Source organism: bacterium (assembly GCA_019912885.1).
In the GTDB taxonomy this organism is placed as follows: Bacteria; Lernaellota; Lernaellaia; order JACKCT01; family JACKCT01; genus JAIOHV01.
In genome coordinates this window covers 1-56,749 of the sequence record JAIOHV010000190.1, presented here as the reverse complement: position 1 = coordinate 56,749, position 56,749 = coordinate 1, and the positions used below count along the sequence as shown (strand labels likewise).

General features: G+C 61.3%; 60 protein-coding genes (1 of these 60 cut by a window edge). 44 read left to right on the top strand and 16 right to left on the bottom strand.

The genetic code is table 11. The annotated features are described in order from the left end of the window. The 28 genes from K8I61_16805 to K8I61_16670 form a co-directional block, all read left to right on the top strand. On the top strand, nt 1-858 hold the 3' end of the coding sequence (locus K8I61_16805) for a DNA adenine methylase (protein ID MBZ0273701.1). Its footprint begins 2,598 nt before the window's first position; the window shows 858 of its 3,456 coding nt (coding positions 2,599-3,456); the start codon falls outside the window, past its left edge; its stop codon occupies nt 856-858. A 1-nt stretch (nt 859) separates the two neighbouring features. After that, entirely contained in the window at nt 860-1,231 is a 372-nt protein-coding gene (locus tag K8I61_16800; GenBank protein MBZ0273700.1) for a DUF2190 family protein, read from the top strand. A 13-nt stretch (nt 1,232-1,244) separates the two neighbouring features. Continuing rightward, nucleotides 1,245-2,114, top strand: coding sequence for a hypothetical protein (locus K8I61_16795; GenBank protein MBZ0273699.1), 870 nt, complete (start codon nt 1,245-1,247; stop codon nt 2,112-2,114). 13 nt (nt 2,115-2,127) lie between these two features. Beyond that, complete coding sequence (locus K8I61_16790) at nt 2,128-2,469, top strand: hypothetical protein (protein MBZ0273698.1); 342 nt, start codon at nt 2,128-2,130, stop codon at nt 2,467-2,469. Then, the gene (locus K8I61_16785) at nt 2,453-2,905 is read left to right on the top strand and encodes a hypothetical protein (protein ID MBZ0273697.1); all 453 of its coding nucleotides are present in this window, start codon (nt 2,453-2,455) and stop codon (nt 2,903-2,905) included. The genes K8I61_16790 and K8I61_16785 overlap by 17 nt, the downstream gene beginning before the upstream one ends. Next, on the top strand, nt 2,892-3,263 hold the full coding sequence (locus tag K8I61_16780; protein ID MBZ0273696.1) for a hypothetical protein: 372 nt from the start codon (nt 2,892-2,894) through the stop codon (nt 3,261-3,263). Before K8I61_16785 ends, K8I61_16780 begins: the two co-directional genes overlap by 14 nt. A 4-nt stretch (nt 3,264-3,267) precedes the next feature. Next, nucleotides 3,268-3,831 carry a hypothetical protein gene (locus K8I61_16775; protein MBZ0273695.1) on the top strand — a complete coding sequence of 188 codons (564 nt, stop codon included), beginning with the start codon at nt 3,268-3,270 and terminating at the stop codon, nt 3,829-3,831. Between the two features lie 18 nt (nt 3,832-3,849). Further along, complete coding sequence (locus K8I61_16770) at nt 3,850-4,272, top strand: hypothetical protein (protein MBZ0273694.1); 423 nt, start codon at nt 3,850-3,852, stop codon at nt 4,270-4,272. Between the two features lie 15 nt (nt 4,273-4,287). Then, entirely contained in the window at nt 4,288-4,833 is a 546-nt protein-coding gene (locus K8I61_16765) for an HK97 gp10 family phage protein (protein MBZ0273693.1), read from the top strand. Then, nucleotides 4,830-5,375: a hypothetical protein gene (locus tag K8I61_16760; GenBank protein MBZ0273692.1), complete on the top strand. Its 546-nt coding sequence runs from the start codon at nt 4,830-4,832 to the stop codon at nt 5,373-5,375. The genes K8I61_16765 and K8I61_16760 overlap by 4 nt, the downstream gene beginning before the upstream one ends. A 2-nt stretch (nt 5,376-5,377) precedes the next feature. Then, nucleotides 5,378-5,632, top strand: coding sequence for a hypothetical protein (locus K8I61_16755; GenBank protein MBZ0273691.1), 255 nt, complete (start codon nt 5,378-5,380; stop codon nt 5,630-5,632). Nucleotides 5,633-5,635: 3 nt separating this feature from the next. Next, entirely contained in the window at nt 5,636-7,876 is a 2,241-nt protein-coding gene (locus K8I61_16750; protein ID MBZ0273690.1) for a DUF2586 family protein, read from the top strand. A gap of 12 nt (nt 7,877-7,888) precedes the next feature. Further along, on the top strand, nt 7,889-8,365 hold the full coding sequence (locus tag K8I61_16745; protein ID MBZ0273689.1) for a hypothetical protein: 477 nt from the start codon (nt 7,889-7,891) through the stop codon (nt 8,363-8,365). A 92-nt stretch (nt 8,366-8,457) separates the two neighbouring features. After that, nucleotides 8,458-8,781 (top strand): hypothetical protein, encoded by a 324-nt coding sequence (locus tag K8I61_16740; protein MBZ0273688.1) that lies wholly within the window; start codon nt 8,458-8,460, stop codon nt 8,779-8,781. Between the two features lie 209 nt (nt 8,782-8,990). After that, nucleotides 8,991-9,161, top strand: coding sequence for a hypothetical protein (locus tag K8I61_16735; protein ID MBZ0273687.1), 171 nt, complete (start codon nt 8,991-8,993; stop codon nt 9,159-9,161). Between the two features lie 4 nt (nt 9,162-9,165). Further along, nucleotides 9,166-11,586, top strand: coding sequence for a phage tail tape measure protein (locus K8I61_16730; protein MBZ0273686.1), 2,421 nt, complete (start codon nt 9,166-9,168; stop codon nt 11,584-11,586). Continuing rightward, the gene (locus K8I61_16725) at nt 11,576-12,289 is read left to right on the top strand and encodes a hypothetical protein (protein MBZ0273685.1); all 714 of its coding nucleotides are present in this window, start codon (nt 11,576-11,578) and stop codon (nt 12,287-12,289) included. Before K8I61_16730 ends, K8I61_16725 begins: the two co-directional genes overlap by 11 nt. Beyond that, nucleotides 12,286-13,083, top strand: coding sequence for a hypothetical protein (locus tag K8I61_16720; GenBank protein ID MBZ0273684.1), 798 nt, complete (start codon nt 12,286-12,288; stop codon nt 13,081-13,083). Before K8I61_16725 ends, K8I61_16720 begins: the two co-directional genes overlap by 4 nt. Continuing rightward, complete coding sequence (locus K8I61_16715; protein ID MBZ0273683.1) at nt 13,080-14,240, top strand: phage baseplate assembly protein V; 1,161 nt, start codon at nt 13,080-13,082, stop codon at nt 14,238-14,240. Before K8I61_16720 ends, K8I61_16715 begins: the two co-directional genes overlap by 4 nt. Continuing rightward, nucleotides 14,240-14,416: a hypothetical protein gene (locus K8I61_16710; GenBank protein MBZ0273682.1), complete on the top strand. Its 177-nt coding sequence runs from the start codon at nt 14,240-14,242 to the stop codon at nt 14,414-14,416. The genes K8I61_16715 and K8I61_16710 overlap by 1 nt, the downstream gene beginning before the upstream one ends. Beyond that, entirely contained in the window at nt 14,400-15,659 is a 1,260-nt protein-coding gene (locus K8I61_16705; protein MBZ0273681.1) for a hypothetical protein, read from the top strand. Before K8I61_16710 ends, K8I61_16705 begins: the two co-directional genes overlap by 17 nt. 1 nt (nt 15,660) lies before the next feature. Beyond that, entirely contained in the window at nt 15,661-16,728 is a 1,068-nt protein-coding gene (locus K8I61_16700; protein MBZ0273680.1) for a GPW/gp25 family protein, read from the top strand. Continuing rightward, nucleotides 16,725-17,855, top strand: a complete 1,131-nt coding sequence (locus K8I61_16695; GenBank protein MBZ0273679.1) for a baseplate J/gp47 family protein — start codon at nt 16,725-16,727, stop codon at nt 17,853-17,855. Before K8I61_16700 ends, K8I61_16695 begins: the two co-directional genes overlap by 4 nt. After that, the gene (locus K8I61_16690) at nt 17,852-18,430 is read left to right on the top strand and encodes a hypothetical protein (GenBank protein ID MBZ0273678.1); all 579 of its coding nucleotides are present in this window, start codon (nt 17,852-17,854) and stop codon (nt 18,428-18,430) included. Before K8I61_16695 ends, K8I61_16690 begins: the two co-directional genes overlap by 4 nt. After that, nucleotides 18,427-20,598, top strand: a complete 2,172-nt coding sequence (locus K8I61_16685) for a hypothetical protein (GenBank protein MBZ0273677.1) — start codon at nt 18,427-18,429, stop codon at nt 20,596-20,598. Before K8I61_16690 ends, K8I61_16685 begins: the two co-directional genes overlap by 4 nt. Before the next feature lie 13 nt (nt 20,599-20,611). Continuing rightward, entirely contained in the window at nt 20,612-21,010 is a 399-nt protein-coding gene (locus K8I61_16680; protein MBZ0273676.1) for a hypothetical protein, read from the top strand. Between the two features lie 12 nt (nt 21,011-21,022). Further along, nucleotides 21,023-21,313 carry a hypothetical protein gene (locus tag K8I61_16675; protein ID MBZ0273675.1) on the top strand — a complete coding sequence of 97 codons (291 nt, stop codon included), beginning with the start codon at nt 21,023-21,025 and terminating at the stop codon, nt 21,311-21,313. Continuing rightward, nucleotides 21,313-21,840 carry a peptidoglycan recognition protein family protein gene (locus K8I61_16670; protein ID MBZ0273674.1) on the top strand — a complete coding sequence of 176 codons (528 nt, stop codon included), beginning with the start codon at nt 21,313-21,315 and terminating at the stop codon, nt 21,838-21,840. The genes K8I61_16675 and K8I61_16670 overlap by 1 nt, the downstream gene beginning before the upstream one ends. 24 nt (nt 21,841-21,864) lie before the next feature. Here K8I61_16670 and K8I61_16665 read toward each other — a convergent pair whose 3' ends face one another. Continuing rightward, nucleotides 21,865-22,341 carry a recombinase family protein gene (locus K8I61_16665; protein MBZ0273673.1) on the bottom strand — a complete coding sequence of 159 codons (477 nt, stop codon included), beginning with the start codon at nt 22,339-22,341 and terminating at the stop codon, nt 21,865-21,867. Nucleotides 22,342-22,623: 282 nt separating this feature from the next. Here K8I61_16665 and K8I61_16660 point away from each other — a divergent pair, with 282 nt between their 5' ends. Both K8I61_16660 and K8I61_16655 read left to right on the top strand, forming a co-directional pair. After that, nucleotides 22,624-23,541, top strand: coding sequence for an amidoligase family protein (locus K8I61_16660; protein MBZ0273672.1), 918 nt, complete (start codon nt 22,624-22,626; stop codon nt 23,539-23,541). Further along, nucleotides 23,516-23,899 (top strand): gamma-glutamylcyclotransferase, encoded by a 384-nt coding sequence (locus tag K8I61_16655; protein ID MBZ0273671.1) that lies wholly within the window; start codon nt 23,516-23,518, stop codon nt 23,897-23,899. Before K8I61_16660 ends, K8I61_16655 begins: the two co-directional genes overlap by 26 nt. 17 nt (nt 23,900-23,916) lie before the next feature. Here K8I61_16655 and K8I61_16650 read toward each other — a convergent pair whose 3' ends face one another. The 4 genes from K8I61_16650 to K8I61_16635 all read right to left on the bottom strand — a co-directional run bounded on the left by K8I61_16650 (nt 23,917) and on the right by K8I61_16635 (nt 30,034). Further along, the gene (locus tag K8I61_16650; protein MBZ0273670.1) at nt 23,917-26,514 is read right to left on the bottom strand and encodes a DEAD/DEAH box helicase family protein; all 2,598 of its coding nucleotides are present in this window, start codon (nt 26,512-26,514) and stop codon (nt 23,917-23,919) included. A gap of 2 nt (nt 26,515-26,516) precedes the next feature. Beyond that, nucleotides 26,517-28,103, bottom strand: coding sequence for a site-specific DNA-methyltransferase (locus tag K8I61_16645; protein ID MBZ0273669.1), 1,587 nt, complete (start codon nt 28,101-28,103; stop codon nt 26,517-26,519). A 183-nt stretch (nt 28,104-28,286) separates the two neighbouring features. Further along, nucleotides 28,287-29,372 (bottom strand): ImmA/IrrE family metallo-endopeptidase, encoded by a 1,086-nt coding sequence (locus tag K8I61_16640; protein MBZ0273668.1) that lies wholly within the window; start codon nt 29,370-29,372, stop codon nt 28,287-28,289. Between the two features lie 20 nt (nt 29,373-29,392). Next, the gene (locus K8I61_16635) at nt 29,393-30,034 is read right to left on the bottom strand and encodes a hypothetical protein (GenBank protein ID MBZ0273667.1); all 642 of its coding nucleotides are present in this window, start codon (nt 30,032-30,034) and stop codon (nt 29,393-29,395) included. Between the two features lie 399 nt (nt 30,035-30,433). On the opposite strand from K8I61_16635, the gene K8I61_16630 reads away from it, so the two are divergent. From K8I61_16630 to K8I61_16570, 13 genes are all read left to right on the top strand, one after another. Then, complete coding sequence (locus K8I61_16630) at nt 30,434-30,799, top strand: hypothetical protein (protein ID MBZ0273666.1); 366 nt, start codon at nt 30,434-30,436, stop codon at nt 30,797-30,799. A 139-nt stretch (nt 30,800-30,938) separates the two neighbouring features. Beyond that, nucleotides 30,939-32,294 (top strand): TolC family protein, encoded by a 1,356-nt coding sequence (locus tag K8I61_16625; protein ID MBZ0273665.1) that lies wholly within the window; start codon nt 30,939-30,941, stop codon nt 32,292-32,294. Nucleotides 32,295-32,329: 35 nt separating this feature from the next. Continuing rightward, complete coding sequence (locus K8I61_16620) at nt 32,330-33,385, top strand: efflux RND transporter periplasmic adaptor subunit (protein ID MBZ0273664.1); 1,056 nt, start codon at nt 32,330-32,332, stop codon at nt 33,383-33,385. Between the two features lie 12 nt (nt 33,386-33,397). Next, nucleotides 33,398-36,517, top strand: coding sequence for a CusA/CzcA family heavy metal efflux RND transporter (locus K8I61_16615; GenBank protein MBZ0273663.1), 3,120 nt, complete (start codon nt 33,398-33,400; stop codon nt 36,515-36,517). After that, nucleotides 36,514-36,858: a P-II family nitrogen regulator gene (locus K8I61_16610; GenBank protein MBZ0273662.1), complete on the top strand. Its 345-nt coding sequence runs from the start codon at nt 36,514-36,516 to the stop codon at nt 36,856-36,858. Before K8I61_16615 ends, K8I61_16610 begins: the two co-directional genes overlap by 4 nt. Nucleotides 36,859-36,921: 63 nt before the next feature. Beyond that, on the top strand, nt 36,922-37,410 hold the full coding sequence (locus K8I61_16605; GenBank protein ID MBZ0273661.1) for a hypothetical protein: 489 nt from the start codon (nt 36,922-36,924) through the stop codon (nt 37,408-37,410). Between the two features lie 94 nt (nt 37,411-37,504). Then, entirely contained in the window at nt 37,505-37,768 is a 264-nt protein-coding gene (locus K8I61_16600; GenBank protein MBZ0273660.1) for a hypothetical protein, read from the top strand. A gap of 93 nt (nt 37,769-37,861) precedes the next feature. Next, nucleotides 37,862-38,209: a hypothetical protein gene (locus K8I61_16595; GenBank protein MBZ0273659.1), complete on the top strand. Its 348-nt coding sequence runs from the start codon at nt 37,862-37,864 to the stop codon at nt 38,207-38,209. 112 nt (nt 38,210-38,321) lie between these two features. Beyond that, nucleotides 38,322-39,017, top strand: a complete 696-nt coding sequence (locus tag K8I61_16590; GenBank protein MBZ0273658.1) for a hypothetical protein — start codon at nt 38,322-38,324, stop codon at nt 39,015-39,017. Nucleotides 39,018-39,122: 105 nt separating this feature from the next. Further along, complete coding sequence (locus K8I61_16585) at nt 39,123-39,635, top strand: periplasmic heavy metal sensor (GenBank protein MBZ0273657.1); 513 nt, start codon at nt 39,123-39,125, stop codon at nt 39,633-39,635. 240 nt (nt 39,636-39,875) lie between these two features. Continuing rightward, nucleotides 39,876-41,924: a cation-translocating P-type ATPase gene (locus K8I61_16580; GenBank protein MBZ0273656.1), complete on the top strand. Its 2,049-nt coding sequence runs from the start codon at nt 39,876-39,878 to the stop codon at nt 41,922-41,924. A 57-nt stretch (nt 41,925-41,981) separates the two neighbouring features. Further along, complete coding sequence (locus K8I61_16575; GenBank protein MBZ0273655.1) at nt 41,982-42,386, top strand: DUF302 domain-containing protein; 405 nt, start codon at nt 41,982-41,984, stop codon at nt 42,384-42,386. Between the two features lie 22 nt (nt 42,387-42,408). Further along, nucleotides 42,409-43,026 (top strand): isoprenylcysteine carboxylmethyltransferase family protein, encoded by a 618-nt coding sequence (locus K8I61_16570; protein ID MBZ0273654.1) that lies wholly within the window; start codon nt 42,409-42,411, stop codon nt 43,024-43,026. Between the two features lie 178 nt (nt 43,027-43,204). On the opposite strand, the gene K8I61_16565 is transcribed toward K8I61_16570, so the two are convergent. Beyond that, nucleotides 43,205-43,837 (bottom strand): hypothetical protein, encoded by a 633-nt coding sequence (locus tag K8I61_16565; protein MBZ0273653.1) that lies wholly within the window; start codon nt 43,835-43,837, stop codon nt 43,205-43,207. A gap of 203 nt (nt 43,838-44,040) precedes the next feature. On the opposite strand from K8I61_16565, the gene K8I61_16560 reads away from it, so the two are divergent. Then, nucleotides 44,041-45,981, top strand: coding sequence for a hypothetical protein (locus tag K8I61_16560; GenBank protein ID MBZ0273652.1), 1,941 nt, complete (start codon nt 44,041-44,043; stop codon nt 45,979-45,981). A gap of 94 nt (nt 45,982-46,075) precedes the next feature. Here the strand turns inward: K8I61_16560 and K8I61_16555 are convergent, their stop codons facing one another. The 10 genes from K8I61_16555 to K8I61_16510 form a co-directional block, all read right to left on the bottom strand. Beyond that, nucleotides 46,076-46,513 carry a carboxymuconolactone decarboxylase family protein gene (locus tag K8I61_16555; protein MBZ0273651.1) on the bottom strand — a complete coding sequence of 146 codons (438 nt, stop codon included), beginning with the start codon at nt 46,511-46,513 and terminating at the stop codon, nt 46,076-46,078. Nucleotides 46,514-46,947: 434 nt separating this feature from the next. Then, nucleotides 46,948-47,136, bottom strand: a complete 189-nt coding sequence (locus K8I61_16550; GenBank protein ID MBZ0273650.1) for a hypothetical protein — start codon at nt 47,134-47,136, stop codon at nt 46,948-46,950. Continuing rightward, the gene (locus K8I61_16545) at nt 47,133-47,717 is read right to left on the bottom strand and encodes an electron transport complex subunit RsxA (GenBank protein ID MBZ0273649.1); all 585 of its coding nucleotides are present in this window, start codon (nt 47,715-47,717) and stop codon (nt 47,133-47,135) included. Before K8I61_16545 ends, K8I61_16550 begins: the two co-directional genes overlap by 4 nt. Beyond that, entirely contained in the window at nt 47,717-48,376 is a 660-nt protein-coding gene (locus K8I61_16540) for an electron transport complex subunit E (GenBank protein MBZ0273648.1), read from the bottom strand. Before K8I61_16540 ends, K8I61_16545 begins: the two co-directional genes overlap by 1 nt. Continuing rightward, complete coding sequence (locus K8I61_16535) at nt 48,373-49,011, bottom strand: FMN-binding protein (GenBank protein ID MBZ0273647.1); 639 nt, start codon at nt 49,009-49,011, stop codon at nt 48,373-48,375. The genes K8I61_16540 and K8I61_16535 overlap by 4 nt, the downstream gene beginning before the upstream one ends. Nucleotides 49,012-49,015: 4 nt before the next feature. Continuing rightward, nucleotides 49,016-50,014, bottom strand: coding sequence for an RnfABCDGE type electron transport complex subunit D (locus tag K8I61_16530; protein ID MBZ0273646.1), 999 nt, complete (start codon nt 50,012-50,014; stop codon nt 49,016-49,018). Continuing rightward, nucleotides 50,014-51,351 (bottom strand): electron transport complex subunit RsxC, encoded by a 1,338-nt coding sequence (rsxC, locus tag K8I61_16525; GenBank protein MBZ0273645.1) that lies wholly within the window; start codon nt 51,349-51,351, stop codon nt 50,014-50,016. Before rsxC ends, K8I61_16530 begins: the two co-directional genes overlap by 1 nt. After that, on the bottom strand, nt 51,351-55,490 hold the full coding sequence (locus K8I61_16520) for a 4Fe-4S binding protein (protein ID MBZ0273644.1): 4,140 nt from the start codon (nt 55,488-55,490) through the stop codon (nt 51,351-51,353). The genes rsxC and K8I61_16520 overlap by 1 nt, the downstream gene beginning before the upstream one ends. Before the next feature lie 34 nt (nt 55,491-55,524). Beyond that, the gene (locus K8I61_16515) at nt 55,525-56,373 is read right to left on the bottom strand and encodes an RnfABCDGE type electron transport complex subunit B (protein MBZ0273643.1); all 849 of its coding nucleotides are present in this window, start codon (nt 56,371-56,373) and stop codon (nt 55,525-55,527) included. A gap of 64 nt (nt 56,374-56,437) precedes the next feature. Continuing rightward, on the bottom strand, nt 56,438-56,749 hold a 312-nt coding region (locus tag K8I61_16510; GenBank protein ID MBZ0273642.1), incomplete at its 5' end, for a ferredoxin.

Sequence of the window (56,749 nt, the reverse complement as noted above, 5' to 3'; positions counted from 1 at the left end):
CTCGTCCGCAAGGGGATCATCCGGCAGGTCTCGATGGAGTGCGATTACGCCGAGGGCGAGTGCTCGATCTGCGGAAAAAAGGTCAAGAGCAAGGCCGAGTATTGCGTCCACCTCAAGAACTACAAGGGCGGCGCGTACCAGGGCAAGCCGTGCTTCGAGATTTTGCACGGCGTTGTGTTCACCGGCGTGGGCCTGCTCGACAAGAAGGGCGCGGACGAAAACGCGCGGATCAAGAAGGTTGCCAGCTACCACGGTTCGACTGCGCTCACCGCAGGAAAGGAGAAACGCATGGCCGACAAGAGCAAGCAGAGCAAGGGCCAGGACGAGTTCCTGGACCAGGAAGATCCGGGCGGGGAGGCTCCCGCCGAGGAGCCGTCGACGGACGGTCCGGACGCGGAACTGAAAAAGCTGCGCCTGGAGAACAAGAAACTCAAGAAGCAACTCGAGGAGGCGCAAACGCGCATCTCGGAATTGGAAACCGAACAGGCGGCGGCCGCGCGGCGGGCCAAGGCCGAGACGGTGCTCAAGAAGTGGGAAGGCAAAGGCCGCAGCTTCGAGAGCGACGAGGCGCGCACGGCGGAACTCAATCGCCTGGCCGGACTGACCGAGGAGGCGATTCTGGCGACGGAGCAGGTCATCGACTCGCTCACCACGCCCAAGAAGGACGATCCGGCCAAGCCGCCGCTGCCCGGCGATCTGACGAAGAAAGCCGAGGCGTCGCTGAAGCCCCGGATGAAGGCCGACGCGGGGATCGATCCGCTCGTCGTGGACGACAAGAAGCCCGCGAACCTCGAGGAGAAACTGCGAACCGGATTCATGGCGGCTTACAAGGCCAACGTGAGCCAGGAGGTAGCGTGACATGTCCCATTATCTGGATGTGAAGCACGACACCGGGATCGCCTACGGCGACGGATTCGTCCAGGGCGACGCGGTGTGCGGATCGGTGATGAAGCTGGTGGGCGACGACCTGTTCGCGGTCGCCGATGACGCGACGGAACCGGCGTTCGGGATTCTGTTCCGGGACGTGAAGTCGGGCGAGATGCCGACGATCTACACCGGCGGCGGCGTGTACGAAACGGACAACTTCACCGGCACGATCCAGGCGGGCGAGCGGCTGAAGGTCCACGCCACGAACCACAACCTCACGAACGGCGCGCAGGCCGGGGACGTCATCGTGGCGCAGGCCATCTCGATGTCCGGCGGCGTGCTCAAGTTCAAGCTGCTGGTCTAAGGAGGGCATGAAAATGGACCTGACCGCAATCGACGTTCATTCCCAGGAATACATGGAGGCGATGGCCGCGCTGCTCTCCGAGGCGGTTTCTTCCGAGGAAGGCCTGAAGGCGCTCGCGACCGCCATCGCCGCTCCCATCGACATGGAGATCAAGCGCAAAGAGATCACCTCGCTCCTGCTCACGAAGCAGAACCTGCCGAAGGGCGAACCCGCGAAATACCAGAAGAAGCCGAAAGTGAAGGCGTACTGGATTTCCCGGAACGGCGAAGCGCAGGAGTCGGTGCTGGGCGAAGACGAGGTGGAATTCCCGATCAACCGGATTCACTCGACTCCGATGGTCGATATCTCGGTTTTGAAGCACGGCAACATCGGCACGCTCACCGACATCCAAAAGGCGGCCGCCAACGAGATCCGCAAGGAGATCGACAAGCGGACGATCACCGTCATCAGCGCCGCCGTACCCCCGGAGAACACCGTCACGGTGACGAGCGGCGGGAAGCTGACCGAGGAAGCGCTCAACGAGGCGCTGTCCATCCTCGAGGACCTGGAGCTTGCGCCGGGCACGATCATCATGCGCGGCGGGCGCTTCAACGACATGCGTTCGTGGCAGGGGATCGATCCGCAGACCAAACTCGAACTGCGTCAGAAGGGCATCTACAAGGTGTTCGGCGGCGCGAACATCCTCACCACGGCGGCCGCGGATTTGGCCGAGGTCATCATCGTCCCGGACGAGGAGATCGGAAAGTGGGCGATCCGTCAGGCGCTGACGACCGAGAGCGTTTACAAGGCGCTCAAGTTCAAGACGGGTTGGCTTGTGTGGATGGAGTGCGCGCAGGGCGTCACTCGTCCGGAAATCCTGGCAAAGGTCGTTATCCGACCGTAAGGAGGGCGCGGCCATGCCGGATATCAAGAATCTATCGAAGACGCGCCTGTCGCTGCCGCACGAGGACGGCACGGTGGTGATCCTTCCCGGCGGCAAGGTCCATGTGACCCGCGTAACGGGCGCGGTGCTGAAGGCCGTGGAGAACGGCCTCGTCGAGGTGTTGGGGGCCGTGCGGGCGAAGCTCGCCTTCCCCATCAACGATCTCTTGCCGCACGAGGCGGTCGCGGCGGTGGACTCCCTGCAGGATATCGATCTGCTGCGGTCCCTGCTCGAAGAGGCCAAGAACAAAAAGGTGCAGGAAGCCATCCGTCGTCGGCTGAAGGTGCTGGAGGGCGGCGATGACGCCGGTCAGTGACATCCTCGCTTTGCTGCGCACCGACCTCGGCGACGCGGCGGGTGAACTGCTCGGGGACAACGACGTCCTGCGGGCGCTGACGCGCTCGATCCTGGCCGTCAACAGGGACATCGGGCGGCTGTATCAAATCGCCGGGGACGAGATCGCGCCGGATTTGACCGGCGACGATACCGACCTGGTGGTGCTGCGCGCCCACGCCTTCTGCTGCTCGATGCTGAGGTCGGCCGCGAGCGCGAACTTCTCGTTCGGGTCCGGCGACAAGCGCGTGGACAAGACCATGCAGGCGCAGGCCTGGGGCGACTTGGAAAAAGATCTGCTGGCGCGGTACCGCGAGGCGGTCTCGCGGATCAACCCGGCGCTCGCGGACGGACTGCTCGATGTGGGCAATGTGCGACCGCAGATCTTCGAGGTGGGGCGTCGCCATGCTCGTCACTGACCGCGAGAAGCGCGTGATCGAACGCGATATAGGCGACCTCGTAAAAGCCGAGGGCACGACCTGCAAGGTTACGCGGCCTGCCGTCGCCGGGACCGGCGAATTCTACGGCCCGCGCGAGGGCGCGGAAGCCGTGATCGCCGAGGCGCTGCCGGTCGAATTCCATTACGGGCGACCGGACAACCTGGAGCAGGAGGGCGCGGATGCGACAGCGGACGTGGAGTTCGGAGCAGACGTGAAAGAAGGCGATTTTCTGGAATTCGAAGGGACGCGTTACCGGGTGACCGACGTGGAACCGCACCCGCTGTACGGGGCGCGGGCTTACAAGACGCTCGTCCTGGAGCGCGAATACAAGGAATGAATCCATGCTGATCAAGCTGCGAAATATTTCGACGACCACCATCGACGTGCCCGGCCAAGGGATGGTGCTGCGGCCAGGCGCAGCGATGTGGGCGGATAATCTCACCGCCGATCTGCAGGCGGCCATCGAGGGCGGATACCTGGAAGTGATCGACCAGGTCGGCGGGCCGGGGTCCGATCTGCCGGACGGCGCGGTGACCGCCGTGAAACTCGCCGCCGGATTGCTGGAGAAGTTCGCTGTCGTTACCTGGGGAACGGTATCCACCGTGAATCCGACGACGCGATCGGTCCCGCTGCAATTGAAGAACCTGCTCGGCCAGAACATCGGCGCGGCGCACGTGGTCCGTGTGACCTGTGACGAACGCGCGGCTCTGTCCGTCGGCCAGGCGGGTACGGCGCTTTCCGGCGACGGCACCGACGATCTCATTGCCCGCACGGACGCCACGGGGCGTCTCGATCTGACCGTTGTCTGTGAGGAATCCATCACCGTTTCGCTCGCCGCCGGGCCGACGCAGTCGAGTCCGATGATCGATGCCCGCACCGGCTGCGATGTCTCGTATCAACCGTAACGACCAAGGAGAAAGACCATGCCCATTCAAGACGCTGTGAAACCCGTTCAGAAAGTGACCACCTCGGAGTTGGCGAAGGACTTCGCCGATCACCTGGCCGTCGTGACCTGGGATACGCCGGGCGCGGAAGCCGACAACAAGATCGCCGTGACGCTCAAACTCCAGAACGCGCTGGGTGACGACCTGGCGGCCAAGGAGCGCATCCGTCTGACCTGCACCGAAGGCGCGACCATGAATCTTGCGGCGGCGGGCGACGGGACCGTGCTGTCCGGCGCGGACTCGGACGACATCATCATCGAGACCGACGAGGCTACGGGTGAGTTCGACCTGGAAGTGACTTTTGCCGATGCGGGCACCGTGACCGTGGTCGGCGGCGTGACGCAAGGCTCCGGTTTCGTGAACTGCGGCGAGAGCATCGATCTGACCTTCGCGGGCGTGTAATCGCCAAAGGGAACCATGAAGAAAGACGGCGTGATTCAGATTGACCTTCCGGCGGTGGAGTCGCTCGGCGCGGCGCTGGGCGACTTCTCCGTCGCATTAGAGAAGGAACTGAAAACGGCCATGATCGACACGGTCACGACTATCGAGAAGTACGCGAAGCACCGGTGCCCGGTGGACACTGGGAATCTTCGTTCTTCGATCACGCCGGAAATCGACGGTTTCAAGGAAGGCTCGGTCGGCACGAACAGCGAGTACGCCATGCCGGTCGAGTACGGCTCGCGGCCCCACGACATCAAGCCTCGCGAGAAAGAGGCGCTGGCTTTCAAAGTCGGCGGGACCAAAGGCCGGTACGTGACGACCAAGAGCGGCAAGCGGCGCTACCGGAAAGGCAAGCCCGGCGAGCCGGTGGTCGTGGGCCGCGTGAAGCATCCGGGCACAAAGGCGCAGCCCTTCATGGAACCGGCGTTTCTCGTCGGCGGCAAGGTAGCCCAGAAGAACGTGGACGCGGCGGTCGCGGCGGCGCTCGCCAAGGCCAAGTCGCAGATGAAGGAAACGACATGAAACTGCGCCGTGCCATCGCCAAATATCTGCAAGATCGGATCAACGGACTTTCCGCCCTGGCCGCTCGGCCCGATGGCAAGGACGTCCGCTATCCGCTGGCGACTTTCACGGTGCTGGACCGCAGCACGCAGGTGTTGGGGTGCGGCGCGAACGATTACCGGCGCAAAGACGACGACGGCATGGTGGTCAAAAAGGGCCGTGTGCTGCCGCAAGAGACTTCGCTGCGCATCGACCTGTGGGTTCCGGGCGCCGCTGAAAAGAGCGCGGAAGAACGGGTGGAGGAATTGGGGACTTTAGTGGAGGCGGCCTTCGAAGCATGGCGCTTCGATCCGACCCCGCCGCGCATCGTCGATCCGGTATCGCACGACGATTTGCGCGTGACGGCGATCCGGCAAGTGACCACGGTCGATTTACCTCTCGACAAAACCGGCGAGCCGTTTCTGGCGAGAAAAAGTCTGACCTATGCGGTGACGCATCGCCGCTACCGTGAACGCGACGTGACGAGCCGGATCGAGCGCGTCCACCTCGCGTATGGAGCATGAACATGGCCAAGAAAAAGGACGTTCCCGAAAAACCGCTTCCGGTCCTGCCGGACCTGTCGAAGCTTTCCATCTCCATCACCGGCAAGGCCGAGACAGCAGTGCCGGTCGATTCGCTCGCGGCCGATCTCGGTATCTCGCCGCCGGTCCTGGCGGGCCTAAAGACGGCCTACGGTTGGACGCCAAGCACGCGGATTACGCGCAGCGAGTTCGCCGGGAAGGTGAAAACCTGGCTCGGCGCATCCGCGGGCGGGAGGTAAACCATGACGACCACGAGGATCATCCCGGACGCCTATACCGAATACGAGGATGGGCATATCGGCGCGGTTGCCCCGTCGCTCGCCAACGTCGAAGCCAAGATCGGCGCGGCGATGGGCGGCCTGGCGAACCGCCTGTACGTGTTCTCCGGGCCGGACGCGAAGGCGCAGGCGAAGCAGGTGTTTCGCGGCGGCCCGCTTCTGAAATCCATTGAAGAGGCATTCGACGCGGGCAGTTCCACGATTTACGCATGGCGCGTCGGGCAAACCGCCAAGGCATCTCTAGACCTTCAACGTGACAGCGGCGGAACGGGCATTCGTCTGGTCGCACGGGAAGCGGGCGACTACTGGAACCGCGTGAACGTTACCGTGGGCCAGGAACTCGGCGACGTTACGCCGAACACCTGGTATCTCAACGCGGCGGCCAACACGCTCGTCCTGCTTGATGAGAACGGACAGCAGGAGAGGAGCATCGACCTCACGGCGCATTTTGCGGCGGCGCGAGGGTGCGCGATTCAATTCGGCGACGATCCCGAAGAGGACCATTTTCTGTCGGTTTGGGTCGGCGGCACGGACGCCGACGGCCATGAAATCCTGCGCCACTTCGACACGGACGGCACGTTGGTCGCCGAGCACAACATGGACCTCTCCCTCGTCATCACCGCCGAGCAGATCACGGCGTTGCCGTTCCTTATGACGAGCGAGGATCACGGTTCGATGATCTTCGTTTCGACGCCGACGAAGCTCTACGTCTTCGATCAGATCGCGGCGCAGCCCACCGAAGCGTCGCAGACCATCGATTACGCACCGCTTGGCATGACGAACCCCGCTATTTCGGGCGGCAGCATCAGCTTCTTGATGCAGGGCGGGCAGCCCGCACAACCGGACGGCCTGTACCTGCTCGATCCCGGCGCGCGGAAGATTTACAAGGTGGGACCTTTCGGACAAGGCGGCGGCCCGATGTCGATCACGCGCACCATCGACATTGCGGGCATTACGAATTCGGATCAGGCGACCGGCCTGACGCTCAACATCCTGACCGGCGACTTCCAGATGTGCCTACGCGACGCGGATGACGCCTGGCGGATCATTCGCTTCCCGTCATTCCCGAACGCGCCGACCGATCAGAGCATCACCGAAACATTCAACCTGGGTCATCCGATCCAGGACATCAGCTTCACCATCGAGAATTTCTTCTTCAATACGGTGGTGACCCTCTGGGACGGCAACGAGGACGATCCGCAGCAGTATGTTTTCCGGGCGCAGACGAATCAGGCGCTCGTCGGCCTTATCAACGGCGGCCAAAGCCTCGTCGACGCGACGTTCGTGGCCGAAGGCGGCCTCGACAACTTCGATGATCCGCAGACGCTCGGCGGCGGCAGCGATGGCTTGAATCCCACCAATGGCGACTACCTCCACGCACTGGAACTGTCCGAGGCGCGGACGGAAATTTCGTGGGTCCAGTGCGTCGGCGCGACCGGCGCGGACATCTGGAATTCGATCCTTGTGCATTGCGACCGCATGCTGGACGTCTTTTTGTCTGAGAGGTTCGCGGTTCTCGAATGCCCAACGTTTACGTCCAACAACGAGATCGGCTCCACCGGATACGTGGGCGACCTCCAAGCCTACGTCGATTCCATCGTGGCGCGCATGGCGACCGTCGCCAACAAAAACGGCGTCGTCTTCGCGGGCGGCGCGGATTTCCTGGGCAGCGACGGCGTGCGCTACACGGCGGGTTCGCTCACCTCGGCCTGCGCGGGCGTCATGGCCTCGCTCGAAGTCCAGCAGTCGCTGATCAACAAGCAGGTTCCGAATGTGCTCGCTCTCGTTCCGGAGTTCTCGCCGGGGCACGTGCAGCAACTGATTCAAGCCCGCGTGAACTGCGTGCGCCTCAAGCCGGGTCGCGGTTACATCATCGCCCATTCGCTCACGGCGGCCCCGCCCGCGTCGGATTACTCCCGCGTCAACGATCTGCGCGCCGTGTATTACGGCGGCAAAGCGGCCCGCGAGGCGGCGCAGCCCCTGGTGGGCGAAGAGAACGACGAGGAAGGCAACGGCCTGCGGTTGCTCGAATCCTTCATGTCGCGCCCGCTCGACGTCATGGAGGACCACGGCCAGATCGACGATTACGAGATCGAGGCGGTCAGTTCGGAGAACGACCGTCTGCTCGGCGACGTGTACGTGAGCCTGGGCATCCAGCCGCTGCGGGCGATGGAGAAAATCTACACCAAGGTGTTCCTGAAATAAGGGAGGCGTCCGATGGCCAACGAGGAATACATCAGTGGTTACGCGGGGGAGGAAATCTCGCTGCTCGTCGAGGGCATCAAGATCATGGCCATGCAGAACTGCTCGTACAAGGAGTCGCAGGATAAGGAGCCGATCTACGGCGCGGGCTTCGTGAAGGCGCACGCAATGGGACGCGGCAAACGGAAGTTCGAACTGGACTTCGAGGTCAAGGAACTGAACCAGTCCGTTGTCGAGGAGCCGACGAGCGCGCCGCGCAGCAAGACCACGCAACTCAAGGTGGTCAAGATCAACGGGACCGAATACGCCTCACTCCTGGACATCAAGAACGCCACGGTCCTGATCGTCTACCCGGCGAAAAACGGCATTCAGAAGATCAAGAAGTTCACCGGCTTCGAGTTCACCGATGTCGAAGAGGGCTTCGCCTTCGACGACTCGGCGGTGGGCAAGAAGTGCAGCGGCCTCGCCATTTGGGGCGAAGGCATGGTGTGACCTGAAAACCTGACCATAAGGGTCGTCGAGAACATCGAGCCCCGGTTTTCGCCCTCACGGGCGGCCGGGGCTTTTTCATTACGGAGGACGAAATGGACGACAGACTGCAGGCGGCCATCGCCATTGTTCGCGCGGAATATCCCGAGGCCCGGCTCTTCCAGATCGGCATTCCCGGCGACGAGGAAATCTATCTCGCCCGCAAGTGTGCCTGGAATGAGTACAAGCGGCTGATCGGCGCGGTGAAAGACGAGGTCACCGCGAATGAAATCCTCGTCCAGAAATTCCTGGTCCATCCCAAGCTCTCCTACGAGCAGATCGATCTGCAGATGGACCCCGGCAAGGTCGTGATCCTGGCCCAGCAGATTCAGAAGGGCCTCGGCTTCGTGACTGACGGGGTGACCCTAAAAAACGTCTGAACCGGGCGCGGCGGGAGGTCGAGACCTCCTGGTACCGGCAGGCACGCGCCCATATCTGTGACCGGTTCGGATGGCGTTTCAAGGACGTGGACGCGATGCCGCCCGAGGACGTGATCGAGGCGCTGGCCTCGGTCCAGTACCTCGCGGACCTGGAGGAGAAGGCCGTCCGGAAGAATCGCCCCAAAACACCGAGCAAGAGGAGGTAACGCATGGGCATCGTCACGGACATCATGAACCTGGTGAAGGACCTCAAGCAGTCGCTTGCCGACGGCAAGGTCGACAAAAACGAGGCCGCGAAGATCGCGGCAGACGTGGCCGAGGTGCTGAAGGAACTCGCCATGCTGATTCCCCTCATTCTGAAGTACGCGCCGAAGGTCTGACCCCATGCCCGCCGGTCAAGGAATTCTTCACCAGATCAAGGTCCGACTCGTCGGCTCGGACGAGCTTTCGTCCGTCCTGAAAAAGGCGACCGGCTCGGTGGAGAATTTCAAGAAGGCAGGCGAGCAGATGAAGTCGGCGGGCGCGAAGATGCTCGGCGTGGGCGTGGCCCTGGGTTCCGCTCTTGCCGGTGCGGTCGCGCCCGCCATGCGTCTCGAAGAGTCGTTGGCAAACCTGTCTTCCGTTTCCACGCTGCCGATGGACGGCTCGTTCAAGGATATGAAGACCGGGATGCTCGCGGCAAAGCAGACCGCGCAGGAATGGTCTTCGAAGCATGTCCAGTCGGCCAAGGAAGTGACCGACGCCATGTACGACCTGGCTTCGGCGGGCCTGGACGTGAACCAGGTCAACGAGGTCGCCACGCAGACGATGGCGCTCTCGACCGCGACGCGGGCCGAGGCTGCCGAGTCGTCGGCGATGATGGCCAAGGCGCTCAAGACCTTCGGCGAGGCACAGCTGGCGAATCTGCCGATCGGCGAACGGGCGAATGCCATCATGGACAGCTTCGCCGCCGTCGTGAAGGGCGCGAAGATCACGCTGCCGGAACTGGGCGCGGCGCTCAAATCCGTCATGGGCACCGCCGCCAACGCCGGTCTCACGATTCAAGAAACCTCGGCGGCGGTGGGCTTGCTCTCGACGCGCGGTCTTCCGGCGGAAATGGCGGGCACGGCGCTCTCGGCAGTGCTGCGTCAGCTTCCGAAAGCCGCCGAGAAAATGGGCCTCGCAGTATCGGATGCGAGCGGACGGCTCCTGCCCCTGAGCGACATCGTCTCGCAACTCACGCAGCGGTACGCGGCGAACGGAATCTCGGTCAAGGAGATGGCTGAGATTTCTGAGGTGTTCGGGGACGAGGCAGGCCGCGCTGTGCAGCTGATGATCGGCCAGGAGGGAGCGCTCAAGGACCTCACCGCCGCCGCCAAGACGTCCGGCACGGCGATGGGGATGGTCGCGCTGCAGGAGGATTCGCTCGGCGCGCAGGCCAAGATCGCCTGGAACAACATCAAGGGCGCAGCGGGAATTCTCGGCGACGCCATGCTGCCGAATCTGCGTTCGGCCGCCGAATGGCTTGGCCGCGCGGCGCAGGGCTTCAAGGTGTTTGCCAAGGAGCATCCGACGCTCGTGAAAATTGTCGGCACGCTGGCGCTCGCCTCCACCGCCATCCTCGTGCTCGGCGGCGGCGCGCTGTATCTGGCGGGCAGCTTCGCCGGGACGATCAGTTCGGTTTTGAGTTTGAGCGCATCCATCGCCAAGGCGGGCGGACTCATGACCGTATTGAAAACGGGCATCATGGCCGTGGGCCGGGCGCTGTTGTCGCTCTTCCTCAATCCTGTGGGGCTGGTGATCCTGGGCGTCGTCGCGCTCGGCGCGGGCATCTACCTCCTTTATAAGAAGAGCGAAACCTTCCGGAACATCGTGGCCCGCGTGGGCGCGGCGCTCAAAACCACATTCATGCCGGCGCTGATCTCGGTCGCCTATGGCGTCGGTTATCTCGTCGGGACGCTGACCAACGCTTGGCAGATGGTGAGCCAATACACCGCCGAGGTCTGGCCGCTCGTCAGCACTTACCTCGTCGGCTTCGGCAAGGTCGTTTACGCCTATCTCGTTCCGGCCATCGCCTTCCTAAAAGGATATCTCGTCTTCGCCTGGGGCGTGATCAAGACCGTCACCGTGGCCTCGTGGCAGTTCGTGAAACTCACCATCGCCACGGTCTTCAACATGATCAAGAACATCGTGTTCATCGGGTGGTCTGTCGTCAGCGGGATATTCAAGGCGAGCCTGCAGATCCTCACCGGCGATTGGGCGGGTGCGTGGGAAACCATCAAGCAGATGTTCGTGAACGTCTGGGAAGGAATCAAAGGGTATTTCGGCGCGGTCTTCGGATGGTTCTCCGGCTTGGGCACGATCTTCTACGATGCGGGCGTCGGCCTCATGACCGCTTTCAAGGACGGCATCATGGCCACTTGGGAGTCGCTCAAGGGCGGCGTCACCAAGGTGCTGGGGTGGATTCGGGACCTGCTGCCCGGCTCCGATGCCCGGCGCGGGCCGCTGTCCGATCTGACCGCTTCCGGCAAAGCGTTCTTCCCGACCTTCACCAAGGGCCTCGTGCAGGAATCCGATGCGCCGATGCGCGGTGTGGAAACCGCGCTCAAGGACGTGACGCTCGCGCCCGGCTCCATCGAGATGCCCGCGCCGCGCCAGAGGTACGAATCCGCGCCCGCGAGTTCCGGCAATTCCCTGGTGGTCGAACGCGGGGCCATCGTCATCAACGTGACCGGCACGAACGAAGCGGTCGACGATCTGGAGACGCGCCTCGAGGAATTGTTCGCCCGGCTCAACCGGCGATGGGGGGCGGCCTATGCCGGATGATTACACCAACGACGGGCCGACCTACGTGAAGCTTGGGGACGTGAAGTCCGACGGCACGCCGGATATCGCCAATGTCCTGTTCGAGTTCCCGGTGCCGCACGGCCAGATGCGCGTGCGCCAGGAAGTTCGCATCGACGAGGTCGAGGCGCCCGGCCGTTCGGGGAAAATCAAGCAAGCGGTCGGTTACCAGGACAGCGAGATCAGCATCGGTTTGCGATTGTTTTCCGATGACGACGGCGATACCGCGCTGGAGAAATACGCCGTCCTCCAGGACGCCTTCCGCAAGCGCGACAACGCCGATTCGTTGCCCCGCGTTTTTTCGATTCAAAGTCCGCTCACCGACGCCTGCCGCATCCAGACCGTGCTCTTCAAGGGTTTGGAGATCGCCGACGCCGAGGGAACAGATCAACTGGAGGTGACGGTTTCGCTCACTGAGTTCGAACCCATCGAAGCGGCTGTCGATGATCGCGGCGGAAGCGGCGGCGGATCGGGCGGCGGGTCCGGTGGAGGTGGAGGAAGCGGCGGCTCCGGAAGTGGAAGCGGATCGGGAAGCGGCTCCGGTTCCGGCGGCAATCCCGATGCGAGCGGCGCGGACGAGGCCGCAGGGCATAGCTCGGAAGACTCCGCTCTGCGCGATGCCTTCAACGCGGGCAAGCGCGACGCGATGGGCGGCGGCGGGCCCGGCAGGCCGGGGAGCGAATGATGCAGCCGCAGTCGATCAACTACCTCGGCCCCAAGACGGAAGTCGCACTCGGCGATCTGACGCTCACCGCCGTCGCGGGGATGTCGGTCTGGTCCTCCCGTGAGCCGACCGCCGACACCTGCGAGATCGTGCTGCCCGATCTGCCAGGCGACCTGGCCAAGCAGATCGCAAAAGACGCGCCGCTCGTCGTGCGTCATGGCTACAAGGGCTATGACCTGGAGACCATCTTCACCGGAACGGTCGTCGACGTATTGCCCAAGAAATGTCTAACGGTCTTCGGCGCGGACGCGATGCGCCTGCTCTTCGAAACGAAACTGACGATCACATTCCAGGACGAAACGCCCACTTCGATTATCCGGAAGATGGTCGGCGATCTGGGCATCGATGTTTCCCAGGTGACCGAGATCGAGGACGTGCTCGACCGGCTTCCCCTTTACCGCAACATGGTTTGGCAGGCGGTCAAGATGATCAACGACCGCACCGGATTGCCGCACGATTTCTTTGTGGACGAGACCGGTGCGTTCCGCTGGGAGCCGCGCGACCTGGAGCAGGAGCCGTTGTTCGAGTTCGCCTACGGCCAGAACATCCTCGATTGCGATTTGAAGGTTTCCGGCACGTCCACCCTGCTCACCGTCGGCATGCCGGTGCGTCATTCCACGGTCGTCTCAGTGGCCGACCGCCTGGGCGAGACCGCCAATTTCTACGTCATGGCGGCGCGGCATTTTCTCGCGCCGAAGGGCGGCAGCCGGACCTTTCTCAAGATGGAGCGAGTGGTGAGCGGAGCCGAACCATGAGTCTTGAGCAGGAACTCAAAAGCCTCGTCGAGAAACTCGCGCCGGACTTGCGGTCGCACATGCGCCTGTCGCTTTCGGGCGTGGTGACCAAGGTCTACGAGGACGACTACCGCGTCGACGTGGAGATTCCCGGCGATAACGACGAGGTCCTGGCGCTGCCCTTCATTCCCGTGAAGTCGCCGATGGCGATGGACGGTTGGGGCATCTTCGCGTTGCCGGAAGTGGACAGCGAGGTCTCGGTCGCCTTCTGGGGCGGCGATCCGACGAACCCGTTTGTCGACGGATCGGTTTTGATCCAGAGCCGCACGCCGGTCGGGGCCAAGGTCGGGATGATCGTCATCACCGACCGCGTCGGCCAGTGCATCAAGCTCAAGCCGCAGACCGGCGAGATCCTCGTCAACGGTTACAACCTGAAAATGGCCGTCACCGGTTCCGATGCAAAAACGGTTGATGGCTCGGTGAACGAAACCATCGGCGAGAACCGGAACGTCATCGTCGGACGTAAGGCGACAACGACCGTCAAAGGCAAGTCGGTGCGCGTCCTTGAGAAAGGCGAAACCGTCGTCCACGGCGTGCTCGACGACGCGGCCACGTTCGACGATCCGGAAGACGAGAACTACCTGAAATTGAAGTCAGCCGCGACGCTCGCCCAGGTCATGGGCAACCACGTTCAGCGCGTCGAGGGCGGGCAGACGGTCGATATCGACGGCCTGCAGAGCGTGACGGTCGGTTCGGATCGCAAAACGAAGGTGCTCGGCGCGGACTTCGAGGCCATCGCCAAGTCGAAGCAGGTCCTGGTCGGCGGGAATCTCGACATCATGGTCGCCAACGCGATGGGCGTGCCCATGCCCGCCGCGATCCAGATCGGCAGCCCGCCGCCGATGATCAACTGCTGGGGCGGCGTGTTCATTCCCGGCGCGTCCGCGCCGATGGTCAACGGGACGCTGTTGGCCACGGCGTTCACCACGTACACGACGGCCATCACCACGGCGCTGGCCACGCTTGCGGCGGCGTTCTCCGGACCCAATCCCGTCATCGGTTCGCAGATCGCCGGGGCGCTCGGCACGTTTGCAACCGCCGTCGGGTTTGCTGTCACCGCGCTGCTCTCGGCCATCACCGCCTCGCTGTCGGTGCGGCAATTCTTCGCGGTGCCGTGATGGGTTGGGAAAAGGCAAAGGAACCGGGCGTGGTGAAGCGGCTGAAACGGATCGCGCAGCTTGTGGAGCGGCTTCGCAAGGAACTGCTCGAACAGGAAGCGCGGCGGATCGAGGGCATGGCTGAAACGCTGCGTTACTTCAAGGGAGCGAAATCAGGCGATGAGTCAGTGGGCTGAATTCAATCTGCAGACGCTCTTTCCGGGGCCGGTCGCCGAGGCGACCGAGCAGGTGGGGAATGTCTGCGAGCAGATCGGCGCGACCGCCGAGACCATCGCCTCGGCCATCGAAACGCTGGCAAACCTCCTGGTGGACGTGACCGACCCGCTGCGCGCCGTGATCCAGGAACTCATTACGCTCCTCGAAGAGACGATGTCCGACGTCCTGCACACTGGTCTCTACTTCTATTACGACTGCGCGGGTTGGCCTTTTTACCAGGTGCGTTCCTTCGATTGGGACAAGATCAAACAGGCGATGGCCGAGGGCGAAGCCCACGGCGCGGACATCCGCGAGGGCGATGTGAAGCCCGAGGACCTGCCGCTCGGCACGACCGCCGTCGCGTATGGATGGCCCGGTTGGCAGGCTCGGTGGAAGAAATCGCTCGACGATCTGGGCGACATCGCACGGCCCGTGTTTTCCGACAACGCCGAGGTCGGCGCGATCTTCCTCGTCGCGGGCACGCCGTCGCTCGACGGCTTCCTCATGCTGATCCGGGCCATCGGGGAACTGCTGGGCATCAAGGCGTTCGAGGACGCCTGGGATCGTTTCGTCGTCACCATCCTCGACGCGGACGCGAAGAAGGGCGACCGCAGCATTGTGGTCAAAGACATCACCGGCTTCGCCGAGGACGACTGGATCGTCGTCGGCCCGCTGACCGTTGCGCTGCCGTCGTTCACCTACATCAAGTCCATCGACAAGGCGACGCGGACTTTCGTGCTGACCGATCCGCTGCCGCAGGATTTTGCCAAGGGTTCGCCGGTCGCCATGACGGGCAGCGCGGCCGCCGCGAACAATCGCCTGCCGACCGCGCCGGACTGGTCGAGCCTGACGCTCGTCGAGATCATCCCGTTCCTCGAAGAGGTCGACGCGCTCGTAAAGAAAATCTGCGGCCTGCTGCGCATGGCCGACGGCTTCCTCGCCTTACTCCAGGAACTCGCGGAAATTCTCAAGAAGCGCGCCCAGAAACTGCGCCAGATCGCCCAGATGATCACCGACATCATCGAGCGCATCATGGCGATCCTCACGCTAACCGGCCTTTTCGTCCTCAAGGTCGAATCGTCCACCGGCTTCCCCGGTCTCTACGATGCCATCACCGAGGCCGACGATTCCTTCCCGCTGCCTTCCGACTCGTTTGTGTTCGGCGCGTGCCTGCTCGCGGGCGGCGCGGACTTCGGGCCGTTGGCCAGCTTCCTGGGGGTGTGAGATGGGTTTCATCGACACCTTCAGCAATGCGATTCTCGATTCAGCGGCCTGGGAATCCCACGTCGAGGGCGCCAATGCGATTTCTATCGTAGATGGCCGCCTGAACCTTCACGCGACGAGCGGCTCGATGGTTCAACCCGGCATGGCGGGCGTGCTGCGGCGCGCGGCCCTTACCGGTGACTTCAGCCTTGTCGTGGACCTCGATGCGACGATCACCCTCGGCCCGGCGCTTCCCTTCGGTTGGGCTGTGATCGTGCTCGGCCCGTTGCACGAGTCCCCGGAAATCATCGGGCTGTTCAAATTCGGCGCGCTCGACCTCGTCCTCGCGCATGTGCGCGTCCAGGGCGGGATCGGCGGCGTCGGCGCGATTCAGCTTCCGCCGGGCATCACGCGCCAGGCGGCGCGGCTTCGCATCACACGCGGCGGCAGCACCTGGAGAACCGAAGCCGATCTGCTCGACGGTTCTGGCTATCGGCCCATGTCGCAGGTCGACGGCTCCACCGCCAATGCCCAATCGATGTTGCTCGCCCTGTGCTGCGGCAATCCGGTCGAAGCCTTCTTCGATAACTATCTGGAGAACGCCATGCCGGTGGATCAGCCATCGGTAGTGACCAGCTATCTCTATCCGAACCTCGGATGCGACCTGCTGCTCGACGCGGACGGCGATCTTGCGGTTTCCGTCACCGGCGACCTGGCGCTCACACCGCGCGGTTCGGTCTGCCTGCTCCAGGACATCGCGGACCTGCTGGAGACGCTGCCCGGTGATCTGTTCGGCCATCCCGAATACGGCGCGGGGATCGGGCGGCTCTTCGGCGAGAACTACAAAGCGGGCTTTGTGCGCCACGTCGAGCGCGCCATGCGCGACGCCCTGGTCAACGATCCGTCCGTCGCGCCGCGCCTGTTGCCGGAAACCGTTCAGGTCGACATGGAGCGATATTCCGAACGCGAGCTTTCGGTTGCCATCAACGTCTCGGCGATCAGCGACGGCCAAATCGTGCCGCTCAACTTCGTCTGGCAATACGGCCTGGACGACGTATCGCGGATCTTCACGCGGGAGGCGGCGCGATGATCATCCGCACCTACGATCAGATCGTCGCCGACATGCTGGCCAAGATCGCGGCCCGTACGAAGCTCACCAACTTCAACGTCGGGTCCGTCGTCCGCACACTCGTGGAAATCCTCGGCTCAGGGCTCGCCGACCTGGGCGACCTGACGCTCGCCTGCCTCAAGGCGGGCTTCATCGCCACGGCGGAAGGCTACTGGCTCGACCTCAAGGCCAAGGAGTTCGGCGTCACGCGGCACCCGGCCAAAGCGACCGAGGGCACGGTGTTCTTCGCCAGGTCGGTCCCCCGAAACGAGAACATCGTCATTCCGGCGGGCACCATCGTCTCGACACTCAAGGACCAGGAAGGCAAGGCCTATCGGTACTTCACGCAGGCCGAGGCGATTCTGGCGGCGGGCACATCGGAGATTTCCGTCGCGGTCATCGCCGAGCAGACCGGCGCAGCGCACAACGTCGGGCCCGGCTCCATTCAGAAGACCGCCGTCCACAGCCGAGGCGTGGACTCGGTCGAGAACCGCGACGACTGGATGACGAGCGAGGGCACCGATGCGGAAACCGATGCGTCGCTTCGGGCGCGGTGCTTTCTCGCCTGGGAAGAACTGACCCAAGGTAGCACCGAGCGAGCCTACATCTCCTGGGCGCTGTCTGATCCGCGCGTCACGAGCGCCTTCGTCAACTCGCAGCACCCGCGCGGTCAGGGCACGGTCAATGTTTACATCCTCGGCGCGGGTGGAATGCCGTCGCCGGGCCTGATTACCGCAGTCCAGGCCATCATCGACGCCAACCGTCCTCTGTGCGTGGATGCGTTCGTGCTCGCGCCCGACGAGATCGAGGTGGACCTCACGCTGGCCATCGTGCCCAAGCGCTACGTCTCCACCGCGACCATCGAGGCCGAGGTGCGCCGTCGGCTCGCGGCGTATTTCAATCCGCAGGGCGATCCGGCTTACCCGTGGATCGAGCCGCTCGGCGTGGGCCGCAAGGTCGTCTTCAACCAATTGGTCGAGATCGTCATGAGCGTGGACGGCGTGTACGACGTCCGGTTCGTCGCGCCGGTTGCGGATATCGACGTCGATACCGATGAATTGCCGACCATCCGGTCGCTTACGATCAGCTTTGAAGGAGCCGTGGCATGAGCGCGATCGGCGAATACCTGTGGTGGTTGCTGCCCGGCTTCCTCAAGAAAAAGGGCGCCGTCGATCCCGCGTCCTCGACGACCTGGAATCTCGTCACCATCCAGGGCGAAACGCTGGACGCCTCCAAGGGCGAAATCATCTCCATGCGCGCCCAGCACGCCGTGGAGACCGCCGAAGGCGAGCAGTTGGACCTGCTTGGCGAGGAGCGCGAAACGCGGCGGTTCGAGAGCGAGGCCGACGCTGCCTACCGGCAACGCATTTTCCAAGCAGCCGCGCGCAAGCAGAAGGTCGGCACGAAGCCGCACATGCTGCAGATGCTCGTCGACCTGGGCTTCGGCGCGCAGGTGGTCGAGGTGTGGACCATCACGCGGCGCTACTGGGCGGAATTCATCGTGCGCCTCTGGGACGCGGGCCGCCCGATCACCGTCACGCAGGACGAACTCTACCGCGAGGTTGACCTCAATCGCCCGGCGCATGCCAGGGCCGTCTACGTGATTGAACTGCCGCTCGACACCTACGACGACAACGAATCCTTCGATCAGGCCAAGGCCTTTGATTCGTGGAGACTGCCATGACGCAGAAGATCAGCTTCCAATACCGCGACCCCGAGGACACCGAGCTTCTAAATCATCGGTGGGAAGGGATCATCGAGCCGGGCGTGAAACAGGGCTTCGAGGTCACGCTCGGCACCGATCCGCCGCAGACGACCATCACCATTCGGCGCGGCGTGCTGGTGACGAGCGATTTCTGCCGGATCGAGGAGACCGAGCCGATTATCGACGCGCTCCCGATCCCGCCGAATGAAGAGGCGCATCCGCGCTGGGACCTGGTGGTATGCGAGCACCGCTATTTGCGCTCCGTGCCGCCCCCCGTGGCGATGTACGCGATTATTCAGGGCGAGGCGGGCAACACGCCGACGCTCCCCGCTTTGCCGCCCAACTGCGTCCCGTTGGCTTATTGCCTCATTCCGGCAGGCAGCGTGCGCTACACCGACATCCTAAATTTCGTCACCCAGTTCAAATACAACTGCGTGTGGGACGACGCGGCGGCCGCCTGGCGGATCGTCCTCGGCGCGAAGATGGCCCTGCTCGTCTCCATCACGCCGAACGCTGCCCCGGCGCTTTCCATTGCGCCCGGGCTACGGGTGTTCGTCCACGCGGGCAACATGCCGGACGGCTCGATCATCACCTGGATCCGCGTCATGGAACTGACGCCGCAGGGCTTTACGGAACTCGTCGCCCTGGCGCAGGAGATCATCGCCGCGCGGGGCAGCAAGACCTCGCTAGATGCGCGGCTCGATATTTCTCTGGCCGAAGACGGCACCTATAAGCGCACCGGCTTTCTCGACCAGGTCATGGACGAAGTGGAGGCGGCGCGCGGATCGATGGCCAGTCTCGATGCGCGGCTCGATGTGTCGCTGAACAATGACGGCACGTATCGCCGCGTCGGGATTCTGGACGACATCATGGACGAGGTCGACGCGGCGCGCGGCAGCAAGGCGTCGCTCGACGAGCGGCTCGACGTGTCGCTGAACAACGACGGCACCATCAAGACGGCCGCGCTCCAGGAGAAGATCAGCCACGCCGATCTCGTTGGAATGCCCGATACGAGCGGAACCAACAGCGACCATGATGAGCGGTACTACCGCCAGACAGAGATCAACGACCGCTTGGATCGCATCCACGGCGACGGCGTACTTTCCGGTTGCGACGTCTTGAGCGTGAACGGCATGTCCCTGCACATTAGCGGCGGAACCGTCCTCTACAACGGCAAGCTCGTGACCGTCGGGGACCAATGGTCTGACAGCATGGAATCGGACGGCACCTGGTACTGCTCGATTAACTCCCTTGGCGGTTCGGTCATGTCCCAATCCGGATGGAGCGGCGTGCCTCTGTACAAGTGCTTGGTATCGGGCATCGACGTAGAGGTCGTTGCCGACAAGCGCAACATGATCAGCTATCCCGACCGGCGCAACATCTTCCGCCACACCGAAGATCATTACGATCCGGGTTACACCACGATGGGCGGCGTCAGCCTCGCGTGGGAAGGCGTGCTGGCTATCGGCAAGGTCGCCGGATGCGGCACGGCAACCTACGACGGCCAGACGCGCGGTTACTGCCGGATGGACGACGCGACTTATGCCTCGGTCTTTGAAACCGGCATGACCGTCACCTTCTGGAATACCGAGGACATGGAAACACACAAGCGGATTGTCCACGCCGTGAACGCGGATCACGTCTACTTCACGTCGAGTGCATCCGTCGGACAGAACAGCGCCGGAACCCTGGCCGAGTACCGCAAGATCGATTCGAGCATCGACTTCCGCGACCGCATCCTGACGGTGCTCACCACGTCGCGCTACTCGCTCTACGACGTCGCCAATTTCATGCCGAACGGCACCGACAAGGGCACCTGGGGCGCGACGGCGGGCGGCGACGCCTACGGCAACTTCCGGATGAATCTGAGCCAGGTCTACACCGAAGCCGGGATCGATTTTTCGGAAAGTGGTTGGTCCGATCAGGAGACCAACTGGAGCGCGGCGATGGTGTACGTGCCGGGCGGAAGCCAGGACAGCGGCTCCCAAGGATGGAGGATTCTCGCCGACGACTATGACGGTGACTTGTGGATCGCCTACGCCCACTCGTCCTGGGACGGCATTTTCGACGCGTCCACCTACAAGGGCGGCCGCGCCAATTTCTACGTGATGATTCTCGCGAGCCCCGACCTCGGCGGCTACGTGTGAGGAGGAACGCACCATGCCGGTGAAATTCGTTTTCGATGACGCGGGCAACCTGGTGATCCGGACGCGCCTGCGGCCATCGGCGGAAATGCCTGCCGACGAAGAGATGCTGGATCGTGCGAAAGCGCGGGCCGGTGTCGAGTCCACCGAAGGATGGCACGTGATCCAGGTAGACGATGAATCGTATCGCGCTCAGTACACGCGAGCCGTTTCCATCACCCGCGATGTCCAGACCGGGCAGATCGCGGTCGTCCAGGCCACGCCGAATGTCGTCTCTTCTGCCGAACTCGCGCGGGACGCTCGCGTCAAGGAAATCGGCGGCACTGCCGCCGCCGCGTGGGGCGCGCTTACATCTGAACAGAAAACCAATCTCGTCATCGAGTACTTCGAAAAGGCGATCCTGCGGATCGCATAGGGGGATATGACAATGGAATCGAAATTCGTCTACGAGCTACTCGCCTTGATTGGCGGCGCGATGGCTGGCTACGGCGCGATGTTCGGATTTTTGATCAAGTGGATCACCCGCAAGAACGACGAACTCCTCAAGATCATGCTCGGCAACGACCGGGCGTGGAAGGCGCAGACCAGCGAGTCGCTGGCTGACATCCGCGAGTGCGTCGATCACGGCGAATGCTGCGCGTACAAGGCCGACAAGGAAAACGTCCACGAGCGGCTCACCGAGATCCGCACGGCGGTCGTGGGCCGGGAGGGCGCGTGATGGCCGAAGCGAACATCATCCGCCTGGTCGAGAAGCTGCCGTGGAATCCGAACCGCCCGCGCTGGACGCAGAAGCGCGGCCTGGACAAGATCGACCGCGTGATCCTGCACCAGAGCCTCGGCCATGCGGACACGTCCGGCAACCGGGACGTTTTCGGGATCAACAATTACCATATCAGTCCCGGCAACCACATCTCGGCCGCGGGCTGCCCGCATATTTGCTATCACGCGTGCATTGACGACGATGGCTCGATCTATCTATGCAACGAACTGACCGATGTGGTCTGGCACTGCGCGGGTCAGAACAGCCGCTCAATCGGCATTATGCTCGTCGGCGATTTCGCGGGGCCGGGACACGCTGGCGGCGAACCCACGACAGCGCAGGAGCAGGCATTTTTCGCGCTGGCCGAGCACCTGGTGAATACGCTGGGGCTTCCTTCCTCGGCGTTTTTCGGGCACTGCGATTTTGGAAAACCTGCGTGTCCAGGGACGACGGCCTACGGGTGGATCGAGAAGTTGCGCGAGTGATTTCAGATGTTTGAAAACGGACGGCTAATTGGCGGGCAGGCCCTCTTGCAATCTCGCAAAGGCTTCTGCTTTCCATCGCAAGGCAATCCGACCGCGTTTTTCCCATTCCTCACCGAGTCGCATTTGCGCGGCTCGGAAAATCCATTCAGCAATCACCGGTGGGAAGGAATCCACACGCCGAAAGTTTCCATGTCGGCTCACGCCGATGTATCTCTCGTCGGTCAGTATCGCGCTGATCAGCCGTGGCTCCCAATTCCGATTTCCGACTGGTGGTTGGACTCCGTTCGCGTTGAGGGTGCTGCAAATCTTCCGGCGTGAAACGCCTGAAAACGCAAACTGCGTAAAGATGAACTCAATGGTGTCCACTTCGTTTTCGTCGCCCACATCAAGCCGATAGTGGCCTTCTCGCGATTCGGTCGGCAAATCAAGGACCAATTTGAAACCATAGGGGGCGCGGGTTCCGGTGAAATATCCGTTCAAGAATTTGTCCCAGGTTTTCATCGCCAATCTCCGTTTGCAGGTTTCGAAAATATTCTGCCCAGAAACTGTCGCGGCTTTTCCGCAATATGCATTTGGAACGCGGCGATGTCTATTCGGATTTCACTCGGAAATGAAAGTCGTTCGCGCGCCCGTAAAATATGGCGAAAATGCGCCCGACATGGATGCCACTCGGATTTATTCGGATCTTCCTTGACTTCCCCGCCCCCCGAAGCGATGTGTTTGACCGCTAAAAAGGGGGAATTGGCGATGGAACAAACCGATGCCAACAGAGCCATGCACACACTGCGCACCCTGCGCTTCGGCGTCGAGATTGAACTCGTCTCGATCTCACGCGAGCGCGCGGCCAAGGCCGTGCAGGCTGTGGTCGGCGGCGCGGTGGAGTATCGCGGGTACGTCGACAACCTCGACACCTGGACGGTTACCGACGCTCGCGGCCGCACCTGGAAGATCGTATCGGATGCGTCGCTCACGCACGCGCCTGCGCATCTGCGCGCCGAGGTCGTCACGCCGATCCTCGAATGGACCGATATCGAGAAACTCCAGGAGGTCGTGAGGGCGCTTCGGCAGGCGGGCGGCCGAGTAAACGAACAGTGTGGCGTCCACGTCCATGTCGACGGCGCGCCGTTTGACGCGGCCGCACTGACGCGCCTGGTCAAGATCGTCAACAAGCAGGAGCGACTCATCATCGACGCGCTGGCAGTCAACGAAGATCGTCTCCGCAGGTACGCGAAGGCGAACAGCCAGGAGTTCGTCCAGAAGGTATCGACGCAGCGCGTCCGGTCGATGCGCACGCTGAATCGGCTGTGGTACGGCAAGCACAACGGCAATCCGCAGCATTACGATCCGTCGAGGTATAGAGGCCTAAATCTTCACCCGCTATGGTACGACCAATCGTTCGAACTCCGCTGGTTCAACGGCTCCAACCACGCAGGGGTGATCCGCGCCTACATCGTGTTCTCGCTCGCGCTGGCAGCCAAGGCGCTGAATGCAAGGGCCGCGAGCGGCAATCGCCGTGATTACGACCCCAACAATACCAAGTACTGTTTCCGCGTCTTTCTGATCCACCTCGAGTTGATCGGCGACGAGTTCAAGAACGTCCGTAAGCACCTGATGGCGCACCTGACTGGTAGTGCGGCATGGCGGCACGGGCGGCCGATAAAGAAAAGCAAAGGCGATGGCCTCGATCAAGAAGCGCAGTAAGAGGGGCGGTGGCTCCACGATCCTTTTCGTTTACGGCACTCTGAAGCGCGGCCAGCGAAATCACCATCTGATGCGCGAGGCGCGGTTCCTCGGTGAAGCCGTCACCGCACCGCAGTACACGTTGCTCGACCTAGGTTCTTTTCCGGGTATGATCCCTAGCGGCAACACCGCCGTCCACGGCGAACTCTACGAGGTCGGGCCGGAACTGATGGCGCGGCTCGACCGGCACGAGGGTGTGCCGAGGTTCTATGTGCGCGTTCCAATTTTACTTTGCGAGGGTAATTCTGCCGAAAGCTATATCTTGGTTCATCGGGAACGAATTAAGGACGGAGTCATTATTCTGACATGCTGGTCATGATCGATTTATCAAGACAGCTATTTAGCTACTGCCTTCTTCAACCCATCCCACTTCTTATCGGTCACCATGACGAACAAACATTGACCGTCGCTTCGATCTGCCCATAACGCGCCGATTTTCCGTTTCTCTTTGGAGTCGTCAGTGGTCCAACGGTCTGCCCCCTTGTACTCGACCACGAACCAGCGCCCATCATTTAGTAGCACCACAAAATCCGGATAGAACCTGTCGGTGGAGGTCGGTAGCCAGAACGCGGACTCCGGGCGACGTTCGAGGTTACGGACCCATAGCTTGACCTCGTCCATCTGATCGAGAAAGAAAGCGCACTCGGCTTCTTCATCATTCATGTCGCCAATTAGAGGAAATATATGTCTTTTGAAACGGTACTGGCCTTGGTAGTAGTTGCTGGGAGCGTAACTGGCTTTGGATATCTCCAAGACGATCTCAGGCCCAACTTCGATCTCCTTGGCGGGCATCTGAAACAGTACTCGCTGAAAGGCCTCGGCCGATTTCTTTTTTCGATAGTTCTCAATCCGCGCCGCGATAGCGTCACGCAAACGGAATTTTCGCCCGGCCAGCTGCTCAAGATTTATGCCGCGATTGTTGACCAGCGCTTCCAGCACGCGGTCGACAAACAACGTCGATTCGGTGCGAACGATGTCAGGGTGCGGAATATTGCGGTCCAGCCAATTGATCAGCGCCGGATGGGTCCAGCCTTTCTCGAAGGAGAGAAGGCTCATCTGCTGATGCAACTCTTCGACGAAATGGACTTCGACCTTCCCGATATCGCTTACGTCAACCTCGATCATCTTGCTGGCGCTTGCATCCGTCGGAAAGTCCGTTTCCGCAAGACCCTCATCGCACTCGCCAAGCTTCCATTCAAAGTCGAGATAATGGCTTTCCTCGAACAGTTCAAGTTGGTCGCCCACCCGAATGGCGAGGGCTGGAACACGAAAAAGTTCAACTTCCGGAGCTTTTCCATCGCTGACTGCTCGCCCATGGGATTTATGATAGAGACGTTCCACGGCTTCCTTGCCCTGGTCGGTCTTGAAGCAAGTCTTCAAAGCCTCCCTGTCTGTTTCGCTGATGACACCGGTCACGCGAACTGATTTCGTGCTCTCGTCATAGGTCACGCGCTGACCCAACTCTTGCGGCAGCTGCTTGAGATCGGGCTTTTCCTCCTCCACCTTTTCGGTGTGATGCGTCCATAACGGCAAATCGGCTTGCGGCTCGTCGGAGGTTACCAATTGATCGGCTTCAATGCGCTCGAAACCGTTCTCCAGTAGCGCGTCCTTCAGGGAGTTGGCGGCGTCGATAAAGTGTTGCGACGCGGTAAATGCATAGGAGCAATTCAGATCGTCATGCTTTTTTAACTTCGCTCCGGGGAGTCTTAGAATTCGTCCAAGAACCTGCTCCACCGCGCGGCCTGAATGCGTGTCCTGAACCGAACACAGGACGTATGCAAAAGAGCAGTCCCAACCTTCCTTCAGTGCCTGAACGGTGATGATGTACCGAAGTGGGCAATCGCGGGCAAACAGGTCAACATCGTCGATTTCCCGCGTCTGGCCCGTGGCGATGGCGATCTGATCTTCCGTTATGGGGAAGTCCTCCAGCAAGCACTTCTTCAGCGCCTCAACCGTCAGGGTTTCCCTTTCCTTGCTCTGGGGCTGGGCCTGCAGCAGCACAATGGGACGGATGTACTCGCCGGTCTGTTTTTCCTCCTCGGCGGCCACGGCCTCCAACCGATCCCGTTGATGGACCGCCTGGGCAACGACCTCCTTCCATTCGGGCCGTGTGCGCAGTCGGATCGGCAGTTTGACCATCTGTTCTGCTTTGAGTTCAGCCGCGGAAACTTGATGGAGCACGTTGCTGGCGCACAACCCCAAGTCCGGCTTATGCACGGTCTGAGGAGTCGCAGTGAACTCGATGATGCATGAGGGCGACAGACGCGCCAGCGTTTCGAAGGACAGTTTGGTCCGCGCATTGTGCGCTTCGTCCATGATGACAACGGGGCGGTGAAGGCGAAGAACATTGGCAAGGGAATAAGCGAGCACGCCGTGCGCGTCCCTTTCCAGGCGCTCTTCTTGATCTTTCGTCAACGCGCTGAAGTGATGTTGTAGGTTCCCCGACGATTCGTAAATCTTCCGGCCGTCGGTATCCTCCACGCGAAGCGCGGCCAGCGTGGACACGATGATCGTCGTCTCGCCCAGCAGAGTGGATTGCTGTACGTAAAGGGATTCGGCCAGATCGAGCACGGTCACCGTGCCTGGAAAAAACGTCTCCACTGCCTGCCGATAAGGGTGACTTCGGTTTCTCAATGCGGCCAGGGTCTGCTCGCGGATCGTGTTGGAAGGTACGAGCCACAGGCAGACGACGTGTCCCTTGTGGATAAAATCCCGCGCGGCGATTCCCAAGGCATGGCAGGCCATGAACGTCTTGCCGCCGCCGGTCGGAACGCGAAGGCAAACATAGGGCGGCTCTCCAAGTTGATGCACCGTTCGATAAGGCCGACCAGTCTGCATAACGAAAGCCCTGGTAGGCCCGATTTTCGTCGCATCCTTTAAAAATGTTTCCAGGGCTTCGAGGCTCCGCTGCTGGTATTCGCGCAACTGCAACATGGTCAACCCACCTTGATCTGATAGGGGATCTGCCGGAACGTGACACCTTCGCGTTTTAGACGCGCAAGGCTTAGACGGCACCCTTCGCCGTAGATCACACGCGGTCCATTATGCTGGGGCAACGAATCCAGGACGGGGCCAATTAAAATGTTACCGCCGTTTACCCGCTTGTCACCCAGGACACCGTTGTACAGCAGGTAAACTGCCACTCCGTTTTGAATACCCAGGAGCGGCGATTTCGAAGCGGCTGGTTTCGGAAGAGGTTCGCCTGTCTCCGTGAAAAACACATGAGCCGCGAGGTCAGCGAAGGACACATCCTTGCGGATGTTGCCCGTCTCGTCGAACAGCGAGACGCCCAGGGTTACGTACCGGAAACCGCCGCCGCCTTTCCAATCCAACGTATGCGTAATCCCACCCGGATCGCCACCTTCAACCACCATCGTCAAGCGTCTGGCTGTCAAATTTCGCACGAAGTCTTCGCGCTCGACCATAATCCAACGGCGCCCCATTTTATGGGCGACCGCACCGGTCGTACCACTTCCAGCAAAGCAATCCATTACCAAATCACCTTTGTTGGATGCTATGCCGACAATCCGCTGCAACAGGCGTTCGGGTTTGGGTGTATCAAACGCCTCTTCCTCCAAAGCCAGCGCGAGCATTTCCTTTTTTGCCTCGTCGGTGTGTCCGACTTCGTCATGAGGCCACCACGTCCACGGCACCAACCCCTCTACTTCTGAGAGATACCTAATTACTCTGGGGACCCCATTTCCATCTTTCCCGAACCACATTCGCCCATCCGCACGGAGCTTCAAATATTCACTTTCAATGAAAGCCCAGCAGCGACCTTTGGGAGGAGTGTGTTCCTTCCCGTTTGGTGCCACAATTGTGTACATCTGATTTGGACGCCAGCCTTGAGCAGTCATCGAAATAGATTGCCAAGGACCTTTCGGGTCATTATTTGGGTTTTGGTAAACTGATCTACTTTTTTCATCCAAAGGCACCCGATTTCTGGCCACTTTGAACAGGTCGGGGTTCATTGCGTAAACCATTAGGTATTCATGGACATCGCCAATGCCTGCCCTATTTTCCCGCGAATAACGTTTTTGCCAAACGACGGTCGCCACGAAACGCTGAGGACCAAAAACCTCGTCCATCAAGAGCCTAAGATAGCCCACCGCGTTGTCGTCTATGCTGACAAAAATAGCCCCGTCCTCGCGCAGGAATTGCTTGAGAAGCTGCAGGCGTGGATACATCATACAAAGCCATTTATCGTGGCGCGACAAATCTTCCGCCTCGTGGCCGACAACTTTTCCGAGCCAATCGCGCATCTCCGGGCTGTTCACGGCGTCGTTGTAAATCCAGTTCTCGTTACCGGTGTTGTACGGGGGATCGATGTAGATGCACTTCACTTGCCCAGCGTAATAAGGGAGAAGCGCCTTGAGAGCGAGCAAGTTGTCGCCTTGCATGAGTAGGTTGCCGCTGCCGGGATCGCCCACGGACAGCTTCGGGTCGGCCTTCAGGAGGTGGAACGGCACCTCCCGGTGGTGGTTCAGCACGGCCTTTTTTCCGATCCATTCCAGAGTTGGCATAGCCCCTTTTCCTCCACCGCCATCGCCCAGCAGCGCACGGTCAGACGCATTCAACAAACAGAGAATTACGAGAGAATACGAGCGCGGTCTTGCAGAGTCAAACGAATACGCCGCAGGAACCGTCTTCGAAGGCGAAGACCAACCAGAGCGCACTTCCTCGCCTCGCTCGATCCTTTCGTCTCCTTAAACTATTTTCAGATCCGGCCTTCGCTTCTTCGAAGAAGCGCCACTTTGCCCATTTCCGGCAACTGGAACCATGACCAACCCGAACAGAAGCGCGTCGAGGTCGGTCGGATCGATTCGCAGGTCGCGAGCGACGTCTTTTTTGGCGATGTTCTCTTCACGAAGCGTCAAGAAAACCTTATTCAAAATCTGCGAGGTCTCGTGCGACGATCCTTGCGGTTCACGGGTTCGATAACCGAGTTGGGCTATCTGCACGCAAATGGTGCGGTACTGCCATTCGGTTAGAAGATTAAGCGCTCTCAATCGATACGCGAGAGCGCCAACAGAAACCGTCCAGTGCTTTTTGAGCGCGATGAGTAAGTCCAATGTGGCCATTCGAGGCGCTTTTGCCAACACGCTTCCTTTAGGCATCAGCATCGCAGAAGCGAAGGTATCCGCTTGTTGCTCGGCTTCGCGGCCGTTGGGGGCACCGTGGCGATGAAGAACGAGATGGCCGAGTTCGTGCGCACAGTCGAACCGGCTTCGTTCTGCTGATTTTGTCGTGTTAAGGAAAATGAAAGGGGTGTTGCCCCTCCATAAAGAAAACGCATCCACTTCCCGGCAGCTTTCCGCGAGCGAATAGATACGGACCCCGTGGAGTTCAAGCAGATGGATCATGTTCCTTATGGTGAGTTCACCAAGGGTCCATTTATTTCGGACGTATTCCGCAGCCGCTTCGGGTTCGGTATTGCGAAGCGATGGTACATCGGATTGCGGAAGATTGAATTTATCTTCAAGCCATTGGTTCAACTCAACCGCCAAGTAACCGGCGCTAAGAGCCATGTCACGTTGATACGCGGTCATCGAACTCATGGCGCGGAAACTTGCCCCGTTGGGAGGCAGTTCGGATACCTCCGGTTGGGAGAAAAAATCCTCAGGAAACTGTAGCGCGTTGGACAGTGTGGTTAGGTGAGCCGACGTGGGTTCATAGTCGCCGCTTTCATAGGCGGTGATGCTTCGCACAGTCAACGAGGTAGTCTCACCCAGACGAATCTTTGTCATCCCTCGCCGTTTTCGCGCAAGGGTCAGCCGTGAAGGTACGAACACGATTTCCCCCTTTGTTTCAATCAGCGACGGTTGACTTCGATGACGATTTCCGGACTCGGTTCCTCGGGTTCCATTGTCAGAAGCTCCGGATCAAGACGAACCGGTTCCAAAATGATGCGTTCCGCCCAATCCTCGACTCGATCATCCTCTCCGATGAAAGCCGGAAGGGACAGTTCGCAACGAACTTCCTCGCGCCTCCGCGAAATCAATAGAAGCCAAGTGACTCGTTCGGGGTCAGACTGATGGATCGGTGTCGGCGCGGGCGAAAGGACAAACAGCGAGAGTTGCCGACTATTCTGTTCGACCGCCGCCACAGTAGCCGGTCCTTTTTGGCTTTTTGTTTTCGGTGAGGCCTCCGCTTGGCCAGTCCCTTCATCTCCAGACGCAACGGTGATGGCAAGACGGCCTTCAGGATCGATAACCGTTGAAAGGTGGCCCTCGTCGCTCCTAACCCAGCCCAACGGTAAAAGGTTTTCGCGCAATGCACGCAGTGCTCTGCCCCCTGGCATCACTGCAACCAGAAAGGGGGGATCGTTGGCAGTGCAGCTACTTCTAGCCATCTCACCGGCTTTCACAGCAGCCAGCAAAATTTCAGCGTTGAGGCCAATTTCCGCAAGTCTTTCGTTGACTTCCACTGTTTCCTGACGGACAATTGCGTTCATCGTATTCCTTTCTGCTGGTCCATGCCAGCAATGCACTTCCTGTTTTTCTACCTCATTTGAGGTCGAAAAGCAAGAAGTTTTCATGTGAGGGTTAGATTTTTTTCAAAGCCCTCCTAAGAGCCCAATCCCTTCCAACCCTCCCTAACCCCGATAAGCTCTTCAAGAGCATAAGGAGCGATTACGTGCCGGGATGGACGCGCCTGCTCAGTTCGATATCGGGGAATCGTCATTGCTAAAAGTTCTTAGCCCGAGCGGAAAAAAATGCGGCTCAATGAAACCTTTTTCCTCGTGCGTGTGTCTGAAAAAGAACTCGGGCCGAGAAGCGGTGTGCTGGATTACGTAGTCCATGGGAACCCGAGAGAAAACGATTGACACCTTGACGATGCGGTAATAGGTTTCATGACCATGTTGCGTATGTGCCTCAAAATAAATCGGTTGGCGGCGTTGCTCGCGCTGTTCGGCGTTTTGCTGCTGAACGCGCCCCACGCGGACGCCTGCCAAAACGACGAGGCGTCCTGCGAGTCCTACTGCCCCGCCATGATGGACTGCGCAGTTCCTTCCACTGACGATCGTGGCGGCTCCGAAAGTTCCGACTCTTCATCGGACTCCGACCATCTGGCCTGCTGCGTGGCCCAACATACTATGATCGTTACGAGTGCCAACGTCGAATTTCCTCTCGTGCTGGTGGGCGCTCTGGAATCAGTTCATGTCACGCTAAATCCCCTCTTTGTGGTTACCTTCGAACGTCCGCCACGACTCGCCTAGTCCCAAGTCAAATCCCGACGACAATTTAGATCCGGCCGGTTGAGCCACACGGCCAGTCGCCGGTGACAACCATGCGTTTTCAATGAATTACGCGCCTCCGGGAATATTCCGGGGGCCGCGTAGAAGGAGTAATCGATTCATGTTCCGTTACGGAATTGCCTTATTTATTTCGTGCATCGCCTTCCTGGTGATCGGTTGCGCCAGTCACCGCATCGATGCCTCGTGGCCGACCCAGCGTCCATTAGGCGGAAGTGTCGAGTCATACCGACCGCCGACCGCGATTTCAGATGAGCCCGACTCAGAGGGAACCTCCAAAATCGAAGGCCCGTTGACGCTTTCGCAAGCACTCGCTCTCGCGCTGATGAACAACCCCGAGTTGAAAGCATTCGGTTGGGACGTGCGCGCGGCGGAAGCTCGGTTCCTGCAAGCAGGCGTATCGCCGAACCCTGAGTTCGAAGCAGAGGTCGAGGAATTCGGCGGCGCTGGAGAACGTAGCGGGTTTGACGGCGCGGCGGCGACGTTTTCGCTGAGCCAAGCACTCGAATTGAGCGGCAAGAGGTCGAAGCGTTCCGCCGTAGCCGAACTGGAGGGCAAAGCGGCGGGATGGGACTATGAGACCAAACGCATCGAGGTGTTAACCTCCGTCGTCAAGGCGTTCATCGATGTCTTGACTGCCCAGGAAAAGCTGGCGCTCACCGGCGAGGCGGTTCAACTGTCGGAACGTCTCCTGGAAACCGTCCAGAAACTCCATGAAATCGGGAAAGCGCCCGCATTGGAAATCGCCAAGGCGCGCGTCTCCATTGCTTCAAGCCGAATCGAGCACGAAAACGCCGCGAGAAATCTCGCCGCCACGAAGCAGCGATTGGCGGCGATTTGGGGCGGCGGCGCGTCCTCCTTAGACAAAGTTACGGGAGATTTCCAGGCCGTCCCGTCCATCCCCCAACTGGCAGACTTGGAATCCCGTATCGCGCAGAATCCGGACCTTGCCCGATTTGAAGACGAACTTCGCCTGCGCCGCGCGGCAGTGGATTTGGAAAAAGCCAACCGCGTTCCCGATCTGACGGTCAGAGGCGGCGTGCAACGGTTCGGCGATGCGGACGATACCACCTTCGTACTCGGCATCGGCATTCCATTGCCGATTTTCGACAGCAACAAGGGCAATGTGGCGGCCGCGCGCTTCGAGGAAAGAAAAGCAGTGGAAAACGGCCGCGCGGCCACGCTGCGTCTTCGCACCGAACTGACGGATACCTATCAAAGGTTGTCGGCCGCTTTTTCGGAAATCAATTCCCAAAGGGCGGACGTCATCCCTCAAGCGCAAAGCGCATTTCAAAGCGCCGAGGAATTCTACCGAATGGGCCGCTTCAGCTTCCTGGAAGTCCTGGACGCGCAGCGGACCCTCTATGACGCGAGATCGCGCCTGGTGGAAGTCCTCTCCGAGTATCACCAATCCGTCGCCGACATCGAACGGTTGACGGGACAATCCATGAATCCATGACGGTTACAAATCCGTTCAAAATGAGGAGTCAGACAATGAGCAACAAGAAGACTTTTTGGGGAATGGCCATCGCGGCGATTGTCGTCGCTGCTTTCGGCATCGGTTGGGTTTTGGGATCCGGCGGCGCGGAACTGCCGCCGACACAAGCCTATGCGTCCGAGGGTGCATCGAAAAACGAAGCGCACGACGATCACGGTGAGGACAAACATGGAGAGAAACCCGGGGCGCACGACGAGAAGGGCGCTGCTCACGAAGAGCACGGGGAGGAAGGGGTGATCCGACTGAGCGACGCAGTTCTGAAGGAGTTCGGCATTGAAATCGCCACAGCCGGGTCGGGATCGCTACGACACGAATTGACTCTGCCCGGCGAAGTCGGTCTGAACACCGACCGTTTGGCCCACGTCAATCCTCGCTTTGCGGGCGTCATCCGAGAGGTTCGTCGGAGCCTGGGAGATCGTGTCGGCGCAGGACAGATTCTCGCGGTCATGGAGAGCAACGAGAGCTTATCGAACTACGAAATAAAGGCGCCCATTTCCGGGACGATCATCGAACGCCATGCGCACGTGGGAGAATTGCATCAGGACGCGGAACCGCTCTTCGTCATCGCGGATTTGAGCACCGTCTGGGTGGACCTGCGTATTTACCAGAAGGACCTGCCCCATGTGCGGAAGGGTCAGGCGGTCAACATTTCGACTGGGACGGATCAGCCGGATTACGAGGGAACGATTTCTTATCTTGGGCCGGTCGTCAGCGAGGATACCCGAACGGCCTTGGCGCGCGTCGTGGTCAAGAACGCGGAAAACAGCCTTCGTCCGGGAACGTTTGTAACCGCTCGCGTCACGGTGGACGAGACGCAGCTTCCGTTGGTCATCCCGCAAAGCGCCATTCAAACCATCGAGGACAAGGCGTCCGTATTCGTCCAAACGGAGGAAGGATTCAGGCCGGTTCCGATCACGACTGGAAGGACGACTCCCGACCAGGCTGAAGTCCTGACCGGATTGCAGACTGGGCAGCAATACGCCGCCAAGGGCGCGTTCACACTCAAGGCTCAATTGTCCAAAGCCTCCTTCGGAGACGGCCACAACCACTAAGAGGATCGTTTCATGACGCGATTGATTGAATTTGCCCTTCGCAGCCGTCTGCTGATTACCGTTATCGGGGTGTTGTTCCTGGGCGCGGGTTACCTGGCCTACCGACAACTCCCCGTTGACGCTTTTCCGGACGTCACCCCGGCCTTGGTGCAAGTGTTCACCGAAACGGAAGGCCTCGCACCCGAGGAAGTGGAAAAGTACATCACCTATCCCGTCGAAACGGCCATGAACGGTCTTCCGAATCTCCACGAGATTCGATCCGTTTCCAATTTCGGCTTGTCCGTCGTGAATATCTATTTTGAAGACGGCACGGATATCTACTTCGCGCGCCAGCTTGTCGGTGAGCGGCTGCAGCTTGCGCGCGAGGAGATACCCGAGGGCTTCGGCGAACCGGAAATGGGGCCCATCGCCACGGGCATGGGACAGGTGTTGTTCTATTTCGTCGAAGACGAGACGGGTAAGCGCGGCAAGGAGGAGATGCGTTCCATCCAGGACTGGCTCATCAAATTCAACATCCAGACGGTTCCTGGCGTTACGGAAGTGCTATCGCTCGGAGGCGACGTTAAACAATTCCAGGTTCAGGTTCGTCCAGTCGATCTCCTGCGCTACGACCTATCCTTGAACGACATTCTCGAATCCGTAAAGGCGAACAACTCCAACGTGGGCGCGCAATTCATCGTCAAGAACGCCGAGGAGTACGTGGTTCGTTCCATCGGGCTTGCCGAGAAGGTGCCCGATATCGAGCGGATCGTACTCAAGGTCAAGGATGGCACGCCGGTTTATCTTTCGCAGGTCGCAGACGTGGTTGTGGGCGGCGAGGTGCGTCGCGGTCTCGCAACCATGAATGGCAAAGGCGAAGCCATCGTTGGAATGGTTCTCAAGCTCATCGGGACCAACACCTCGGACGTCATTCGTGACGTGAAAATCAAAATGGAGGAAATCAACCGCATCCTTCCACCGGGCATCAAGGTTGTTCCGTATTACGACCAGGCGACCCTTGTGGCCAAGTGCGTCCACACGGTTACCGAAGCCCTGCTTGAAGCGGTCGTTCTGATTGTCATCATCCAGCTTCTTCTGCTGGGTGGACTGCGGCCGAGCATCGTTGTCCTTGCCGCCATCCCGTTTTCTCTCGCCTTTTCATTTCTCGCCATGCGGTTCATCGGTATTTCGGCGAACCTCATGTCGCTGGGCGGCCTGGCTATCGCCTTGGGCCTACTCGTGGACGGGGCGGTGGTCATGGTCGAGAACGTGGATCGGATGCTGCGAGAGAGCGATCCGGCGGAACCGAAAATTCACGTGGTTGCACGCGCTTGCTCCGAAGTCGCCCGACCGATTCTCTTTTCGCTTCTCATCATCGTCATTGTTTTTCTGCCGCTCTTCACGCTCCAAGGCGTCGAGGGTAAGACCTTCAAACCGCTGGCTCAGACGATGGCGGCGGCCATGTTGGGCTCCCTGCTATTCGCCGTGCTGTTCGTGCCGGTGCTGGCCAGTCTGTTGATGAAACGGCCGAAAGCCGGAGGAGCAGAGCACAAAGAGTTTATCGTACTGCGAGGTTTGCTGCGCGGTTATCGCCCGGCGGTATCGTTTTTTGTGCGGAAACCAGCGGCCGCCGTTGCCATTGCGTTGATCCTGCTCGTCATCGGCGGATTTATCTTTACGCGCCTTGGTTCGGAATTCGTGCCGCGTCTGAATGAAGGCGACCTTCTGATTCGAGCGACAATGGCGCCCTCGATTTCCCTTGAGGAATCCCGCGACACTATGACTCGTTTCGAGCGACGGCTGATGGAAAGATTTCCCGAAGTCACGCGCGTCGTAACACGGGTCGGGCGCGGCGAAGTGGGCGCACACGCCGATCCTGTCAACTCGGCGGAAGCGTTCGTTGCCCTGAAACCAATGGACCAATGGGAAACGGCTCACTCGTTATCCGAACTTTATGCCAAGATGGGCGAAGCCTTTAAGGATTTCCCCGGTGCGCAGTTCAACTTTACGCAACCGATCGCGGCTGCGGTCGATGAATTGCTCACGGGCACCAAAGCGGAACTGGCGATCAAGCTCTTCGGGTCGGAAATGGCGGTGCTGAAAGAAAAGTCCGATGAGATCGCCCGTGTCATCGCCAAAGTTCCAGGCGCCTCGGATGTTCAAAAAGATCAGATCACCGGCACCCCGCAACTTCGCATCACAGTGGACCGAGCCGCCATCTCGCGATACGGCATCAACGTCGCGGATGTTCAGGAAACCATCCGCATGGCTGTCGGCGGCGAAGAAGCGGGACAGATCTTCGAGGATATCCGCCGATTCGACATCGTACTTCGATTCGCGCCGGAAGCCCGAGCAAGCAAGGAGGCCATCGGCGACATCCTGATTCACGGTCCTGACGCCACGCGCGTTCCGCTATCGCAACTGGCGGTCATCGAGGAAATCGTCGGGCCACGTCAGATCACCCGCGAGAACAACCAGCGCTTCATCACGGTCCAATGCAACGTCCGAGGACGGGACATCGGCTCTTTCGTGAATGACGCCCAGCGAGCGATTGAGGCCGAGGTAAAACTTCCACCAGGCTATTTGGTAAGTTGGGGCGGCCAGTTCGAGCTTCAACAGGAAGCCAACAAGCGTCTGATGCTCGTCATCCCCGTGACGCTGTTCATCGTATTTCTGCTCCTCTTTTCATCCTTCAACTCGCTGAAGAATTCATTCCTCATTCTCCTGAACATTCCGTTGGCGCTGGTCGGCGGCGTCGCCGCGCTCTGGCTGTCGGGGCAGAACCTGTCCGTTCCGGCTTCCGTCGGCTTCATCGCCTTGTTCGGAATTGCGCTCGCCAACGGGATGGTGCTGGTGACGTACTTGAATCAGTTGGTCAACCAAGGAGTGTCTCTGGCGGAAGCGAGCGTGCAAGGGGCTTGCATGCGCCTGCGTCCAGTCTTGATGACGGCTCTCGCCGCGGGCCTGGGTCTGGTGCCGATGGTCTTGTCTTCCGGAACTGGCAGCGAGGTACAACGGCCGCTGGCTACGGTGGTCATCGGCGGCCTGGTCACATCAACCTTTTTGACGTTGCTCGTCATCCCGGCTGTCTATCGATGGTTCGCCAACGTCCCCGAAATCGAGATTCCTGAAACAGAGGAGGAGCTGTCATGAAATTCATCCACGCCTACATCAAGCCGGAACGGTTGGCTCCGGTGACCCTCGCGTTACGGAAAGTCGAGGGATTGACCGGCATGAGTGTGTTCGACTGTCGCGGTTTCGGTCGCACGTGGCTGAAGGCCATGCACCACCACGCGGCGGATGACGCCGGTGACTTTGTCCACATGGTAAAAGTCGAAATCATCTGCCAGGACCAGCTGGCCGACACCATCGTGAACGCGCTGGAGAAAGCGGCGCACACGGGTCTTCGAGGGGATGGGAAGATATTCACCGTCGATATCGAATCGAAGGTGCGGATCGGGACCGGAGAAAGATGGCCGATCAAGCACGAGTGATTTTCAATGCGAACAAGGACTTTCTCGGAAACGGGAAAGCGGAATTGATAAAGGAGATAAGACATGAATTCCAAGAGCTACGGCATTCTTTTGGCGACACTTTCTGCGCTGATCGTCATCATAGTGGGATGCGCGACGACCGCTCCGAATCTGGCGGCGGATGGGAGAATCGCCTTGAACAGTGCCAAGTCCGAAGACTTACAGATCGGCAACCTGGCGATTCGTCGGGTGGAGGGAACGACCGTTGTTACCGGCCAGGTACGTCCAATACGGACGCAGGCCAATCCCACTCCTGTCGGTCACCTCGATATCGCCGTAACCTCCCAAGACGGCGCTGTTGTCTATGAAGGCAGTTCCTACGTGCATATTTCACGTCCGCGTCATGGGAAACCGACTCTGAGTTCTCGATTCGAGGTGAAGTTGCCCGTGGAAGTCTCCGATGGCTCCATCGTCAAAGTCGCTTTTCACAGCGAGGCCAAAGATCTGCGCGCGCCCTTCAACTGCGGGGCCAATACAGCCGGGCGCGAAGTGTCAGCCTCAGAGGTGAAATGATGGGTGCTAACTAATGCGATCTGTCGCTCTTCGGCAGAATTTGGCCTTGGATTGTTTTATCTTCGGCCACTTCAAAGTGAAACGACGAGTAGTCGTGGCGGCTGTGCTCGCCGGCATCGCCATCGTCATCGTTGTTTCCGGCATTCTGATTTGCGTAAACGCGTCAAGCATCGCGACGAACTCGATACGAGGTCAGATGCCTTCAACGGGTGTCCAAGCGCGAGGCGAAAAACCGTCTGCTGAGATTCCGGCTGAAATCTTCGGGCGAACGGAAACGCCCTACAGTTTGGAAAACGGCGAGGACTCCTGCAATCCCGATAGCATGGAGGTGTCCAGAAACCCTGGCGTGTGCGAATGAACGAGGCGGATGTAGCAAAATACCCCTGTCACGTAATCATCGTTACGAGAGTCGATTTGACATCTGCAAATCGAGCGATATATTGAGAATGCTATGGTGAAACATTCGGCCAAAACACGTTTTCTGGCCGCGCTGGTTCTTGGCGCGTTCGTGGTGGTCGTTCTTCCTCACTTGGACGTGGCATCAGAAGGGAAGGACGGTCTGGGAGCATTCGGGCGCATTTGTTGCTGTGAAATTGCGCCCGAGGGCCACGCGAAGACCGATCACCAACCCAGTTCCTCCGATCATTGTCTGAACTGTTCATCGTTTCATACCTTCGTATTCAGCCCGTTCGGTCGCACCCTGGAGCCGCCGACACCGGTACAGAAGGTTGTGGCGATGGACAATCAAGTCCTCCAAGATTTCATCGGCTCCATTTTTCACCCTCCCCGCTTGGCGTAGTTCCCAGCGACCAATCCTGAACCGAATATCTCCGTCAGGGTGAGCCATTTCCGCTATTCGCGTGGAAGGGCGTCGCCCGCGACATGATGGTCATTCAGAAGGAGCAAAGACCATGAAGAAAGCGACTTTCATTCTTATCGGTGCGATGACGACCCTCGCTCTCGCGCTTACCGTCAGCTGTGACACGAACAGCAGCAACGGTGACGATGACGACGACAGCCAATCAGCGGACGAAAGCTCGTCGGTGGAGCAGAACTTCCTCTCAATTGTCGATGACATGCGCCTGGCGGTGACGCAGTACGCCGACGCCTCGGACCAGTCAGGATCCCGTGATGATTACTACGGTCGCCTGGACCAGGGAATCGGCGATCTGTCGAACCTCTGGGATCAGATGCGCTCGCAATGCGATCAGTTTGCCGACGACTGCCCGATGAATGGCGGGGCGACAGGCGACTGGTCGGATCAGTGCATGTCGGGTGGCCACATGATGGACCAAGGACGCATGGGCCAACTTCAGGGCTTTATCGATTCATGCCGATCATCCCTGGATGACTTCTGGGCGACCTGCGGGGAACAGTGGAGTGAATCCTGCGGGCAGATGGCCGACCAGCACACGCAGCAAATGGATGGCTTCCTCGGCCAGATGTGGAACGACTGCAACGACTGGTGGTCCGATGGCGGCATGATGAACGGCGACCACGACCACTGGGGAAATTGCAGTGACGACCACCACGATGACGATATGATGGATGACGACTGGCAAGACGACGACATGATGGACGACGACGACATGATGGACGACGACTGATGCGGCAACAGAATTTGACCGATTGAACACAACCAGGGGTCGGGGACACAACTTGGCTCCGAATTGAAGGCTCGTGCTGAGCACGAGAGCAGAAAGGACCAAACGATGCGCAAGATCGTATTCACAGTTACGGCGATGATTGTCGGCCTTCTGATGGCTTCGGCCAGCGCCTACGCCTGCGGTGGGTGCGGATGGGGACATGGTCAGGGAATGGGGAATTCCCATGCCGCAGTCCCGGACGATGCTCGCCTGAGCGGCGATCAACAAACGACCATTGATAAAATCCAGAAAAATTATAAGGGACGATTTGACTCGCTGAACAGCCGGATTGACGACGCAAATACCACCTTGGACACCGAACTCGCCAAGTCGGAACCCAACCTGGCGAAAATCAAGGATTTGCGAAAACAGCGCGCCGACATGATTGCAGAGATGGAAAGCCTGCGCGTCCAAATGAACGTCGAGGTCAAAAAGGTGCTGTCGGAAGTCCAGAGAAGCTATTATGGTGACTATGCATTTTGCCCATGCGGAATGCGGGGGCATTCGCAAGGGATGCACTCTGGGAACTCGAACGCTCCAACCCACGGCGGTTACTACTGTGACGGCTGGGGCTGGTAACGCGACATCGGCATCACTTTGGGCCGTGGAACCAGCGACGACTCGTTCGTTTGCTGGTTCCGCGGCAGTTGTGCGCGAAGCAGAGTCGGAACGCGGCACCTATTTTGCGTGGAGGTGCAGATCATGAGTCGTGAAAAATTCCAACATGCCGGTCAGGGGCATGGCGATCAGCCTGCCAACGCTCAGGAACTGAGCTTTCGTTGCGCAAATGTTGACTGCGAGAATGAGGCGAGGATTATCATGCGCGGCCTGGAATCTCAGCCAGGCGTCTCCTCAGTGCGAGTGCTTGCGAAGGCAGGTCGCGTGGACATGAAATTCGACCCTGCGGCGACAACGGAATCGCTTCTCATCGTGCGGCTTACTGAACTGGGCTTTCCACCGATCGCCGAAACAAAACAAAAAGGCCCGGTATGGTGGAAGCACTCAAAGGTCGTGGCCTCCATTGCCGCCGGATTGTTGTCCCTGGTCGGTTGGTTATCGGGCACCCTTGGGGTTGAAGTCCTGCCAACGGTTCTTTACTTGGCGGCGATGGTCATCGGCGGGTATTACTTTGCCCGTGAGGCGGTGGAGGACCTCATAGATGAACGGCGCATCGGCATCGAGTTCCTCATGGCGGCGGCGGCGATCAGCGCCGCCGTTCTTGGCATGCCGGGGGAAGGAGCCGTCCTTGTTTTCCTATACTCCATTTCCGAAGCCCTGGAAGGATTCACCGAAGAAAAAACGCGGGCATCCGTCCGCGCGCTCATGAAATTGACTCCCAAGACCGCCCTCATCGAACGCAATGGCGACTCGTTCGAGGTGCCGGTTGAAGACCTGTCGGTTGGCGATGTCTTCATCGTGAGAGCCGGGCAGTCGGTCGCTACGGACGGCGTTGTCGTCGAAGGACGATCGGCTCTCAATCAAGCGCCGGTTACTGGAGAGAGCATTCCGGTCGAGAAGGCACCGGGCGACGAGGTGTTCGCGGGCAGCATCAACGGCGAAGGCGGATTGCGCGTTCGCGCCACGCACACGGCGAATGACAACACCATCGCGCGTATTATTCAAATGGTTGAAGAAGCCCAGGAGCGCAAGGGAGAGCGAGAGCGTTTGATCGACCGAATCGCGAAATATTACAGTCCCGCGGTCCTTGCCATCGGCATCCTGATAGGAGTTCTGCCGCCATTGCTCGGCTCGGGCGAACTTACGATTTGGCTGACTCGCGCGACGGTCTTCATCGTCGCGGCAGCACCTTGCGCCGCGGTAATATCGATTCCGATCACGATGGTCGCGACCCTCGGACGCGCCGCGAGTCATGGCGTTTTGTTCAAGGGCGGAATCCATGTCGAGTCCCTCGCTCGAATCCGAGCCGTGGCCTTCGACAAAACCGGCACGCTCACGCGGGGGCTGCCGGAGTTGACTGATGTGATTCCGGCCTCGAACGACGATTCGGCAATCGCCGAAACGGACTTGCTCGGTTTGGCCGCCGCCGTTGAAATGTGGAGTGAGCATCCGCTTGCAAGAGCCATCGTGCGGGAGGCGGATACCCGCAAGATCACGACGACGCAGAGTGTGGATTTCACGGCGCTCACCGGTGCGGGAGCCAAGGCTCACATCGACGGCGAAGAGGTGATTGTTGGCAGCGCTTCCTTGTTCGCCGATGAGCACGGCGTGGATATCTCGCATTTGTCTCAGAGAATCGAGTCACTTCAAGACGAAGGCAAAACCGTTGTTCTCGTTGGCCAGCGTGAAAAAGTGCTGGGGATACTGGCGTTGCGCGACAATCCGCGATCAGGAGCCAAGGAGGCCGTAACCGGCATTCTCGCCCTCGGGCTTGGAAGTGCTATCATGTTGACCGGCGACAACGAACGCACGGCGATGGCTATTGCAGGCGAAGTCGGAATACGCGAGATTCGTGCGGCGCTCAAACCACAGGAAAAAGTCGATGCAATTCGAGACATCGAGACTCGTTATGGCAGCGTCGCAATGGTGGGTGACGGAGTGAATGACGCCCCTGCGCTCGCCGCTGCAAGCGTCGGGATCGCTATGGGCGCAGCCGGTTCGGACGTCGCCCTCGAAACAGCCGACATTGCTTTGATGGGTACCGATCTTGAACGGCTCGTCTACGCCATCTCTCTTGCAAGAAAGAGCACGGCAGTGGCGAACCAGAATTTGGTGCTTTCGGCCCTCGTGGTCGCCGGACTCATCATCGGGGCGCTGACGGGTTCTTTTTCACTCACTGTTGCAGTCGTGGCACACGAGTTAAGCGAGTTCGCGGTCATCGGCAACGGTCTGAGAATGCTAAGGGCTTAAGGCCAATGATGACCATAAGTACCCCACATACCACTGAGTACAAACCGGAGGTGATCTATGTACGAAAGGGACTATGCGTTTACAAGGAGTTTTCCGGGACGGACATTCGAGGCGGTGACCGATCGAGTTCGAGAGGCTCTTGCCACGGAAGGTTTTGGTGTCCTGACGGAAATTGACGTGCAAGCGACGCTCAAGAAGAAGCTGAACGTTGAAAGACGGCCCTACCTCATCCTGGGAGCCTGCAACCCGCCGCTGGCTCATAAGGCTCTTGAGGCCGAGCCGCCTATTGGAATATTCCTTCCCTGCAATGTCGATGTATTCGAAGGGGAAGATGGTGTGATCTACGTCCAGACGCCAAAGCCGATCCTCATGTTCGGCCTCGTTGGCAATCCGTCCGTCAAGCCCATTGCCGAAGAGGTGGAGGCCAAGCTTCGACGAGTCCTGGAGCGCATCGAGGCGTAGTCGAGAAAGCCAAGCCATGCTCATGAGAGTATTTTTCTTTGTGATTGCCGCCGTCGTTTTCCTTTGGGAATCCCGCTCCTCAGAACGCGGATTCAAGAGTCTCACGGGAATCGATCCCGTGGCATTTCGCCGGACTGCAAGCCAGGCGCAAAGACTTTCATGGCGCGTTTTTCAGATTGTATCCGCAGGTTACGCCCTGTTGTTCCTGCGATTCCTCATCGGTCCATCAACTCTGCTTAGAAATCCAATAGTGAGCATTTTGAACCATTCGTGGTTTGCCGTTTTGGGTTTCGCAATTTCCTTATCAGGTATTTACCTGGCGCGTTCAGCAAGAAGTCGTATGGGGCGATCCTGGCGAATCGGATTCGACGAGAGTGAGACGACGGATCTCGTGAAGGATGGTCCCTTTGCCTATATCCGAAATCCTGTTTTCGCTGGAATCATGCTGTTTCAATTTGGTCTGGTTTTGATCGTACCGCATTGGTTAAATCTCCTCCTTGCGTCCGTCGCCTCGCTTTCTTTTGCCTATCAGGCTCGCTTGGAGGAAGAACACCTCACGATCCAACACGGCGAAAGCTACCGCGCCTATGCCCGTCGCACTGGACGATTCTGCCCTGGGATCGGGAAATACAACAATTAGACAGCTGTGAATGATTTTCGAGTTCTCACCGGCTGTCATCCCAAAGTCGAGAGTGCGGGAATTTTAAGTCTGCTGTTTTCAAATATCGCTTATTATTCAATGGGTTAGAAGAAGCGACTTCCCGCCAAAAATCACCGGCATTTCGATACGGGTAACGTTTCCTCCATGTGCCCATGATTCACTCCCCAATCTCGGTCACTTTCGGCGTCGACGCTTCTGGCGGGACAGATGCGGTGCGTGAAAGATCGTCAATCGCCACCACGATCGATTTCATGTCGACCCTGATTTTTTCGCTCATGTTGAAAAACCAGATGATGATTGACGATTTCACGTTGATGTTCTTCTGTTCGGTTTCAGCGTTCGTCGCCGCGCGAACGATACGCGCCTTGTAGACGTATTTGTCCGGCACATAGGCGGGCAGAATCGAAAGCGTGACGTAACAGAGCGGGTATGTGACAACGGGCCATCCGATCCCGGCTTTGTTTCGCGTCTGCGTCATGTAAACGACGTAATCGTATTCGTTTGCCGAAAAATCGCCGGCGATATGTTCAAAATTGACCGAACGGGCGTCTTGCTTGAAGAACCTGAATTCGATCTGGTCCGGCAAATCCTGACGATCGAATTTCTCCGGATCTTCGTTAATAACTTCGAGATCGTTGACCGAATATGGCAAATCGCTGAACACCATCGCGACGCGTGCTCGCGGCGCCCGCGGCGCGTCCTCAAATTCGTCAACGGTCATCCGATAGTGGCGGCATCCCGTTGTGAAAAGTGCCGATGCGAGTCCGCATACCAAGCCGACCGCGCACAATTGTCGCATTCGATTCATACGGAAACCTTTTTCTAAGAGTTACTCGATGACACCGTGGCAGTACGCCCTTTTATGTTTTGCGTCAACGAAAACAAGTGAGGCTGGATTCCAACGAGAGATCCGGCTCGCCCGACGCGCCATGACCTTTCGCCAATCCGCTGCTATAGATGGGCGTTCACGTTTTTCGCAAACGAGGAGGCGCGGTGAGGACACATATTTTCCGCGTGATGTTCGTCGTTTTCGTTTGCCTGGCCGTTGCGTCCGGCGTGGGCGGTTGTTCGTGCGCGGACGATCCTTCCGACAATTCGGGGCCGGTCGACGACACCGGCGCGCTGCCGCGCATCGACGACGACGTGTCCGACGACACCGATGACGACATAGGCGACGACGACATCGATGACGATGCAAACGATGACGACGACTCGAATGACGACGATGCGTTCGACGATGACGATTCCAACGATGATGACGCCGATGACGACACCGTCGACGACGACGCGGTGGCCGAGGCGTTCACGCTCGTGGAGCTTCCCGACGCCGCCTCGCCAGCGATGAAAATCGCGGTGCAGGCGTGCAGCGGTTTGTCGAATCGCAATCTCGGCGGTTCGATCTTCGTCAGGATGAAGGACAAGGACGACGAGTGGCTGGTCGACCTTGGCCTCGTGCCCGAAGAGACGATCGGCGCCGAAAAGTTTCTCGCGAGTTGCGTCGCGAAAGTTGGCGCGTGCGTTCGATATTCGTATGACACGCAGCAAAAGATCGTGCCGAACATCCTCACCGCCGGCGCGGCGCTTGGCGCGGTGCCGCTCGACGACAGCCTGCCGGTGACGTGCGTCGATCCGGTGTTTGACGCCATCGCCGAGTTCGCCTCGCGCGACACGCCGTACCTCGCGACGAAATACGTCTACGAGAATTTCGTCGACGACACGACCGGTCTTGCAATGATGAATCCCGGATACGACCAGAACGACAAGCGCTATTGGGATCCCGCGCTGACCGGCGACGTCAACGCGTCCCTCGTCGATTTCGTGTTCTCCGAAAAGCTGTTCGTCATCTTCCTTGTCAACGGGTGCTTCGAATCGGGCGAGGAAGGCGCGCTGTTAAGCGAGATCGTCGTGGAGAATCCCTGGCTGCGCCCCATCGGCGTTTTTGGCTACAACGATTCCTGGCTCGTCTTTGGCGGATACCTCTTCGAGGCGCACACGCGATGCACGGACGCGGGCAACATGGGCGCGATCCCCACGTCGTTCACGAACAACCTGTCGTTCTACTCGCGGCGGCGCGCGCCGATCGAAAACGTGGGCGAGGTGGAGCAGAACCCGCCGGAGGATATCGCGTACGATCCCGCGAAAACATACGTGGCGTTCATCATCGGCGACGGCGACAACGTGTCGTACATCATGGACGCGCGCAGCCGCTGGCTTGCCGAGCGCCTGGCGGATTGCGAAAAGCCGGACAATTCGTGCGAGCCGATCACGTGGTCGATCTCTCCGCACCTGACGCGCATCGCGCCGGATATCCTCGAGTGGTACTACGCGATGAGCCGGCAAACGGGGAAGGACTACTTCACGCTGCCGCCAAGCGGGCACCTGTATGCGTACCCCGCGTCGATGCCGGGCGATATGCAAGAGGCGTTCGTCGCCGCGACGGAAAACGACGCGCGCCTTCTCGACATCACCGGCACGGTGCATTGGGACTGGGCGACCACGTGGCGCGACGCGGAAACGGTGTTTCTGCCGAAATACGCCGAACACGGCGTCATCGAGGGCGTGTTTCCCGTCAACGTCCCGTACATGTTCCCGACGTTCACGTGGCCGAATCCCGATCAGTTTTTCAAGGTGCTCCCGGGCGCGGGCGGCGGCGAGGTCGTGCTGTTTCGACCGCGCGAATGGCGTGGCGTCGACAACAGCGGAAGCGGCCTGACGGCGCCGTTTTTCCTCAGCCCGGAGAACATGGCCGATGAGCTGGCGCATTATCCGCCGGGCACCGTCACCGCGATCTACATGACAAGCGACGGCGGGCTGAACCTGACAAACTCGTTCATGGCACTCGTCAAGCTTCTGCCGGCGCACGTGCGCCTGGTCAGCACCGAAACCGCCGCGCGCCTTGCGCTCGAAGCGCATCGGATGCGGGCCGATCGCTGATGAAGCCCGGGCTTGCGCGCGGCGCGAGATCTTGCACCGCCCGGCGGATCTCCGGGCGGTGCGCCCACGCAACGTGGCGTTGTCGCGGCGTCGATCAGGCGCGTCCGGTGACGCGCGACGTTTGCGCCGCCTGCGGCTGGCCCTGCGCCGCCAACTGCGTCTCCAGGTGCGAGGCGATCTGCGCGACCTCGGCCTTGAAGTCCTCGAACTCCGGCGCAAGCCCGTTGACGTACGTGCTCCAGCCCGCCGTGGCCTTGGCAAAGTGGATCGCGTCCTCGATCTCCGCGTCCGTCGCGCCGTTGAGCCGGGCCGCGGTCGTGTGGAAGTGCGTGCAGTAGCGGCACTTCGTCGCCGCCGAAATCGCGACGCCGATCAGCTCCTTGTATTTCGCCGGGATGGGGCTTTCCGCAAGCTGCGTCGCGACGAAGAGCTTCCACTCAAGCTCCAGCGACGCGTCCGGGATCACCTTGAAAAACGACGGCACGATCCCCAACGTTTGTTCGATCTCCGCGTAAACCTCATTCCGAGTCATGGCGGCTCCCCCTTGCGATGATGTGTTGACGGCCCGCTCGCCAACATACGCCCAAGGCCGGCGCCCAAATATGATCGACCTTACGCTGGCGCGATTTCGCTTATGCGTTGCGCGCGGTGGCGCAATCGGGCGCCTTCACGCCCGCGGATGGAATCGCAGGATCGCAATTCGGCGGTACACATTGAACACGGAGGAGACACGGAGGACACGGGGAAAAACAGGTTGGAACCGCGACTGTGAGGGAGCGGGTCGCATGCCGGCGCCATCGAATCACGCGTCTCCCGGCGATGTCATCCTGAGCGCAGCGAAGGATCTACGTTTCTACCGGTGCGGGGCGAGACCCTGCGCTTCGCTCACGGTGACAGGTCTCGTAAGCCTATTGGAATTGGCTCCGAATTCGGCTCGGGGAGCGGCCGGCTTGTGGGACGCGACGATCAGTGCCGGTCGCGGCTTTGGCACTCCTCGCCCTTGTCGCACGGAAGCCCCAGCGCCTTGCGTCCGCAAAATCCGCACGTGCCGGAGATGGACGACTCGTCGGAGTCCGTGCTGCCCGAAATCCGCTGGATTGCCACCCACAAGACGCACGCCGCGGCAATGCCGAGGATGGAGAAGACGTATGTCATCCGCCAAGCTCGCGGAAAAGGCCGGCAAAGCCCATGAACGCCATCGACAGGATGCCCGCGATGAAGAAGGACAGCGCCGCGCCGCGCGCCCAGTTGGGGATCGGCGCGAGTTCGTTTTCCTCGCGGATCGCCGCCATCAGCACCAGCGCGAGCGTCAGCCCGACGCCGGCCCCCGCCGCATACACCACGCCCTCGAGGAAACCGTAGCCGCGGTTGGTCTGAAAAAGGGCGAGGCCGAGGATCGCGCAGTTGGTCGTGATGAGAGGCAGGAAGATGCCGAGCGCGCGGAAAAGCGTGGGCGACAGCTTCTTGATGATCATCTCGACGAGCTGCACGGTGCTCGCGATCGCGACGATGAATGCGATGAGCTTGAGATACGGCGCGTGCGGCAGCACATAGGTGTTGAGCAGCCACGCGCTGATCGACGTGATGACAAGGACGAAGATGTTCGCGAGCCCAAGGCGCAAGGCCGTATCGATCCGCTGGCTGACGCCGAAAAACGGGCATAGCCCCAAAAAATAGGCGAGGGTGAAGTTGTTGATGACCGACGCGGACGCGAAAAGCCAGATGTATTGCTGCATCACGCGGCCTCCGTCGCGCCGGTATCCGGCACAGCCGCCGCGCGGCGCGCCTTGGCGTCCTTCATGCGCGCCAAAACGATCAGGAGCACGCCGAGCGTGAGGAACCCGCCGGGGGGCAGCTTCATGATGACCCACGGCTCGAATCCGTCTCCAAAAAGATTCGCACCAAGGAGCGTGCCGGAACCAAGAACCTCGCGGATGCCGCCGATGAGGCAGAGCGTGAGCGTGAATCCCGCGCCCATGCCCGCCGCGTCCGCGACGGAACGGCCGACGGGATTTTTCGAGGCGAACGCCTCCTGGCGGCCGAGAATGACGCAGTTCACGACGATGAGCGACAGGAACGCGCCGAGCGCCTTGTGCGCCGCGGGCATCGTGGCCTCGAGCAGGAAGTCCACGGTCGTGACGAACGTGGCGATGACGATGATGTAGGTCGAGATGCGCACCGCTTTCGGAATCAAATGCCGTAGAAGCGAAATGAGAAAGCTTGATCCGACGAGCACGAAAACGGTGGCGAGCCCCATGACGAGGCCGTTCATCAGATTGTTTGTCACCGCGAGCGACGGACACAAACCGAGCAGCCCGATAAAAATCGGGTTTTGATCCCAGAGTCCCTTCGCGAATTCCTCAAACGTGGTTTTTTCGTTTTGCGTCGCGGTCACGGTGTTTCTCCGTCGGGCGAAAGCAGCGGTTTCCAGCGATCGAGGCTCACGTTCATCATCTTCACGACGGCTTCCGAGGAGATCGTCGCGCCGCTGATGGCGTCCACTTCGTTGGGCGCGTCGCGTCCGTCGCGAACGAGCGCGACATCCGGATCGACGGCCAGCTTTTGAAAGCTCGCGACGAATTTCGGATCGAATTCGATCTTGTCGCCAAGTCCCGGCGTCTCGCGCTGGCCAAGCACGGCAAGACCCGTGACGACGCGCTCGTCGGCCTTGTAACCGTAGAGGATGGAGATGGCCTCCTGAAAGCCCGGACCTTCCGCCGGCACGGCGTATCCCGTCATCTTGCCGTCCGCGTCAGAGCCCGCGTAGATAGATTTGTCCGCCGGCTCTTCCCCCTCGGGGCCGCTGTATTCGGAGACGCCGGTCTCCATCGCGACCATCGGCGTAAATGTCGTCGTCCCCGGCAGAACGCGCAGGATCGCGGCCTCGAGCACCGCACGGCGGTTCGCCTTGATCCTCGGCAGCGTCACCGTGTAGAGGCTTGCCAGAATCGCGCCGGACAATAGCCCCGCGACGCCGAGCGTCATGGCCAGACGGAAAAAGCCGGGCTCGGAGGTTTTTTCGTCCGACATTCCGTCAGCCTCCGAAGCGACGCGGCTGCGTCTTGCGGTTGATATGCGGGGTCAGCGCGTTCATGAGCAGAATCGAATACATCACCGATTCGGGCAGGCCGCCGAACAGGCGGATGATGACGACAAGCAGCCCCACGCCGGCGCCGAAGATCCACGCGCCCTTCGGCGTGATGGGCGAGGTGACCGGATCGGTCACCATGAACACCGCGCCGAACATCAGGCCGCCGGCAAACAGCATGAAAAGCGGATTCGGATACTTGTCCGTGTTCGCCAGAAACAGCGCGCCGGAAACCGCGGCGGCGCCGGCGAGCGTGGAGACGAAAAGCCGCCAATCGAAAGTGCGCCGCGCGATCAGGAAGAGGGCCGCCGCGATCAGCAGAAATGCGCTCGTTTCGCCGAGCGACCCGCCGGTGTTGCCCCAGAACAACGGCGACAGATCGAGGGCCGTCGGATCGTGCTGGAACTTCAGGCGGCCAAGGGCCGTCGCGGCGGTGACGCCGTCAACCGATCCGTGCATGAGCGGCGCGGCGAAGGTCTGCCCGGAGATATGGAAAAAGTCCTGCCCGGGCGCCGTCCACGTGGTCATCACCGTCGGGAACGCGGCCTGCAAAAAGGCGCGGCCCACGAGCGCGGGGTTGAAGATGTTTTGCCCAAGCCCGCCCCAGATCAGCTTGCCAAGGCCGATCGCCACCGCGCCGCCGAGAAAGGCGATCCACAGCGCGACGCCCGGCGGTAGCGTGTAGGCAAGCAGAAGTCCCGTCAAAAGCGCGCTGCCGTCACGCAGCGAGCCGAGTCCCTTGCGATCGCCCGCGAGCCATTCGACAAGGCACGCGCCGGCCGCGGCGGCGAGCGGCACGAGGATCGCGACGACGCCGAAGAACCAGATCGCCGCCAGCGCCACGGGCGCGAGTGCGATCAGCACCTCGGCCATCATGCGGTTTGTCGTGCCGCCCTGGCGGTCGAACGGCGCGGTCGAGATGACGAGCGGGCGGGGTTGTTGCATCACTTGGCGTTCTTCTGCCGGACAAGTCCCTTGCCGACGCGCATGAGCTGGACCAGGGGAATCGAGGACGGGCAGACAAACGAACAGCTCGCGCATTCGAAGCAGTCGGCGATGTGCATCGCTTCGAGCATGTCGGCGCGCTCGTTGCGCGCGGCAACGGCCAGGCGCGAGGGATTCAGGAACATCGGGCACGCGTCGAGGCAACGCCCGCAGCGGATACACGGCTGTTCCATCCCGGCGCGCGGCGACACGCTCGTGAACGCGACGATGCCCGAGGCGCCCTTGACGATCGGCACGTCGAGGCTTTTTTGCGCCATGCCCATCATCGGCCCGCCGAGGATGATCTGCCGCGTCCCGGGAAGCAGCCCGCCGCAGTGCTCGATCACCGCGCCGAGCGGCGTGCCAAGCGGCACCAGCACGTTCGCCGGCCGCCGGATGCCCGGGCCCGTCACGGTGACGACGCGCTCGATGAGCGGAATGCCCCGATCGAACAGATCGGCCAGGCCCGCGAGCGTGCCGACGTTTTGCACCACCATTTCCAGATCGAGCGGAAGGCGGCCGCTTGGCACCTCGCGGCGGAAGATGGCGTCGATCAGCATCTTCTCCGCGCCCTGTGGGTATTTCACGTCGAGCGCGATGACCTCGATCCCCGCATCAACGCCCGCCGCCGTTTTGAGCGCTTCGATGGCATCGGGTTTGTTCGACTCCACGCCGACGTAGCCGCGCGTAACGCCAAGGCGCGCCATGACAAGACGCAGGCCGCGCACCACCTGCCCCGGGCGCTCGGCCATGATGCGGTGATCGCAGGTCAGGTACGGCTCGCACTCGCAGCCGTTGGCGACCACGAACCGGACTTTCTTGCCCTCGGGCACGCTGAGTTTGACGTGCGTCGGAAATGCCGCGCCGCCGAGGCCCACGAACCCCGCGTCCTGCACCCACTGGATGAATTCCGCGTGCGCGAGCGAGGCGGGGTCGGGCGGGCGGTCATAGGCCAGCTCGCCCGCCGCCCAGGGATCGGTCTTGATGACGATCGCCGGCTCGCGCCGTCCGTTGGCCGTGGGGCGAAGCTCGATCGCGCGGATCGTGCCGGAGACCGGCGCATGCAGCGCCGTGGAGACAAAACCGCCGGGGCGGGCGATCTTTTGCCCGCGCGCCACGCGCTGCCCCGGCTCCACGACCGCCACCGACGGCGCGCCGATATTCTGCGCGAGCGGCAGGACCAACTCGTCCACGAACGGCATCCGCTCGATCGGCAGATGGTGCGTCGCGTCCTTGTGTTCCCCGGGATGGACCCCGTGGCGAAAGGATTTCGCGGCGGATTCGACGAGGCGCTGCATCAGTCGTCACCCGCCGTTTTTCCGGCCTCGCCATCGGGCCGGCGCGCGTTCGTCGCCAGTTCCACGAGCTTGCGGCGGAGCTTGTCGGCCTGCTCGGCCCGGACGTTCGCGAGCGCCTTCTCGTTTTCGGCGCGAACGGCGGCAAGCTCGGCCGCGTGCGCGCCGGCCAGCTCGGCCCGAAGCTGCTCGCGCACGGATTGCGTAAACGGCGTCTGTACGCCGGCGATCTCCTGCAACATGCGCCAGTGGCCGGCGCGCTCGGTGGCAAGTGCCGCGGCGTGGCCGTTCGCGTCAAATCGCGACTGCGCGGCGCACCACGCGGCGGGCATCAGCGGCGCGCCGCCGTCCTCGACCCACATCTCGCTCGGCGCCGGGTTGTCGTCGATCGAAAGCCGCGCGCCGAAGATGCCCTTGGCGGCGGGGTCGTAAGACAATAACGGATGGACGCGCGTACGCACCGCCAGGTCCGCGAGCGCGATGGTCTCGTTCGTCTCGAACCCGTGGCGGCGCGGGCTTGGCGCGTAAGCGTGGATAAGCGCCGGGCCCGGATGGGCCAGCGCCTTTTGCACTTGCGCCATGAAGTGATCCGGATGCGCGAGTGACACCGACGCGACGAACGCCGACTTGTGCGCGATTGCGAGGAACGCGGGGTCGCCGCCGCGCGCGCGCGGACCGTGACCATCGAGTACGAGAAATTTCACAGGCATGTCACCGGTCAAAAGACGCGACATCCCCGCGAGGTTGGTGCCGCACAGCGACTCGGCGTCGCCCACAAGAAACAGCGGCGGAATCGAGGCGCGTTCCGCGTCGGTCAGATCGCTCCACGCGAGGTCGGCCAGCGCCGTCTCGGCGGCCGCGCGGTCGGGCGCGGCGTCGCGCCACAGCTCGGCGCGCCGCGCCAGGCGCACGGTTTCGAGCGATTCGCGGGTGAGGCCCTCAACGAGGCCTTCGGCCATCGCGCCCGCATCGCCAAGCTCCACCGTGAGCGGCGCGTGCAGGGGATGATGCGGAAAACGCGCCATCCAGCTTGCGGTCGTTTCTCCGCCGAGCACGACGCCCCACCGGGCGCGGCCCGCGTCGCCTGCGCCGTGCAAAAGGCGCTCGCGCTCTTCGGACACCGCTTGCGTCAGGCGCGCCAGCCCGCGAAGGCGCGCGGCGTCCACCGTTGCGGTCTGCCCGGCCTTCTCAAGCGAGTCGATGAGTTCGGCGACGGTCGTCACGGCGCCGTGGTTGGCGGACGCCGCGTCGCCAAGCGCCTTCAGATCGTTCATGGGCACCGCGCCCGTCACTTCCCTGGTGATCGCGTCGCGCAAGCCCCGGCCGAGCCCATCGAGCCGCCCGCCAAGTTCGAGCATGGCGCGCTGCACCTCATACTCCACCACGGCCGCCGTCAGGCGGATCGCCAGCCGTTCGCCGGAGCCGGGCTCGGCGACATCGCCGCCGGGCATGGCAAGCAGCGTGTGGCGCGAAAGGAGCAGCGCCGCCAGCGGGCCGATTTCCGCTTTCGCGGCGGCCTTTTCGATATCCGCACCCGCGGTGTCCGGCAGCGATTCCCACACGCTCCACGCGTCGGCCGCCTGCCCGGCGATCTCCTTCGTGCGCGGCACGATCGTTAACGCGTCGGTGGGGCAAACCGTCGCGCAGATGCGGCAAGCCTGGCACGCGGTCGGGTCAATCGCCATGCCGAGAACAAGGCCCGTGCCTTTCGCCGCCTTGTGCGGCTCGTGGAAAAAAAGCGGCGTCACGGCGATCGGCAGGTGCGAAAGGCGATCGGACGCCGCCGCGAAGGCCGCGCCCATCTGCTCCTTTTCCTCGCCGCCGGCGCCAAGCTTTTCGACAAGCCACCCGAAACCGTCGTCGAGGTCCGCGCGCGTCAGCTCGCGCGCCCCCGCGTCGGCGAGTTTTTTATCCAGATGCGCGGCGAGCTGCTTGAACGCGCGTTTGAGCTTTTCGGCCGCCGGGCCGGTCGCGGTGAGGCCGGCCGTCAGCAAGGTTTCCATACCGAGCGCGACCGGGCCGATCGACGCATCCGGGCAGGCGGACCAGCAATCGCCACAACCGGTGCAGAGTGTCGCGTCGAGAACGGGGATCGTCGCGCCGGACGCCATGCGGTCGCGCAACGGCGCGGTGCGCGCCGGGACGGCGCCGAGCGCCGCGTAGGGATCGGGCACCGATTCGGGCGTCGCACCAAGAACGCGCGGCTGCACGACCTCGTTCCAGAACCGCACGGGGGAGTCGTAACGCACGTCCGTGCGCTGGGCGAGCGTATGCGCGTCGCGGGCCGGACGCGCCGCGACCTTCGCGAAGCCACTTGCGGGAATTTCCACGGGCTTCAATCCGGTTTCGCCGCCGGAAAGCAGTGCACCCGCCGCGGCGGCGAGATCGGCAAGAGCCGGACCGCCGCGCAAGATGCGCAGGCCGGACAGGCGCTCTCTCGCGCCGTCGCCCGCGCGCGCGGCGACGCTCTCCATCGACACATCCTCGGCCAGCACGAGCGGCGCGCCGGGGACGAGCCCTGCCGTCGCATCGAAATACGCGGGCAGCGCCTTGTGCGCGATGACGACGGCATCCGCCGGCACGTCGTCGCCCGGATCGCCAAACGGCTCGGGCGCGGCGGTCACGCGGCCGATCCAGACCCCGTCCTCGATCACCTGCGAGCGGCTGCGGACGTGCCGGCCGATCGGCGCAAGCGCCGTCGCGGCGGCGATCAGCACGCCGGCGGTGTCCACCGGTTCGCGTGCGACGATGACGATCGTGCGCGCGCCATCGGGGCGCGGATCGGGATTCACGGCATCCGGCGCGACGCGGGCGTCCAGATTCGGAAACCGCCGCCGCACCGCCGAAAGAAGAACGTCCCGGTGCGGCAATCGCGAGGCGCCCGCCGTCGCGTGCGCAAGGCCCAGGTGAAGGCGCTCGCGCGGCTTTTCGCTTTTCATGTTTTCGTACAGCGACGCGATCGCCTGGGCGGTCACCGGCGCGCCGCCAAGGCCGGCGGTCGCCGACAGGATGCGTATCGGCAAGCCGGAAAGCGCCGCGCGAACTTCGCGCGTCAGCGGCCCGTCGGCCGAAAGCCCGCCGTCGCTTCGCTCGACGACCGTGACGGCTTCCGCGCGCGCAAGCGCCTTGACGATCTCGTCCGAGGGAAACGGCCGCAGCCATTCGATCGCCAGCGAACCAACAGGCGCCTTTTCGTTTCGCAGCCGGTCGACCACGCCATCCACAATCTCCGCGACAGCGCCCATCGACACGACCGCGTGCCGGGCCTTGTCGAGGCGATGCGCGCGGACAAACCCCATCGGCCGGCCGGTTCGCGAGGAAAGATCCTCCAGAACTTTTCTTGCCTGTTGCGGCACTTCAACAGCGAAAAGTTCGCGCTGGCCGACCGCCGCCAGGGCGTATTCGCGGGCCGGCTCGTTAAGGCCGGTCGCGACCGGGCGCTCCGCGGAAAACCAGCGCGGCACGGCTCGCCGTGGTCCGCCGAACAGCATGTCCTGGGCGTCAGAGAGATTTTCGATCGCGGCGGAAGGCGCGCCGAGAAACTCGCGCAGCATGGCCTCGTCGGGCAGCAGGAGATCTTGCACGGCAAATGCCGTCTCGCCGCCGTCCATGGCCACGATGCCCGGCGTCAGGCTGATCTCCGCGAGGCGGCGCGCGGCGAGTGTGAGGTCCACCGCGTGCTGCGCGTTACGCGCCACCGCGATGAACGCGCCGCTGCCGGCGACGCCGAACAATCCCTCGTGCCCCGTTCCCGGCGCGATGCCCTGGCGCGGCATGGCGCGGTTGGCCGCCTGGATGACAAGGGGCCATCGCCGCCCCGCCGCCGCGAAAAGTTGATCGTGAATCTGTGCCAGGCGGTCGCCGGCCATCATCGCCACGGTCCGCTGGCCGCTCGCCGCAAGGCCCGCGGCGGTGGCGAACGTGGCGCGCGCGTCGCCGCAAATCACGTCGGACACGGCCGCGCTAAAGGCGTTGCGGTCCGCGCCGCGGCGTCCGTCGGCAAGGCCCGCGCCGGGAATATGCCGGCAGAGCACGTCGCAAATCAGCGACTCGGTCGATACAACGGCGAGCGCGCCGGTGGTCAGGACGGGTCGTCCCTTTTCGACGGTTGCGGCGTCGCCTGAATCCGTCCGCCCGAGCATTTGCCGAACGCGTTTTATCGCGGCTGTTGGCCAATCACGCACGAATTCCTCCACCGACGTCGAGCATCGGGCTTTCAGACTGGAACTGCGTTCCGTCCACCCATCGGATCGCGCCGGTCGGGCAGCGGAACGTGGCATGGATCGTGGTCTCGCCGGGGATGCGGATGCGCGGCAGGCCGCCGGACATCTCGATCGCCCCGGCTCGGGCGTCGAGCGCGCAGCGCCCGCACGCATCGCACGCGACCGCGCACACATCGGTCGCCGCCGTTCCCGCGAGCGGCGACGAGCACTGGACGATCAGATGTTGCGACACGGGTACGAGCGTAAACAGATCGCGCGGGCATACCTCGACGCAGTCATTGCATGCCGTGCACAAATGGGGCGTGACGACCGGCAGATCCTCGTCGTTCATCCGGATCGCGCCGAAGGTGCAGGCTCGCTCGCAATCGGCAAGGCCAAGACATCCCCACGCGCACGCGGTCGCACCGCCGTTGACGATGACCGCCGCGCGGCAGGACGAAAGGCCCGCGTATTCGGCGACGCGGCGCACGTTGGATTTGCCGCCCGCGCAGTGAAGGCGCGCGACGCGGCGCTCCTCGATCGTGGCTTCCACGCCGAGATAGGCGGCGATGGCGGCGATGCCCTCGGGCGCGCTGACGGTGCACTGTCCCGGCTGCTTCGTGCCGCCGCACACGGCCTCGGCGAACGCGCGGCATCCCGGTTGGCCGCAGGCGCCGCAGTTGCTTCCGGGCAGCATCGCCTCGACGTCGTCGATGCGGGGATCCTCCTCGACGCGCAGATAGCGATAGGCCAACGCGAGCACGACGCCGAAAAACAACGCGACCCCGCCGAGGATGGCCGCGGGCACGACCACGACGTTCATCGCGGCCCTCGGCGCCGGGGCGCGGCGAGGCCTGGCAGGTTGGCGAATTCGGTCATCGGCCGGTCTAGTTGTAAACCGCCGCGCGCTTCAGAAGATCGTCATTGACCGTCGTATCGCCCGCGCGCGGTTTCGCGGGGTGAATGCAACGCGCGGGGCATTTCTCGGCGGCGCGAACGAGTTCGTCGAAGGTTCCTTTCGACGCGTCGGCCAGAAACGCCTGCTTGTTGCCGTTGTATTGGAACATCTGCGGATTGATTCCGATGCACTCGTTGCAGCTCGTGCACAGGAACGAGTCGATATAGGGCTCGTCGAAGGAAACCTCGTCCTCGGCCGCGGGGGCTGACGCCGACTCGGCGATCGCGGGGACCGCCGCGGC

Bases quoted from the DNA above. Each gene is read 5' to 3' on its own strand.
- K8I61_16800 (MBZ0273700.1), top strand. From the start codon at position 860: ATGTCCCATTATCTGGATGTGAAGCACGACACCGGGATCGCCTACGGC.
- K8I61_16795 (MBZ0273699.1), top strand. From the start codon at position 1,245: ATGGACCTGACCGCAATCGACGTTCATTCCCAGGAATACATGGAGGCG.
- K8I61_16790 (MBZ0273698.1), top strand. From the start codon at position 2,128: ATGCCGGATATCAAGAATCTATCGAAGACGCGCCTGTCGCTGCCGCAC.
- K8I61_16785 (MBZ0273697.1), top strand. From the start codon at position 2,453: ATGACGCCGGTCAGTGACATCCTCGCTTTGCTGCGCACCGACCTCGGC.
- K8I61_16780 (MBZ0273696.1), top strand. From the start codon at position 2,892: ATGCTCGTCACTGACCGCGAGAAGCGCGTGATCGAACGCGATATAGGC.
- K8I61_16775 (MBZ0273695.1), top strand. From the start codon at position 3,268: ATGCTGATCAAGCTGCGAAATATTTCGACGACCACCATCGACGTGCCC.
- K8I61_16770 (MBZ0273694.1), top strand. From the start codon at position 3,850: ATGCCCATTCAAGACGCTGTGAAACCCGTTCAGAAAGTGACCACCTCG.
- K8I61_16765 (MBZ0273693.1), top strand. From the start codon at position 4,288: ATGAAGAAAGACGGCGTGATTCAGATTGACCTTCCGGCGGTGGAGTCG.
- K8I61_16760 (MBZ0273692.1), top strand. From the start codon at position 4,830: ATGAAACTGCGCCGTGCCATCGCCAAATATCTGCAAGATCGGATCAAC.
- K8I61_16755 (MBZ0273691.1), top strand. From the start codon at position 5,378: ATGGCCAAGAAAAAGGACGTTCCCGAAAAACCGCTTCCGGTCCTGCCG.
- K8I61_16750 (MBZ0273690.1), top strand. From the start codon at position 5,636: ATGACGACCACGAGGATCATCCCGGACGCCTATACCGAATACGAGGAT.
- K8I61_16745 (MBZ0273689.1), top strand. From the start codon at position 7,889: ATGGCCAACGAGGAATACATCAGTGGTTACGCGGGGGAGGAAATCTCG.
- K8I61_16740 (MBZ0273688.1), top strand. From the start codon at position 8,458: ATGGACGACAGACTGCAGGCGGCCATCGCCATTGTTCGCGCGGAATAT.
- K8I61_16735 (MBZ0273687.1), top strand. From the start codon at position 8,991: ATGGGCATCGTCACGGACATCATGAACCTGGTGAAGGACCTCAAGCAG.
- K8I61_16730 (MBZ0273686.1), top strand. From the start codon at position 9,166: ATGCCCGCCGGTCAAGGAATTCTTCACCAGATCAAGGTCCGACTCGTC.
- K8I61_16725 (MBZ0273685.1), top strand. From the start codon at position 11,576: ATGCCGGATGATTACACCAACGACGGGCCGACCTACGTGAAGCTTGGG.
- K8I61_16720 (MBZ0273684.1), top strand. From the start codon at position 12,286: ATGATGCAGCCGCAGTCGATCAACTACCTCGGCCCCAAGACGGAAGTC.
- K8I61_16715 (MBZ0273683.1), top strand. From the start codon at position 13,080: ATGAGTCTTGAGCAGGAACTCAAAAGCCTCGTCGAGAAACTCGCGCCG.
- K8I61_16710 (MBZ0273682.1), top strand. From the start codon at position 14,240: ATGGGTTGGGAAAAGGCAAAGGAACCGGGCGTGGTGAAGCGGCTGAAA.
- K8I61_16705 (MBZ0273681.1), top strand. From the start codon at position 14,400: ATGAGTCAGTGGGCTGAATTCAATCTGCAGACGCTCTTTCCGGGGCCG.
- K8I61_16700 (MBZ0273680.1), top strand. From the start codon at position 15,661: ATGGGTTTCATCGACACCTTCAGCAATGCGATTCTCGATTCAGCGGCC.
- K8I61_16695 (MBZ0273679.1), top strand. From the start codon at position 16,725: ATGATCATCCGCACCTACGATCAGATCGTCGCCGACATGCTGGCCAAG.
- K8I61_16690 (MBZ0273678.1), top strand. From the start codon at position 17,852: ATGAGCGCGATCGGCGAATACCTGTGGTGGTTGCTGCCCGGCTTCCTC.
- K8I61_16685 (MBZ0273677.1), top strand. From the start codon at position 18,427: ATGACGCAGAAGATCAGCTTCCAATACCGCGACCCCGAGGACACCGAG.
- K8I61_16680 (MBZ0273676.1), top strand. From the start codon at position 20,612: ATGCCGGTGAAATTCGTTTTCGATGACGCGGGCAACCTGGTGATCCGG.
- K8I61_16675 (MBZ0273675.1), top strand. From the start codon at position 21,023: ATGGAATCGAAATTCGTCTACGAGCTACTCGCCTTGATTGGCGGCGCG.
- K8I61_16670 (MBZ0273674.1), top strand. From the start codon at position 21,313: ATGGCCGAAGCGAACATCATCCGCCTGGTCGAGAAGCTGCCGTGGAAT.
- K8I61_16665 (MBZ0273673.1), bottom strand. From the start codon at position 22,341: ATGAAAACCTGGGACAAATTCTTGAACGGATATTTCACCGGAACCCGC.
- K8I61_16655 (MBZ0273671.1), top strand. From the start codon at position 23,516: ATGGCCTCGATCAAGAAGCGCAGTAAGAGGGGCGGTGGCTCCACGATC.
- K8I61_16650 (MBZ0273670.1), bottom strand. From the start codon at position 26,514: ATGTTGCAGTTGCGCGAATACCAGCAGCGGAGCCTCGAAGCCCTGGAA.
- K8I61_16645 (MBZ0273669.1), bottom strand. From the start codon at position 28,103: ATGCCAACTCTGGAATGGATCGGAAAAAAGGCCGTGCTGAACCACCAC.
- K8I61_16635 (MBZ0273667.1), bottom strand. From the start codon at position 30,034: ATGAACGCAATTGTCCGTCAGGAAACAGTGGAAGTCAACGAAAGACTT.
- K8I61_16630 (MBZ0273666.1), top strand. From the start codon at position 30,434: ATGACCATGTTGCGTATGTGCCTCAAAATAAATCGGTTGGCGGCGTTG.
- K8I61_16625 (MBZ0273665.1), top strand. From the start codon at position 30,939: ATGTTCCGTTACGGAATTGCCTTATTTATTTCGTGCATCGCCTTCCTG.
- K8I61_16620 (MBZ0273664.1), top strand. From the start codon at position 32,330: ATGAGCAACAAGAAGACTTTTTGGGGAATGGCCATCGCGGCGATTGTC.
- K8I61_16615 (MBZ0273663.1), top strand. From the start codon at position 33,398: ATGACGCGATTGATTGAATTTGCCCTTCGCAGCCGTCTGCTGATTACC.
- K8I61_16610 (MBZ0273662.1), top strand. From the start codon at position 36,514: ATGAAATTCATCCACGCCTACATCAAGCCGGAACGGTTGGCTCCGGTG.
- K8I61_16605 (MBZ0273661.1), top strand. From the start codon at position 36,922: ATGAATTCCAAGAGCTACGGCATTCTTTTGGCGACACTTTCTGCGCTG.
- K8I61_16595 (MBZ0273659.1), top strand. From the start codon at position 37,862: ATGGTGAAACATTCGGCCAAAACACGTTTTCTGGCCGCGCTGGTTCTT.
- K8I61_16590 (MBZ0273658.1), top strand. From the start codon at position 38,322: ATGAAGAAAGCGACTTTCATTCTTATCGGTGCGATGACGACCCTCGCT.
- K8I61_16585 (MBZ0273657.1), top strand. From the start codon at position 39,123: ATGCGCAAGATCGTATTCACAGTTACGGCGATGATTGTCGGCCTTCTG.
- K8I61_16580 (MBZ0273656.1), top strand. From the start codon at position 39,876: ATGCGCGGCCTGGAATCTCAGCCAGGCGTCTCCTCAGTGCGAGTGCTT.
- K8I61_16575 (MBZ0273655.1), top strand. From the start codon at position 41,982: ATGTACGAAAGGGACTATGCGTTTACAAGGAGTTTTCCGGGACGGACA.
- K8I61_16570 (MBZ0273654.1), top strand. From the start codon at position 42,409: ATGAGAGTATTTTTCTTTGTGATTGCCGCCGTCGTTTTCCTTTGGGAA.
- K8I61_16555 (MBZ0273651.1), bottom strand. From the start codon at position 46,513: ATGACTCGGAATGAGGTTTACGCGGAGATCGAACAAACGTTGGGGATC.
- K8I61_16550 (MBZ0273650.1), bottom strand. From the start codon at position 47,136: ATGACATACGTCTTCTCCATCCTCGGCATTGCCGCGGCGTGCGTCTTG.
- K8I61_16545 (MBZ0273649.1), bottom strand. From the start codon at position 47,717: ATGCAGCAATACATCTGGCTTTTCGCGTCCGCGTCGGTCATCAACAAC.
- K8I61_16535 (MBZ0273647.1), bottom strand. From the start codon at position 49,011: ATGTCGGACGAAAAAACCTCCGAGCCCGGCTTTTTCCGTCTGGCCATG.
- K8I61_16530 (MBZ0273646.1), bottom strand. From the start codon at position 50,014: ATGCAACAACCCCGCCCGCTCGTCATCTCGACCGCGCCGTTCGACCGC.
- rsxC (MBZ0273645.1), bottom strand. From the start codon at position 51,351: ATGCAGCGCCTCGTCGAATCCGCCGCGAAATCCTTTCGCCACGGGGTC.
- K8I61_16520 (MBZ0273644.1), bottom strand. From the start codon at position 55,490: ATGCTCGGGCGGACGGATTCAGGCGACGCCGCAACCGTCGAAAAGGGA.
- K8I61_16515 (MBZ0273643.1), bottom strand. From the start codon at position 56,373: ATGAACGTCGTGGTCGTGCCCGCGGCCATCCTCGGCGGGGTCGCGTTG.